Below are 55489 nucleotides of genomic sequence, written 5' to 3' on the forward strand. Positions count from 1 at the left end.
ACGGCATCTTCAGGATGTGATGACGATGACCGAGTCGTTCTCCGCAGTCCTCGTCGCCAACCGCGGCGAGATCGCCCGTCGCGTCATCCGCACGGCCCGGCGCCTGGGCCTGCCCACCGTCGCGGTCTTCACCGCCGCCGACCGCGACGCGCTGCACGTGCGCGAGGCCGACGAGGCGGTCGAGGTCGAGAGCTACCTCTCCGTCGACGAGATCGCCGAGGTGGCCCACCGCCGCGGCGGCTCGCGAACGGCGGTGCACCCGGGCTACGGCTTCCTGTCCGAGAACAGCGCCTTCGCCCGCGAGCTCGAGGGCACCGAGGGCGTCACCCTGGTCGGCCCGAGTGCCGACGTGATGGACGCGATGGGCCGCAAGGACCGGGCCCGCGACATCGCCGTCGCGGCCGGCGTGCCGGTGGTGCCGTCGTACGCCCTCGACGACGACCCGGCGACGTTCAGCTATCCCGTGCTGGTCAAGGCCGCCGCCGGCGGCGGCGGCAAGGGCATGCGGGTGGTGCGCAGCGCCGCTGAGCTGCCGGAGGCGAGGGCCGCCGCCGCCCGCGAGGCCACCTCCTCCTTCGGCGACGACACGCTCCTCATCGAGAAGTACGTCGAGTCGGGGCGCCACATCGAGGTGCAGGTCTTCGGCGACGTCCACGGCACCGTGCGCCACCTCTTCGAGCGCGACTGCTCGACGCAGCGCCGGCACCAGAAGGTGCTGGAGGAGGCGCCCGCACCGACGATCACCGACGCGCAGCGCGCGGCCATCACCTCGTCCGCCGTCGCGCTCGCCGCGCAGTGCGGCTACACCGGTGCCGGCACCGTCGAGTTCCTGCTCGACAACGCCACCGGCGAGTTCTACTTCCTCGAGATGAACACCCGCCTCCAGGTCGAGCACCCGGTCACCGAGGAGGTCGTCCGGATCCGCGGCGAGCGGGTCGACCTCGTCGAGCTCCAGCTGCGGGTGGCCGCGGGCGAGCCGCTCGGCTTCACCCAGGACGAGGTCACGCTCGACGGCCACGCGATCGAGGCCCGCGTCTACGCCGAGGACTCCTTCCACGGCTTCCTGCCGCAGGCCGGGCGCACGTCGATCGTGCGGTGGCCTGGTCACCGAGTCGAGCGCTCCAGCACTCACCATGTCCGCGTCGACCACGCGCTCGAGCCCGAGCAGGAGGTCTCCACCGCCTTCGACCCGATGCTCGGCAAGGTCATCGCCTGGGGCGCCGACCGGGAGGCCGCGCGGGCCGCGCTGGTCGACGCCCTCGGCGAGACCGCGATCCTGGGGATCACCACCAACACCGGCTTCCTGCGCGCCCTTGCCGACTCGCCGGAGTTCCGCGAGGCGACCATCGACACCGCGTGGCTCGACCGCCACGACGTCGCGATGCCCGATCCCGGCCTCGCGCGGGTCTTCGGCGCGTGGACCGAGGTGCTGCTCGACACGATGGGCGAGCCCGGGCCGTGGCGTGCCGACGGGTGGCGGATGGGCGCCGACCCCGCGCCCGACACGGTGGTGCTCGGCGAGGACCTGGTGGTCGTCGACCGGCACCGCGGCCGGGTCACGCACGACGGCACCAGCCACGACGTACGCCTGGTGTCGGCGGCCGACCACACCGTCCACCTGCTCGTCGACGGCGTCGCCGAGCACGCCGTCCTCAACGTCCAGCGCGACCTCGTCGACGTCGTGCACCGCGGACAGCGATGGGCGTGGGAGCGCCCCGACCCGTTCGGCGACCACACGGTCGCGGCCGGCGACGGCACGCTGCTCGCGCCGATGCCGGGCACCGTCCTGGCGGTCAACGTCGCCGAGGGCCAGGCCGTCGCCGAGGGTGAGACGATGGGCGTGATGGAGGCGATGAAGATGGAGCTGGCCCTCAGGGCGCCCTTCGCCGGCACGGTCACCACCGTCGGTGCCGCCGTCGGCGACCTGGTCAAGCTCGGCGCAGTGCTCTTCACCGTGGAGCCGGCCGATGACTGACCTCCCGATGACCGTCCGCGCCGAGGGCCTGCCGGAGCGCGTCACGATCTACGAGGTCGGCCCCCGCGACGGCCTCCAGAACGAGCAGGCGATCGTCCCGGTGGCGGTCAAGGCCGAGTTCGTACGCCGCCTCGTCGCCGCCGGCCTGCCGATCGTCGAGGCGACCAGCTTCGTGCACCCCCGCTGGGTGCCGCAGCTCGCCGACGCCGCCGAGCTGATGACCGAGCTCGGCGAGCAGGGTCGCCACCTGCCGGTGCTCGTGCCCAACGAGCGCGGGCTCGACCGGGCCCTCGAGCTCGGTCTCGAGCACGTCGCGATCTTCGGCAGCGCGACCGACACCTTCGCGACCAAGAACCTCAACCGCACCTTCGACGAGCAGTTCGCCATGTTCGAGCCCACCGTGGCGCGGGCGCGCGAGGCCGGGATGGACGTCCGGGCCTACGTCTCGATGTGCTTCGGCGACCCCTGGGAGGGCGCCGTGCCGATCGAGCAGGTCGTCACCGCCGGCACCCGGCTGCTCGACCTCGGCGCGAGCCAGCTCAGCCTCGGCGACACCATCGGCGTGGCGACCGCCGGCCACGTCGCGGCGCTCGTGGCGGCGTTCGGCGAGGCGGGCGTCGGCACCGACCGGCTGGCGATGCACTTCCACGACACCTACGGCCAGGCGCTCGCCAACACCCACGCGGCGCTGCTGGCCGGCATCACCACCTTCGACGCCAGTGCCGGCGGGCTCGGCGGCTGCCCCTACGCCAAGTCGGCCACCGGCAACCTCGCCACCGAGGACCTGGTGTGGATGCTGACCGGCCTCGGCATCGAGCACGGGGTCGACCTCGACGCCGTCGTGGCCACCAGCACCTGGATGGCCGCCCAGCTCGGCCGGCCGAGCCCCAGTGCCGTCGTCCGCGCGCTCGCCGGGGCGGAGTAGCCCGGTGGCGCACGGTCGTCGACGGGGCGATTCGCCAGCCGCATCGCACGGCGCCATCCCGGCTCGGGCACAATCACCCGCATGAGCCGCGTCGTCCACCTCCACATCGGCGCCCCCAAGACCGGCACGACCTACCTCCAGGACCGGCTGCTGCTCAACGCCTCCTCGCTGGCGCGTCACGGCGTGACGATCCCCAGCCCGCGGGGCGGCCGCTCGGACATGTTCCACTTCCGGGCCGCGCTCGACCTCCTCGAGCAGGACTGGGGCGGCGCGCCCGGTCACGCCCAGGGCGCCTGGGACTCGATGATGCGCAAGGTGCGGCGCGCCGACGGCAACGTGGTGATCAGCCACGAGATCCTCGCCGGCGCCAAGCCCGACAAGGTCGCCCGGGCGATGAACGACCTCGCGGGCCAGGAGGTGCACATCGTCTACTCCGCCCGCGACCTCGGCCGCCAGCTCCCCGCCGCGTGGCAGGAGTCCATCAAGCAGGGCCGCAAGTGGCCCTTCAAGCGGTTCCTGACCAAGGTCGAGCGCAGCCAGACGTGGTTCTTCAACGCCATGGACCTGCCGACGGTGCTCGCGCGCTGGGGCGCCAAGCTCCCTCCCGAGCGGGTGCACGTCGTCACCGTCCCCCACGACCGCGGCCCCAACGGCGACGAGCTGTGGCTGCGGTTCTGCCGGGCCTTCAGCATCGACCCCGCGTGGGCCCCGCTCGACTCCGAGCGCGACAACCGCTCGCTCGGCATCGCCGAGACCTCGCTGCTGCGCAAGCTCAACCGGCGCCTCGAGCTCGGCGTGTGGCGCGACCCGGCGTACGACGCGCTGATCCGCGAGCTGCTCGCCCAGCAGGTGCTCGTCTCCCGCACGGCGGTCCCGGTCCGGCTCCCTCCCGACCGCTACGGCTTCGCCGAGGAGCAGGCGGACCTGTGGATCGACTGGATCAAGGGCAGCGGGGTCGACGTCGTCGGCGACGTGGAGGACCTGCGCCCGCGCCGGCCCGCCGAGGGCGAGAAGTGGAAGGACCCCGACCGTGTGCGCGCCAAGCTCGAGCTCGGCGCCGCGCTCGACGCCCTGACGGTGATGACGCAGGAGGCGGCCGCCCGCGCGTCCTCCGACACCCTCGGCGGACGGCTGCGCGACACCGCGCGTCGGCTGCGCGACCGGTGACGCGCCGGACCGGCGCCACCGGGCCGGCGGGGTCCGTGCACGGCTGGATCGCCCACCTGCGCGCCGGTGGCACGACGCCGTGGCTGGAGTGGACCGGACCGGCCCCTGACCCCGGCGCAGGCCCCGGTCGCCCGGCTGCCGGGCGGGCGCTGCCCGGCGCCCAGCAGCTCGAGCTGCTGCGCCGCGTCAACGTCGCCCGGGCGAGCGCCACCGGCGCGCGCGACGACCGGTCCTGCGCCGAGCTGGCCGACCGGGTGCTCGCGGCGCCCGCCGCCGGGCGCGGCAAGGCCGACCTCCCGCTCGTCGGGGCCGCGCCGGCCGCGTTCGGTCCCCGGCCGGTCGACCCGGCATCGGTCGGCGAGCACGAGCTGCTCCGGGTCGCCGCCTCGCTCCTGGCCGACGACCTGGTCGCGCTCGGCGCCGACCCGGTCCGCCCCCGCCTGTCCCGGCCGTGGCGCCGCCGCTACCGCCTCGTGGGCGACCCGCTGGTCGCCACCGCCGCCCGCGAGCACCTGCTCGCCCGGGGCCGGCCCGAGGGCGGCCCGCGGGCGTTCGTCGTGGCCGTCGGCGGACCGCTCGACGACCTGCTCGCCCACACCTGGACCCAGCGGTGCTTCGAGCACGGCAGCCGTCCCTGGATCGACTGGCTGCGCTTCTGGCGCCAGCGCGACCAGCTGCCGGCCCGGGTCGACCTCGCCGACTCCGTACGACGGCGGGGCGGGCGCCGGCCGTTCGTCCGGGTGGTGACCGACCTCGACCAGCTGCCGCGCCAGGTCGGCGTACGCCGGCTGCCGCCCGTGCGGGTGCCGGGCGCCGACCAGGCTGAGCTCGCGCGCCGCGTCGCGGCCGTCGTCGGGCTGCGGGTGCCGGTCGTGGAGCGCCCCGCGCTGATGCGCACACTGCAGCGGCGGATCCCCGACACCGGCGTCGCGCCGGTCGGCGTGCCCGCCGCCGAGCACGACTGGGTGGTCGCGTCGGCGGCCCGCACCACCCGGGCGCTGACCCGTGCTGGCTACCCTGTCGTGGGCGACCTCGCCGACCTCGCCCCGCGCGGGTCCGACCGGGCCGGCGCGGACGCCCCGGACGATCGGCAGGTGCTCGACCTGGCGATCCGGATGATCGTCGACCCGCAGTGGCGCACGGACCCGCCGCCGGCGGGGACGAGGCGGCCGGGACGGACCGGCGGACACGACGTGGTGGAGAGGACGGTGGAGCGGTGAGCAGGCGGGTGCTTCTGCACGTGGGCTGCCCCAAGACCGGCACGTCGTACCTCCAGGACGTCCTCTTCCGCAACCAGTCCGTGCTCCGCGAGCACGACATCCTCTACCCGGCCGACCGGTTCGACGCCCACTTCCTGGCCGCGCTGGACCTGATGACGCTCCCGTGGGGCGGCATCGAGACCGAGGCGGTCGGCGCCTGGGACCGGCTGGCCGAGCAGGTGCGGTCGTGGCACGGCACCTCGATCATCAGCCACGAGATCTTCGCGCGGGCCACGCCCACCCAGGTCGAGCGGGCGCTGGACTCGCTGGGCGACGCGGAGGTCCACCTCGTCCTGTCGGCGCGCGACCTGGTGCGCCAGGTGCCCGCGGAGTGGCAGGAGAACGTCAAGCACCGCAGCCACATCACCTACGCCCAGTTCCTGCGGACCATCCGCGACCCCGCCCGCGACTCGCGGATCGGCTCGTGGTTCTGGGCCGTGCAGGAGGTCCCCGACATCCTCGACCGCTGGGGCTCCTCGCTGCCGTCCGAGCGCGTCCACCTGGTGACGCTGCCGCCGCCGGGCGCCGACCGCGGCGAGCTGTGGCGCCGGTTCTCGCGGACGTTCGGCCTCGACGGGCTGCCGCTCGACCTGACCGCCGAGCGGGAGAACCCGTCCCTCGGCGTTCCCGAGACCGCGCTGCTGCGCACCATCAACGAGCGGGTCACCTCGATCATCGCGCCCCCCGACTACCGCCCGCTGGTCCGCGAGACGCTGGCGCACCAGACCCTCTCGCGCAGCGTGACCTCGGCCCGGCTGGGCCTGCCGCCCGACGACCATGCGTGGGCGCGCGGGCTCTCCGACCACTGGATCGAGGTGCTGGCCCAGCGCGGCTACGACGTGGTCGGCTCGCTCGACGACCTGCGCGGCCCCGACCTCGGCGCGTACGCCGACCCCGACGCCGTCACCGCCGACGAGCTGCTGCCGCCCGCGCTCGACGCGATCAGCGCCCTGCTCGTGGAGGCCGCCCGTCTGCGGGCGGTCGAGGAGCGGCTCCACCGCGAGCTCCACGAGACCCGCGACCAGCTCGAGCGGGCCCGGGCGACGCCCGCCTACCGGGCCAGGCGCAAGGTGGTCACCACGCTCGAGGAGACCGCCGCCGGCCGGGGCTCGCTCGACGTCTACCGCCGGCTCCGCCGCCGCGGCTGACCCGCGGCCGGGCTCGTTCGTCCGCCCGCCCTCGTCGTCATGTCGAAGTCCCCGCTCGAGCGGGGACTCCGACACCTGGAGGCCGACGCAACGGCCTCCAGGTGTCAGACCAGGCCTCCAAGTGGGGGCCGGAACGCTCAGCGGCGGCGCGCGAGCAGCTCGCGGTCGGCGTAGCGGCCGATCCGCCAGGTGGCGAAGCCGTCGGCGCTCATGCCGACCACGCCGCCGATCACGGGCACCCGGCGGCCGAGGGTGGTCGCCAGCCGCTTGCCCGCCACCCGGGTGATGATGTCGGTCGCCACGACGGCCGAGATGGTGCCGTCGAGGGTGGGGTCGTGCATGGGTGCGGTGGCCAGCGCCATCGGCGTGCTCGGCAGCCGGCGCTTCCTCACCATCTCGTCGACCTGGTCCTCGCCGAGCAGCACCGCGAGGACGGCGTTGCGTACGCGCGGGTCGTCGAGGTCGTGACCGCGGAGGTGGGCGATGCCGGCGACCATCCGGCACTGGATGATCGCCAGGCCCGTCACGTTGGCGGGGATGGTGACCGCCATCGTGACCAGCCCGCCGACGTTGGTGGCGAAGCCCTGGGCCCCGGCGATGCGCACGTTGTTCTCGATGACCTCGTGGATCGCCCGCTCGACGTCGCCCCGCTGCTCGCGCAGCTGCTTGCCGGCGGCGACCGCGGCGGGAGCCAGCGGCCCGACCCCGTCGATCGCGCGGTTGAGCGCCTCACGCACGAAACCGCCGGTGAGGCCGGGTGCGAGCTCCTGGATGCGGGGGGCGAGCTGCCGCCCGACGGTCTGCTTCAGGCCCATGGCCCGATCGTACGACCGCGCAGGTCGCCGCCGGCTCGGCGCGGGGCCCCCTGAGCGGGATGTCGTTCCGAGCCATTCGGTTGTTCGCTACCGTGCTGGAGATGCCCATCGCCCCCGCTCCGACGCCGTGGGGCTTCCCCCCACGCTCGACGTGGGACCCCGATGACGACCTCGTGGCGCTCGGCGCCGACCTCGAGCCGGGCACCCTGGTCACCGCCTACGCCCTCGGCCTCTTCCCGATGCCCGTGACCCTGGACGGCGAGGAGCACCTGGGCTGGTTCTCGCCCGTCGAGCGCGGGGTGCTGCCGCTCGACGGGCTGCGCGTCTCGCGCTCGCTGCGCCGCTCCGCGCGCGACTTCGAGATCCGCATCGACACCGCGTTCGACGAGGTCATCGCCCGGTGCGGCAGCCGCGATCGCCCCGACGGCTGGATCACCCCGGAGTTCCGCCGGGCCTACTCGCGCCTGCACCGCCTCGGGTGGGCCCACTCGGTCGAGGCGTGGCGCGACGGCGAGCTGGCCGGCGGCCTCTACGGCGTGAGCGTCGGCGGGCTCTTCGCGGGGGAGTCGATGTTCCACCGCGAGCGCGACGCGTCGAAGGTGGCGCTGCTGGCGCTCGTCGAGCTGATGAGCGACCGCCACGCCGACCGGCGGGTGCTCGACGTCCAGTGGCAGACCCCGCACCTGGCCTCGCTGGGCGTCGTACGGCGTTCGCGCGAGGACTACCTCGAGTCGCTGGGCCGCTGCCTCGACCTGCCGGTGCCGGAGCCGTTCCGGTTGGACGAGTAGCGGCGGCCACGAGAGGCTGGACGCCAGCGCGACGCGACTGCCTGGTGGGACGCGCCCACCGGAGGGGATCCGAGATGACCATCCGTGCCCGGCTCGGGCTGGCTGCCGCCGCGGTGCTGCTCGCCGGCGTCACCACGTCCTGCGGGGCGGGCGATGCCCCCACCGACGCCGACGAGGACCAGTTCTGCGCCGCGGCCAACAGCATGATGTCCGGCCTCGTGCCGGAGGACACCACCGTCCCCCAGCTGCCGAGCGACGAGGACATGGCCCGCGCCGTGCAGGACTGGGGTGCGCGGATGGAGGAGGTCGGGACGCCGGCCGGCATCCCCGACGAGGCGCGCAAGGGCTTCGAGGTGGTCATCGAGCAGACCGAGGAGATCGACGCCTCCGACTTCTCCCTCGAGGCCCTGAAGGAGCTCGAGAGCGGCGGCGCCGACGCCTCGGAGCAGGTGCAGGAGCAGACCGACGCCTTCGCCGACTACCTCGACGAGACCTGCGGCAACCCGATGAACGACCTGGACATCCCCGAGCTGGAGACCCCGGAGACCGTCGGCTGACGACCGCTCCGGCCGGCGTCCGGGGCCGCGGCCCGGGCCGTACGATGTGCGCGCAGTGCCGGTGAGGGAGGAAGTGTCGATGGTGATCGCGCGCGAGGGCAAGATCTGCTCGTTCTGTGGCGAGCCCGGCGGACCGGACACCGACCTGCGCCTGATCGGGGGGCTCGGCGCCCAGGTGTGCGAGCGCTGCGTCGACGACTTCCACGCGATCCTCCACGACGAGGCGCGCTGGACGGCCGCCCGCGCGGAGATGCCCTGGGAGCGGATGAGCGAGGCCGAGCTCCTTGCCACGCTGCCGCAGATCCTCGCCTCTGCCGAGCAGAACGCCGCGTTCGCCCAGGAGTGGGTCGACCTGCTCCGTGACCGCGCCATCTCGTGGGCGGAGATCGGGCGCGCGCTGGGCGTCTCGCGGCAGGCGGCATGGGAGCGCTTCTCCCGCCGAACGCCCGACAAGGGCGCCACTGCGTGAGAAACTCGCCCTCGTCAGGTTAGGCTTGACGCGCGAGGTGCCGGTCGAACCGTCACGGGGGTTGGGTCCGGCCGGCGCCTTCGCAGCTCGGGGGCGCGGAGAGCCGGTACCCCTAGGGGGTATGCGGGTGTAAGGTGGACCGGGTGAGCACGCCCGCCCACCGGGAGCACGGATCGGCCGGCGCCGCACCTCACCGGGGGGACGGCGAGGCCGTGGAGTACACGTGCCCGATGCACCCGGAGATCCGCCGGCAGGGCCCGGGGGCCTGCCCGATCTGCGGGATGGCGCTGGAGCCGGTCGTCGTCACCACCGAGTCGGGGCCGTCGCCGGAGCTGCGCGACATGACCCGCCGGTTCTGGGTCGGCGTGGTCCTCTCGATCCCCGTCGTGGTCCTCGGCATGGGTCGTGACCTCGTCCCGGCCCTGCACGACGCCGTCCCCGCCACCACCTCGACGTGGCTGCAGCTCGTCCTCGCCACGCCGGTCGTGCTGTGGGGCGGGTGGCCGTTCTTCGTCCGCGGCTGGGCCTCGGTGCGCACCCGTCACCTCAACATGTTCACGCTGATCGCGATGGGCACCGGGGTGGCCTGGGCGTTCAGCGTCGTCGCCACGCTGGCACCCGGGGCCTTCCCCGACGCGTTCCGCTCCGACGGCGCCGTGGACGTCTACTTCGAGGCCGCGGCGGTCATCACCACCCTCGTCCTGCTCGGTCAGGTGCTGGAGCTACGCGCCCGCGAGCAGACCTCGGGCGCCATCAAGGCGCTGCTCGACCTGTCGCCCACCACTGCCCGCCGGGTGCGTGAGGACGGCACCGACGAGGAGATCGCGCTCGAGCAGGTGCAGATCGGCGACGTGCTGCGGGTGCGTCCCGGCGAGAAGGTGCCGGTGGACGGCATGGTGGAGCAGGGGACGTCCTCGGTCGACGAGTCCCTGGTCACCGGGGAGTCGATGCCGGTCGTCAAGGGCCTCGGCGACCGGGCGATCGGCGGCACGCTCAACACGACCGGCGGGTTCGTGATGCGTGCCGAGCGGGTCGGCCGCGACACGATGCTCGCGCGGATCGTGACGATGGTCGCCGAGGCCCAGCGCTCCCGTGCCCCGATCCAGCGCACCGTCGACACGGTGGCGGCGGTGTTCGTCCCCGCCGTGATCGCCGTCGCCGTGGTGGCGTTCATCGTGTGGGCGATCGTCGGGCCCGAGCCGCGGCTCGCCCACGCGCTCGTGGTCGCCGTGGCCGTCCTGATCATCGCCTGCCCGTGCGCCCTGGGCCTGGCCACCCCGATGTCGATCATGGTCGGCGTCGGACGCGGCGCGCGGCTGGGCGTGCTGATCAAGAACGCCGAGGCGCTGGAGCAGACCGAGAAGGTCGACACGCTCGTGGTGGACAAGACCGGCACCCTCACCGAGGGCAGGCCGGCCGTGACCGCGGTCGTCCCCGTCGGGTCCGGCGCCCCGGGTGCCGCGACGGAGGCGGAGGACGAGATCCTGCGCCTCGCCGCGGGCGTCGAGCGGGCCTCCGAGCACCCCCTCGCCCAGGCGATCGTCGCCGCGGCCGACGAGCGCGGGCTCCCGATCCCCGACGTGACCGGCTTCGACGCACCGGCCGGCCGTGGCGTGCAGGGTGTCGTCGAGGGCCGCACGGTGCTGCTGGGCACCAGCGACTTCCTCACCGGCCAGGGCGTCGACACGTCCGCGTGCGCGACCGAGGCCGACCGGCTCCGCGGCGACGGGGCGAGCGTCGTCCTCGTCGCCGCCGACGGAGCCGCCGTGGGGCTGGTGGCGATCGCCGACCCGGTCAAGGACAGCACCGCGGAGGCGTTGCGCGAGCTGCGCGACCGGGGCATCGAGGTCGTGATGCTGACCGGCGACAACCGGGTGACCGCCGAGGCCGTCGGCCGCCGCCTGGGCATCGACCGCGTCGAGGCCGAGGTGCTGCCCGACCACAAGGCCGACGTCGTGGCCCGGCTCCGCAGCGAGGGCCGCGTGGTGGCCATGGCCGGCGACGGCGTGAACGACGCCCCCGCGCTCGCCGCCGCCGACGTCGGCATCGCCATGGGCACCGGCACCGACGTGGCCATCGAGTCGGCCGGGGTGACCCTCCTCAACGGCGACCTCACCGGCATCGTCCGCGCCCGCCAGCTGTCGGAGCGGACGATGGCCAACATCCGGCAGAACCTGGTCTTCGCGTTCGTCTACAACACCGCCGGCATCCCCGTCGCCGCGGGCGTGCTCTACCCGTTCTCCGGCGTCCTGCTCTCCCCGATGCTCTCCGCCGCCGCGATGGCGCTGTCGTCGGTCAGCGTCATCTCCAACGCGCTGCGGCTGCGCACCCAGCGCCTCGACTGACGCCGCTCCCGCCCCCGAGGACGACCACGACGACGACGGCTACTTCAGCAGCCGCGACATCCGGCGGTCGGCGAGCGGCTTGCCGCCGGTCTGGCAGGTCGGGCAGTACTGCAGGCTGGAGTCGGCGAACGACACCTCGCGCACCACGTCGCCGCAGACCGGGCAGGGCTGGCCGGTGCGGCCGTGGACGGCGAGGTTGCTCTTCTTCTCTCCCTTGAGCTCGCTGGCCCGGAGCCCGCTGGAGCGCTGGACGGCGTCGCCCAGCGTGTCGCGGATGGCGTCGTAGAGCGTGCGCAGGTCGGTCTCGTCGAGGCTGTTGGCGGGCTTGAACGGCGACATCCGCGCGGCGTGCAGGATCTCGTCGGAGTAGGCGTTGCCGATGCCCGCGATGATCGACTGCATCCGCAGCACGCCCTTGATCTGCTTGCGTCCCTCGGCCTCGAGGATGCGCTGCAGCGCCTCGATCGTGAAGTCGTCGGACAGCGGGTCCGGCCCGAGCCGGGCGACGCCCTCGACCTCCTGCGGGTCGCGCACGACGTAGATCGCCAGGCCCTTGCGCGTGCCGGCCTCGGTGATGTCGAGGCCCGGCTGCGCCTCGAGGTCGGGATCGTCGATCACGATGCGGGCGGCGAGCGGGTTCTTGCTGTTGGGCCGGGCCGGCAGGGCCGGCACCTCGTCGCGCCAGCGGATCCAGCCCGCGCGGGCGAGGTGGATGACCAGGTGCACCCCGCTGGCGTCGATGTCGAGGAACTTGCCGTGGCGCGTCACCGAGTCGACCAGCGTGCCGTGCAGGGCCTGCAGCGGCGGGTCGAACGTCTTGAGGGCGCTGAAGGCGGCCAGGTCGACGCGGCTGATGGCGCGGCCCACCAGGCGACCGCGCAGGTCCTGGACGAGGGCTTCCACCTCGGGCAGCTCGGGCACGCACCGAGTCTAGGCAGGTCTTCTCAGATCGGTGTCGTGCGCGTCACAATGGCGCATGGCCCCGCCGCGCGTGCCTCGCACCGGGACGGTCTTCCTCGACCGCCGCGGCGACGACCGCTCGCTCCGCGTCACGTGGCACCAGGAGTCGCAGCTCGTGGTGCTCTCGCTGTGGCGCGACAACGTCTGCGCCGGCACCTTCCGTCTCGGCCCCGACGAGGTGCCCGAGCTGATCGCCCTGCTGCGTCGCGGTCTCGACGACGCCCACGACGCCGCGCGGGAGCGGGTCGAGCGGTCGCAGCACGCCGGCTGAGCGCCCACCCCCTTGTTCCCGGGCGCTCGCCCGGGGTTTCCCCGGTCAGGCGGGGAAACCCCGACTTGTCGTGGCGTACAAACCCCTAGAAGTCTGGGTTTCCCCGGCTGACCGGGGAAACTGCGACTCGCCGACTATCGGCCGATCTAAGGAACGACCTAGACGCGCCGATACGGTCTGATCGTGGACCCGATCCGGAACCCCTACGCCCCCGGCGCGGGCCAGCGCCCGCCCGAGCTCGCCGGTCGCGACGAGCAGCTCGCGGCGTTCGACGTGGTGCTCGAGCGGGTGGCCAAGGGCCGCCCCGAGCGCAGCCTGGTCCTCACCGGCCTGCGCGGCGTCGGCAAGACGGTGCTGCTCAACGCGCTGCGCGGCGCCGCCGTGCGCAAGGGCTGGGGCACCGGCAAGCTCGAGGCCCGCCCGGGCCAGACGCTGCGGCGCCCGCTGAGCAGCGCGCTGCACCAGGCCGTGCGCGAGCTCGGCCACCGCGACGAGGAGTCCGTCGACCACGTCCTGGGCGTGATCAAGTCGTTCGCCCACCGCAATGCCGGGGCGGGCGCGAAGCTGAAGGACCAGTGGAGCCCGGGCATCGACGCCGCCGCCGTACGCGGCCGCGCCGACTCCGGCGACATCGAGATCGACCTCGTCGAGCTCTTCACCGACCTGGGCGGGCTCGCCGCCGACGTCGGCAAGGGCGTCGCGGTGTTCATCGACGAGATGCAGGACCTCGGGCCCGACGACGTCTCCGCCCTCTGCGCGGCCTGCCACGAGCTCAGCCAGTCGGGGCTGCCGGTCATCGTCGTCGGAGCCGGGCTCCCGCACCTGCCGGCCGTGCTGAGCGCGAGCAAGTCCTACAGCGAGCGGTTGTTCCGCTACCAGCGCATCGACCGGCTCTCCCGCGAGGCCGCCGACCGGGCGCTGGAGGCTCCGGCCGCCGACGAGGACGCGGCCTACGAGCCCGACGCCCTGGCCGCGATGTACGACGCGACCGGCGGCTATCCCTACTTCATCCAGGCCTACGGCAAGGCGGTGTGGGACCTCGCCCCGCGCTCGCCGATCACCGCCGCCGACGTCGCCGTGGCGGCGCCCGAGGCCGAGTCGGAGCTGGCGGTCGGGTTCTTCGGCTCGCGCTACGAGCGGGCGACGCCGGGGGAGCGCGACTACCTGATGGCGATGGCCGACGTCGCGATCGCGCAGGCCGCCGACGGCGAGGCCGAGGGCGACGCGGTGCTCAGCGCCGACGTGGCCGCCGCGCTCGGCAAGAAGCCGCAGTCGCTCTCGCCCGCCCGCGACTCGCTGCTCAAGAAGGGGCTCGTCTACTCGGGAGAGCGCGGCCGCATCGCGTTCACCGTCCCCCACTTCGGGCGCTACCTGCGCGAGCGCGGCTGAGACCGCTCAGTCCACGGGCGGGGGCGTACGCAGCTCGCGCGGCAGCTCCTCGAGGAGCCGGAGCCAGAGCTCGGCAGCTGTCGGGAACGACGCCACGGCGTGCCGCAGCACGTGCACGGGCGTGCCGCCCGTGATCGCCACGGTCGCGGCGTGGAGCAGCTCGCCGCCGCGGGCGCCGACGAAGGTCGCCCCGAGCAGCAGGCGCGTACGCCGGTCGACGACGAGCTGGGCGTCGCCGACCACGTGGTCGCGCAGGAGCGCGGTGCCGGAGGCCGACGACGTCGGCACCCGGCTCACCACCACGTCGTGACCGGCTGCGCGCGCCTCCGCCTCGGTGAGGCCCACGCTGGCGACCTCGGGCTCGGTGAAGACGACCTGGGGCACCGGCGCCTCGCGGTCGGGCTCCCACGCGACGTCGCCGGCCGCGGCCGCGGCGATCCTGGCGCCGACGAGGCGGGCCTGGTGCTTGCCCCAGTGGGTGAGCGGCGGGCCGCCGCTGGCGTCGCCGACCGCGTGCAGCCACTCCGGCAGCCGTCCCGACGTGACGTCGTCGGGGGTCAGCCCCACCGACGACAGGCCCAGGTCGTCGAGGCGCGGGCTCCTGCCGATCGCCAGCAGCACCTCGTCGGCCTCGAGCTCGCCGCCGGAGGTGGTGAGCGTGACGGTGCCGCCGTGGACGCGGCCCGTGCCGGTCGCGGCCGGGTCGGCGCGGCGTACGGAGTCGACGGAGGTGCCGAGCAGCACCGTCACACCTCGCTCGCGCAGGCTCGCCAGCACGGCCTCGCCGGCGAACGGCTCGGTGCGGTCGAGCAGGCGCGGGCCCCGGACGACGAGGGTGACCGACGAGCCGAGGGCGCTCATCCAGGTCGCCGCCTCGCAGGCGACCACGCCCCCGCCGACGATCACCAGCCGGTCGGGCACCTCCACCACTCCCGTCGCGTCGCGGGAGCCCCACGGCAGCACGTCGGCGTACGCATCGGGGACGTGGGCGGCGCTGCCCGTGGCGATCACCACCGCCTGTCGTGCGCGCAGCAGCCGGTCGCCGTCGGCGTTGGAGACCCGCACGGTCCGCTCCCCGGCCAGCCGGGCCTCGCCGCGCACCACGGCGAGGCCGGCGTCGCCGGCCCACTGCTCCTGCCCGGAGTCGTCGTAGTGGGAGACCCACGTGTCGCGGCGCTCGAGGAGCGCCTTGGTGGCGACCCGCGCGGTCGAGACGCCAGGCAGGTCGGCGGTGACGTCGGCCGCGGCGATCGGGCGCAGCAGCGCCTTGCTGGGGATGCACGCCCAATAGCTGCACTCGCCGCCGAGCAGCTCGCGCTCCACGATGGCGGCGGTCATCGAGGTGCCCTCCACGGCGTACTGGGCGGCGTTCTCGCCCGCGGGACCGCCACCGATGACCACGACGTCGTACTCGAGTGTCTCCATGTGGGGACGATACGGCGTGCCGCGCGGTTGGGGTGGTCCGCTTGCACGTTCAACTATCATCGCCCGTCGAGGGGAGTACCCCATCAACCACCGCCGGTCACTACGGCGCCTCCGCAGGCGCCCCGGCGGCGACCACGGCCCAGCCGTGGTGGGAGAGACCTCAGGAGCTCACCCCTGAGGAGATCCATGTCGTCCATCGCGTCCCCCACCCTGTGGTTCGTCACCCTCGCGGCCGTGGTCGCACTGCTGGTCGTCGACTTCATCGCCACCCGCCGCCCGCACGAGGTCTCGATGCGCGAGGCGATCGCGTGGTCGGCCTTCTACGTCGCGCTGCCGCTGGCGTTCGGCCTCTACGTGTGGAACACCCACGGCGGCGACCGCGGGCTGGAGTACTACACCGGCTACCTGGTCGAGAAGACGTTGAGCGTGGACAACCTCTTCGTCTTCATGCTGCTGCTCGCGGCCTTCGCGGTCCCGGAGGTGCTCAAGCAGCGGGTGCTGCTCTACGGCATCGTCGGGGCGCTGGTGCTGCGCGGCATCTTCATCGCCCTCGGCGCGGCCGCGCTGTCGCGCTTCGACTGGGTGTTCCTGATCTTCGGCGCCATCCTGCTCGCCACGGGTGCCAAGCTGCTGCGCGACGCGATCCGCGGCCAGGAGCACGAGGTCGACGTCGCCGAGCTGCGCGTGGTCCGCGTGATGCGCCGCTTCATGCCGGTCTCCGACGACTACGAGGGCACCCGCTTCACGGTCGTGCGCGACGGCGCCCGCGCACTGACCCCGTTCGCCCTCGTGACGCTCGCCGTGCTCGCCACCGACATCGTCTTCGCGGTGGACTCGGTGCCCGCGGTCTACGGCATCACCGGCGACCCCTACCTGGTGTTCGTCACCAACGCCTTCGCCCTGCTCGGCCTGCGCGCCCTCTACTTCGTGCTCGAGGGCGCCCTCGGCGCGCTGCGGCACCTGAGCTACGGACTGGCAGCCATCCTCGGCTTCATCGGCGCCAAGCTGGTGCTGCACTGGGCCCACCTGGTCTGGCCGTCGGTGCCCGACGTGCCGACCCTGGCCTCGCTGTTCGTGATCCTCGCCATCCTGGCCGTGACGATCGCCTCGAGCCTGTGGGCCAACCGGCGCGAGCGCCTCAGCACCAGCGACGTACGCCAGCGGGGGTGACGCCACGGTCGCGCAGCACGACGGCCAGGCGGTCGCCGTGCTCGCGGCACGTCGCGGAGAAGTCACGGGCCCGGTACTCCACGACGAGCACCCGGTCGCCGAAGGAGTCGACGTAGCGATCGCACTCGTCGTAGCGGCCGCACTCCTCGGCGACGGCGAAGTCGAAGCCGGCCCGCGTGCCGTCCCAGTCGGCCCAGTTCTTCTGGCCCGCGGCCAGGCCGGCTCGGTGCGCCTCCGCGACGAGCAACCGGGCGAACGCGCGTGCGTGCCGCGCCCGGATCAGCCCCCGGCTGCGGGAGAAGGAGTCGAGGTTGTCGTACTCCACGGCGTCGAAGCCGTCGCGCGCGCAGCCACGGGTCCAGCGCCCGACGATCCGGGCCAGCCGCTCGCGCGTGGCGGGGGTGCGGATGTCGAGGAGCCGCTCGCCCCACGCCTCGTCGACCACGGGCCGGCCGCGGTCGGTGAGGAGCAGATCGGGGTGGCGGCGCCAGAGGCGTCGCTCTCCGGGCTGGGTCTGGAAGCCGTTGACGTAGCAGACGTTGTAGCGACCCGGAGCGGGCTCGGCCGCCCGGTCACGCACCACGATCCCGACGTGGTCGGGCAGCGCGGCGACCCCGCCGAGCTGGTAGTCGACGTCGGTGCCGACGGGCAGCGGCACCGGCTCGGCGTACGCCGCCGGGGCGAGGGTCGCGGCCAGCAGGAGCGCGGCCAGCAGGGCACCGCTGCGTCCCACGCCCGGTCGCGGACGCGCGCGACGGTGGAGGCGTACTCGTGGCTTCGACGACGGCATGCGCACAGTCTGGGTGCTGCCGGCACCGCTGTCAGGCGGGATCGAGGGTCACAACCTCGTTGCCCTGGCCGGTGAGTCTCTGGGAGACTCACGGCCCAGGGCGCCGTCCACCGCCCAGCCCGACGCGTCGGCCCCAGTCCGCGCAGCCAGGCGAAGGGGAGCAGATCCTCGGGCGCATCCACCGGATCAGGTCAGATCGTCGCCCGCTGCAGCGGCGCACTGGGGGCGCAGCGCAGTCGAAGGTGATCGACAGTGACCAGGGACAGTGACTTCAAGCGCGTCGTGCGAGCGCGCATGGCGCAGACCGGTGAGGGCTACGCCGCCGCGCGGTCGGCGCTCGAGCAGGAGGCGTACGACGCCGCGCTGGCCGAGCAGCGGCGCGTCGTCGCCCGGTTCGTTACCGACGGACGCCTCGCGCGGGTGCCGGCGAGGCGCAAGGTGCGGGCGGCGGTGCTGCTCGACGTGCTCAGCCGCTTCGAGCCCGGCCGCGACTACTCCGAGGCCGAGGTCAACGAGGTGCTGCGCGGTGTCCACGAGGACGTCGCCTACCTGCGCCGCGAGCTGGTCAACTACCACTACCTCCAGCGCGCGGACGGCCGCTACCGCACGGCCGCGCAGGCGCCGACGCGCTCCGCGGTCGAGCGCCAGGAGATCCCCGACTGGGAGGCGCACTGGCTGCCGGGCTTCCTCGCGGGGGCCTTCCGCCACACGCCCTGAGCGGGCAGGCTGGGGCCATGACGGCTGGGATCGATCCCGAGGTGCCCCCGTCGGGGTCCGGGTGCGTGGAGTGCGACGAGGCCGGCGGGTGGTGGGTGCACCTGCGACGGTGCGCCCAGTGCGGGCACGTGGGGTGCTGCGACTCGAGCCCGTCGCAGCACGCGACCGCGCACCACCGGGCCACCGGTCATCCGGTGATGCAGAGCTTCGAGCCGGGCGAGGACTGGTTCTGGGACTTCGACCGCTCCGTCGGCGTGACGGGCCCGCGGCTTGCCGACCCGCAGAGCCGGCCCGAGGACCAGCCGGTGCCGGGGCCTGCCGGCCGAGTGCCCGACGACTGGCGCGACCACGTCCACTGATGCCCCGGGCCCGTCCCGTGGCATGCTCGACCCATGCGACGTACGCGGCGCACCCGCGCCACCCGCACGGCTGATCCTCGACGGCGGCCGCAGGTGGTGGCTCACCGGGGCAGCAGCCACGCGAGCCCCGAGCACACGCTGACGGCCTACGTGAAGGCCCTCGACGAGGGGGCGGAGGCGCTCGAGTGCGACGTGCGGCTCACCGCCGACGGCCACCTCGTGTGCGTGCACGACCGCGACCTGCGGCGTACCGCCTCCACCGAGGGGATCGTCTCGACGATGAACCTCGCCGAGCTCGACGAGCTCGACTTCGCGTCGTGGAAGAACCCGTGGTCCGACCTCGACGACGAGGCCCCCGACCGCGACCCCGAGGCGGGCAAGGTGCTCACCCTGCGCCGGCTGCTGGAGACGGTGGCCGACTACGACCGGCGCGTCGAGCTGGCCATCGAGACCAAGCACCCGACCCGCTACGGCGGCCTGGTCGAGCGCCGGCTGGTGGACACGCTGGGCGACTTCGGGTGGGACGGGCCGGGCTCGCCGGCGCGGGTGATGAGCTTCTCCCTCAACGCCGTCAACCGCGTCCGGCGGCTCGCGCCGGCGCTCGACGTGGTGCTGCTGATCGAGAAGGCCCACCGCTGGCCGGTGCTGCGACCGGTCGCCGGCGACGACTGGATCATCGGGCCCGGCATCCGTGAGCTGCGCGACCACCCCGGACTGGGCCGGCACCTGGTCGCCGAGGGCCGCGAGATCCACGTCTGGACCGTCAACACCGCCGACGACCTCGAGCTGTGCCTTGGCCTGGGTGTGGCGGCCGTCATCAGCGACCGGCCGGCCTACATGCTGGAGCTGCTGGGCGGATAGGTTCTCGGGCATGGCCAAGAAGTCCCGCACCCGCGCCCAGTCCGCCCCCGCCCCCGGTGAGGTCGGCCCCCGCCAGCCCTGCCCCTGCGGCTCGGGCAAGCGCTACAAGGCGTGCCACGGGGCGGCCGGCGGCGCCGCGCCGACCTTCGTCGCGCGCCCCTTCGAGGGGATGCCCAGCGAGTGCGACGTGATCGCCCTGCGCGAGCTCGTCCCGGCCGCGACGGCCCCGCTGACCCTCGCCGAGGGCGAGCGCAAGGTCCGCCTCGCCACCCTCCTGCCCGGCGCCGCCCCCGCGATGGTGCGCGACTCCGGCGACATCTGGCTCGGCCTGCAGGTCCAGCACTCCTACGGCGACCCCGCGCGCGACCTCGGCGCGGTGCTCGAGGCCGCGCTGGCCACCGAGGAGCCGGGCGTCGTCGGGCTGATGACCGCTCCGGGCGACGGCCCGCGCATCCAGGACCTGATCAGCGACACGAGCCTCGACATCACCCTCTACGACGGGTTCGAGTACTGGATCGACGACATCCCCGAGCGCGACGCCGCCATGGAGGCCGCGCTCGAGCAGGCCAACGGCGGCGTGATGCCGACCAGCCGGCTGTCCTCGGTCGAGGCGGCGTACTGGACCAACGTCGGCACCAAGGAGCACCTGCGCTGGGTGATGCCGCACCCCGAGGACGAGCTCCTCGACGCGCTCGCCCGCCTGCACGCCGCCGGCCAGGACTCGATCGCCGACGACTCGCGCCTCGTCGGCATGTTCCGCGCCCACGGGCTGCTCGCGCCGGTGTGGGACCTCCCCGTCGGCACCGGCGCCGAGGTCCTCGAGGAGCCCGCCGCCCGGTTCGCCGCCGACCTGGAGGAGGCCCTCCGCGGCGGCGAGCTCACCGCCGCCGAGCGGTCGGCGCGGGCAGGGCTCGCCAACCGTCAGGTGACGATCCGGTAAGTCGCGTCCACCATCGGGCCACGGGCCGAATACAACGGATCCAACTGTTGTGCCCGCGCTCCGGAGCGGAGTAGATTCGTGGGTGCCCGGTCGTTGTTGTTTCCCCCGTCAACAACGACCGGGCTCTCACGTCGCCGACCGCGAAATCGCCCGTGAGCACGCCGGGCACTCGGGTCGGGCGCCCCGCCGGGCGGGAGGCTTCGAGCTCCCGGACGGGGGCGTGGCCCCGGCGCCCACCGGTTCAGCCGCCCGCGCGGCGCCCGGCCCGCAGCGACGCACCGAATGCCGGCACCTCCGCGACCAGGATCTCGATCGTCTCGCCGGTGAATCGCACCACCCGCAGCGGCGTCAGGGCGACCACCGTCGCGGAGCGCACCGTCGGGTTGACGATCTCGGCCTCGCCGACCACGGCGCCCGGGCCGAGGACGGCGACCTCGACACCGCCCGCGCGGACCGAGACCCGGCCCTCGGTGACGAGGTAGGCGTTGTCGGCGGGAGCCTGCTCCGCGGTCGGCGACCAGCCCTGCGGCAGGCTCAGCGCACGTCCGGCGGCGAGCACGCGCTCGACGTCTGCGGGCCCGAGCCCGTCCAGGATCGACTCGTTCATGCCCCGTCAACGACGCACGGGGCCGAACGTGACGCCCGATCAGTCCTCGTGGAGCGGCAGGCGGGCGACCGGGCAGCTCATGCAGCGGGGTCCGCCGCGACCGGACCCGAGCTCGGACCCGGCGATGCGAACGACCTCGATGCCGGCGTCCTCGAGCCGGTCGTTGGTCTCGTCGTTGCGCTCGTAGGCCACCGCCACCCGCGGCGCGAGGGCGAGGGTGTTGTTGCCGTCGTCCCACTGCTCGCGCTCGGCGGTGACCGGGTCGAGGCCGGTGTCGATCTGGTGCAACGTGTCGATCTGCATCGCCTTGGCCGCGGCCACCAGGAAGGGCTCGTGGTCGCTGACGTCGAGGGTCAGGTCGGCCTCGCCCGAGCCCGGGTCGGCCAGGGTCACCGTCACCGCGCGCAGCGTGTCGGCGACGTTGGGGTACATCACGACCTTGTCGACGTCGACCATCGTGCAGACGGTGTCGAGGTGCATCGTCGCGCGCTCCTGCGCGATCGGCACGGCGAGCACGGTGTGGGCCAGGTCGGCGTGGAAGACCTGGCGCGCCAGCCGCTCGACGCCGGCCGGGGTCGTACGCTCACCGACGCCGACCGCGATCACGCCCGGGGCGAGCAGCAGGACGTCGCCGCCCTCCACGTGCTCGTTGTGCCAGCCGTGGATCTTGCGGGTGCCGGCGAAGCGGGGGTGCTCGGTGTAGATGAGCTCGGTCAGCTGGGTCTCGCGCTTGCGGGCGGGCATGGCGAGGCTGGTGACGGCCACGCGGTCGCGTACCCACACGCTGGAGTCGCGGGTGAACAGCAGGTTGGGGAGCGGGTCGATGAGGAAGTCGTGCGGGTCGAGCAGGCTGGTCACCAGGCCGTGGCCGCCGCGCACCTCGTCGTTGCGGATGCCCGCGGTGAGCACGTCGGTGAGCTCGGCCGGGGCGAGGTCGCGCAGTGCCTGCGCGAGGTAGCGGCGCATGGTGTCGCCGAGGTGCAGACCCGAGAGCGCGCTGGTGATCGCGTGGTTGCGGGCGAGCTCGCTCTCGAGGGTCTCGGTGAGCAGCTCGGTCAGGTAGAGCACCTCGACCCCGCGGTCGCGCAGCGTCTCGGCGAAGGCGTCGTGCTCCTCCTGGGCCCGGCTGACCCACGGGATGCCGTCGAAGAGCAGGCGGTCGTTGTTGCGGGGCGTCAGTCGCTTCAGCTCGTTGCCGGGGCGGTGGAGCATCACGGTGGCCAGGCGGCCGACCTCGCTGTCGGCTCCGTGCGGGGTGGTGACCATGGGCGCGACTCTATCCGGGCTCGGGCTGTGCTCGACCGCCCTGCGCGGTCGTCCTCCGTCGGTTCATCAAGGTATGTCGCTCAACCCGCACTTCCCTCGATGAGCTCGCCATGGGAAGTGCGGGTTCGTCTGCATACCTTGATGAACCGACGCGGGGCAGAACGACGTCAGGACCGCGCCGCGCGCCACTCCTCGCGCAGCAGGGCGTACTCGTAGGAGCTGGTCCACTCACCCTTGGACCAGAAGTCGGCGACCCGGTGCACCTCGCGTCGCATGCCGAGGCGCTCGCAGAGGGCGGCGGAGCGGTCGTTGCGCACGTCGAGGTTGGCCATGACGCGCCGCAGCCCGTAGTGCTCGAAGCCGAGCCGGAGCACGGCCCGCGCCGCCTCGGTCGCGTAGCCCCGGCCGGCGTGCTCGGGCAGGATCGTCCAGCCGATCTCGCTCTCGCTGAGGCCGGTGCCCTGCAGGTGGAGCAGCGAGTCGCCGACCACCGTGCCGTCGTGGGTGGTGACCACGAGGCCGATGAACGTGCCGTCGCCCCGCTCGGTGCGCCGGCGCACCATCTCGACGACCTCGGCACGGTTCATCGGGGGGCTGAGCAGCAGGCTGGTCCACTCCTCGGAGCGCCACGCGGCGACGAAGGCGTCGGCGTCCGCGAGCTCGTACGGGCGCAGCAGCAGGCGCTCGGTGCGCAGCGGCCACACCGGCGGCGCCGGGGTCAGGAACGCCGCTCGCGGGGCGTCGACCCACCGCTCGCGGATCGTGGGCCCCCCGGCGCGAAGCCGGTCGTAGGCCGTCAGCGGCAGCAGCATCGAGTCGAGGCCAGGCACCCCGATGACGCCGTCGACGGCCTCGCCGAGCATGCCGCGCCCCATCGGGTCGTGCGGGTCGCGGCGCAGCAGGTCGAGGGCGGTCTCGGCCTCGTCGACGCGCTCGGCCACCTGCCTGATCCGCACGGGCGACACCTCCCGCAGGCCGGCGTGCCGGCCGGACAGGTAGTCCCGCCACGCGCGCTCGCCGGCCGCCTCGTCGCCCTCCCAGAACGCCACGAACCAGTCGTGCAGCCGCTCCACCCCGCCGGCCAGCTCCGCGAGCAGGCCGTGGTCGGCGGGCACCATCGCGGTGCCGTCGCCGAGGACGTACGACGGCAGCGGCAGCAGCCCGTCGAGCATGAGCCGCATCGCCTCGGCCGTCGCCTCCACGAAGTGCTCACGGACGTAGGCGTCGTCCTCGGGCGTCATCGTGTGGTCGCCGTTGACGGCGACGAACCGGTCGCGGACCTCCGAGCGGAGGCCCTCGTGGACCGGGTCGGTCAGCGTGTCATCTCCCACACCGTGAAGGCTGCCATGAGCAGGCACACCGTCGCACCCACATAGTGGAGCACCGCCAGCCGCACCCGCTGGAGCAGCAGCCGGCCCACGATGACCGCCAGTCCGGAGACCGCGAGCAGGGCGCCCCAGGCGCCGAGGAACACCGACACCGGGTCGTCGTACTTCGCGACCAGCGAGATGGTGAGCAGCTGCGACAGGTCGCCCCACTCGGCGGCGAAGAGCACCAGGAACGACGTGGCCACGACCTTGAGCCCGTGGGCGCCGGAGTCGGCCTTCGCTGCGAACTCGTCCTCCTGCGCGGGCTCGTCCTCGTCGGCGGAGCGGGCCGCGCGGAAGAGGATCACCGCCCCGATCACGAACATCAGCGCGGCGACGGTGTGGACCAGCTGCGCGGGCAGGAACGAGGCGGCCTTGCCGACGCCCACCGCGACGCCGGTCTGGACGAGGAACGCGAGCGCGACGCCGAACCAGACGAAGAGCGGGCGCATCTTCGTCGACATCACCAGGGTGGCGATGAAGGTCTTGTCGGGCAGCTCGACGACGAAGATGGACCCGAAGGCGAGCGCCACCACGAGCAGGTCGATCACCGAGGAAGTGTGTCAGTCAGCGCGCGCGGAAGGCGTCGGCGGGGTAGACGCCGACCACCTTGACCTCCGTGGTGAAGAACGCGAGCTCCTCCAGCGCGTTGCGCACGCCCGGGTCGTCGGGATGGCCGTCGACCTCGGCGAGGAACTGGGTGGCGGTGAAGTGGCCGCCGACCATGTAGCTCTCCAGCTTGGTCATGTTGACGCCGTTGGTCGCGAAGCCGCCGAGCGCCTTGTAGAGCGCGGCCGGCAGGTTGCGGACGTTGAAGATGAACGTGGTGACGACCGGGCCCTCGCCCGCGGGCGCCTGCTCGAAGTCGCGGGAGAGCACCACGAAGCGCGTGGTGTTGTGGTCCTCGTCCTCGATCTCCTCGCGCAGCACCTGCAGGCCGTAGATCTCGGCGGCCAGCGGCGGCGCGATGGCGGCCTGAGTCGGGTCGCCGGACTCGGCGACCTCGCGGGCCGCACCGGCGGTGTCGCCCGCCACCACCGGGATCAGGCCGAGCTCACGGATCACCCCACGGCACTGGCCGAGGGCGTGCACGTGGCTGTGCACGGTCCGCAGCGTGTCGATGCTCGCCTCCGGCAGCGCCATCAGGGAGAACTGGATGCGCAGGAACCGCTCGCCGACGATGTGCAGGCTCGAGGTGGGCAGGAAGTGGTGGATGTCGGCCACGCGCCCGGCGATCGAGTTGTCGATCGGGATCATCGCCAGGTCGGCCTCACCGCCCTCGACCGCGGCGAAGGCGTCCTCGAACGACGCGCAGGCCAGGGGCTCCCAGTCGGGGTAGGCCTGCTGGCACACCAGGTGGGAGTTGGCGCCGGGCTCTCCCTGGTAGGCGATCCGTCGAGCTGTCACGTGCGCGAGTGTGTCACCTCCGGCCGTGTCCGACCGGCCGTGACCAGTCGCCGAACATAGGGTCGTTGCATGCTCGCCGTGGTTGCCATCGTCCTCGCCGCCCTGGCCTGCGCGCTCGCCGCGCTGGCCCTCCGTCGTACGAGGACACGCAGCGCCGGCGAGGGCGTCGAGGCGCTGCCCGAGGACGTGCACGGCCTGCGGCAGGAGGTCGCGGCCCTCAAGGCCGAGAGCGCCGACGCGCTGCGGCACCTGTCGGTGGTGCGCTACGACGCCTTCGGCGACATGGGCGGCCACCTCAGCTGGAGCCTGGCGGTGCTCGACGACGCCGGCCACGGGGTGGTGCTCACCTCGATCCACGGGCGCAGCGAGGCCCGCACCTACGCCAAGTCCATCTCCTCCTGGTCGTGCGAGCAGCAGCTCTCGCCCGAGGAGGAGGAGGCGATCGAGCACGCCCGGCCCTGACACGCGGCGGGCGCGCTGCCGGCGCTCTTCGTCACCGAGCCCGGGATCGGCTACCGCTTCACCGCGGGCTGAGCGGCCTCAGCGTGGCACGCGCACCAGCAGCCGGCCGTGGATGCACTCCATCCGGAGCTCGCGGCCCTCGCCGATGGAGTCGCCGTCGAGCTGGCGGGGGGTGTCGGTCGACGCCGTGATCCGGACGCGCGCACCGGTGCGGCGGTCGAGCGTCTCGTCGACGATCGTGCTCTTGCGCAGCACCCGCATCGCCACCGTGATCCAGGACAGGAACTGTCGCGGGTGGATGATCACCACGTCGAGGATGCCGTCGTCGATGGTCGCGTCGGGCAGCAGCGGCATGCCGGCCTGCAGGAAGCCGACGTTGCCGACCACGACCGTGCGTGCCCGGTGGACCGTGGGCTCCTCGTCGTCGATCTGGATCTCGAACCTGACCGCCGGGAACATCAGCGAGCGCAGACCGGACACGAAGTAGGCGGCCCAGCCGATCCGCTTCTTGATGTCCTCGTTGACGCCCTCCATGAGCGCGGCGTCGAAGCCCATGCCGGCCATGACCATGAAGTGGGTGTCCTCGATGCCGTCGCCGCCGACCTCGACCAGGTCGATGGCCCGGTCCTGGCCGTTGAGCGCCACGTCGATCGCGGCGCGGATGTAGAGCGGCAGCCCGAGGTTGCGGGCCAGCAGGTTGCCCGTGCCGGCCGGGATGATGCCGACGGGGATGCCGGTGCCGGCCAGCTCGGCGCAGACCTCGCGCACGGTGCCGTCCCCGCCGCACACCAGCACCAGGTCGGCGCCCGCGACGGCCGCCTGCTCGGCCATCCCGGCCCCGGGGTCCTCGACGGTCGTGTACCGCCAGGTCGGCTCCGACCAGCCCGCCTCCTCGGCCATCGAGGCGACGAGCGAGCGGAACTGGCCGACGTCCTCGACCTTGATCGGGTTGAGGATGACGGAGAGCCGGCGCTGCGAGGCGTAGACCTCGGGGAGGGGCTCGGTCCTCGCCGCGATCGAGCGCGGCCGCGGGTCGATGAACGCCAGGGCGACCAGCGCGACCGCGACGCCGAGCAGCGCGCCGCCGATGACGTCCGTCGGGTAGTGCCGGCCCAGGAGCACCCGGTCCAGGCCGACCACCAGCCACCACGCCACCACGACGGCGATCCCGACCCGGCGCGCGCTCGTACGTCGGACGAACAGGGCCAGCAGCATGACGAGGAGCGCGGCGAAGGCGGCCGTCGACGACGCGTGGCCGGAGGGGAAGCTGAAGTTGGCGTGGGAGCCGAAGGTGTCCTGCCAGTCGGGCCGGTCGCGACCCAGCCACAGCTTGAGACCCGTGGTCGCCAGCGATGTCACCGCCATCACCACGACCACCAGCAGCGCCGCCCAGCGGTGGTGCCGCAGGAGGAGGACCAGCGCCAGCAGCGCCGTGAGGATCGTCATCCCGATCGTGCCGAACGCCACCTCCACGACCCGCAGCACGTCGACGAGCAGCGCGTGGTCGTCGGCCCAGTCCTCCGCGGACCGGCCGAGGGTGTCGAGCCCGTCGAGCGGGAGGCGGTCGCGCGTCACCGCGAACGCCAGCACGGCGAACGCCAGCGAGGCGAGCGCCGCCCAGGCGAGCAGGACGGAACGTCGGTGATCGAGCACCGGCTCAGTATGCCGAAGGCCGCCCTTGGGCATTTGCCCGATGCGCCGAGGCGGGGGTCTCGCTCCACCCGGCCGCGCCGCCGGGTGGTACATACCGCACCACCGCCGGATAGCCTTCAGGCGTGATCGATCCCCGCCTGCTCCGTGACGACCCCGACCGCGTGCGTGCCGCCCAGGCCAAGCGCGGGCTTCCGACCGACGTGGTCGACCGGGCGCTCGAGGCCGACTCCGCGCGCCGGCAGGCGATCGCGGACTTCGAGGCCCGTCGCGCCGAGCAGAAGTCGAGCGGAGCCCTCGTCGCGAAGGCCCAGGGCGAGGAGAAGCAGGCGCTGCTCGCGCAGGTCAAGCAGCTCGCGGCCGGCGTCAAGGAGGCCGAGGCGGCGCGCGCCGTCGCCGAGGCCGCCTGGGACGAGGCGATCCGCGCCATCCCCAACGTCGCCGACGACGGCGCCCCGGCCGGCGGCGAGGACGACTACACCGTCATCGAGCAGGTCGGCACGCCGCGCGAGTTCGACTTCGAGCCGCGCGACCACGTCGAGCTCGGCCAGCTGCTCGGCGCCTTCGACCTCGAGCGCGGCGCGAAGGTGAGCGGCTCGCGCTTCTACTTCCTCACCGGCATCGGCGCCCAGCTCCAGATGGCGCTGGTCGCCATGGCGATGGACCAGGCCCGCGCCGCCGGGTTCGTCCAGACCGCGGCGCCGTCGTTGGTGCGCCCCCGCGCGATGGAGGGCACCGGCTTCCTCGGCCAGGCGGCCGACGACGTCTACCGGATCGAGGGCGAGGAGCTCTACCTGGTCGGCACCTCGGAGGTGCCGATGGCGGCCTTCCACTCCGACGAGATCCTCGACGCCGCGACGCTGCCGCTGCGCTACGCCGCGTTCAGCCCGTGCTTCCGCAAGGAGGCCGGCTCGCACGGCAAGGACACCCGCGGCATCTGGCGGGTGCACTGGTTCGACAAGGTCGAGATGTTCGTCTACACCACCGTCGAGGAGTCCTACGCCGAGCACCAGCGGCTGCTGGCGTGGGAGAAGGAGTTCCTCGACAAGCTCGAGCTCTGCTACCGCGTCATCGACACCGCCGCCGGCGACCTCGGGCTCAGCGCGTCGCGCAAGTTCGACTGCGAGGCGTGGATCCCGACGCGCCAGGGCTGGGGCGAGCTGACCTCGACGTCCAACTGCACCGAGTTCCAGGCGCGCCGCCTCGACATCCGCACCCGCGTCGACGGCCACACGACGCCGGTGGCGACCCTCAACGGCACCCTCACCGCCGTCACCCGCGCCATCGTCGCGATCCTCGAGACCCACCAGAACGAGGACGGGTCGGTCACCGTGCCGCAGGCGCTGCGCCCCTACCTCGGCGGCCTGGAAGTGATGAAGCCCCTTGGCCGCTGAGACGCACGCCGGACGCACCCCCGTGCCCGGCGACACCGGTGAGGGATGGCGGCCGCGCGTGGTCGCGCTCGACATCGACGGCACCCTGCTCAAGTGGGTCGACGGGCAGGCCGAGGACTACGAGACCATCAGCGAGCCGGTCCACGACGCCGTGCACCGCACGCTCGACGCCGGCGCGCACATCGTGCTGGCCAGCGGGCGTTCACCGCACGGCATGACCAGGATCGCCGACCTGCTCCACATCCCCCGCGAGGACGCCGACCGGCTGTGGGTCGTCGCCTCCAACGGGGCCGTGGTCTTCCGCTACCCGCCGATGGAGGTCGTCCACGAGGAGACCTTCGACGCCGCGCCGGCCGTGGCCGCGGTGCTCGAGCACCACCCGCAGGCCCTGGTCGCGGTCGAGGAGCGCGAGGTCGGCGGCTACCGCGTCAACCGGGTCTTCCCCGAGGGCGAGCTGTCGGGCGAGCAGCTGATCACCCACGTCGACGACATCGTCGGCGAGCCGGTGAGCCGCGTGATCATCCGTGACCCCGAGGCCACCGCCGACGACTTCATCGAGCTCGCCGCCAGGCTCGGGCTGCAGGGCACCGACTACGTCGTGGGCTGGACCGCGTGGCTGGACCTCGCTCCCGTGGGGGTCTCCAAGGCCTCGGGCCTCGAGCACGTCTGCGAGCGGATCGGGCTGGGCGCCGCCGACGTGCTCGCCATCGGCGACGGCCGCAACGACATCGAGATGCTCCGCTGGGCCGGCCGCGGCGTCGCCATGGGCCAGGCCGTGGAGGAGGTCCGCGAGGCCGCCGACGACGTCACCGCCGCGGTGGTCGACGAGGGCGCGGCGGTCGAGATCTCGCGCTGGTTCCCGCAGGGCTCCTGACCGTGGGCGCCGGGATGGTGCTCCCCCCGCGGCTCGTCGCGACCGACCTCGACGGCACGCTGCTGCACTCCGACGGCCAGGTCTCGGCCCGGACCAGGTCGGTGCTCGACCAGCTCGACGCGGCCGGGGTGCCGGTCGTCTTCACCACCGGGCGCCCCGTGCGCTGGATGGAGGAGCTGTGGGACGAGGTGGGCGGGCACGGCCTCGCGATCTGCAGCAACGGCGGGATCGTGTACGACGTCGCCGACCGGCGGGTGCGCGACTTCAGCGCGGTGCCCCGCGCGGTCGGCATCGAGGTGGCCGAGCGGGTGCGCGAGGCCGTGCCCGGCACCACCTTCGCGGTCGAGCACACCGCGGGGTGGGCGAGCGAGGACGCCTTCCCGCGCCACCCCGACGACCGCGACTCGCACCGCGGCGCGTGGGAGTCGATCTACACCGACGACGTGGTGAAGGTGCTGGCCACGCACCGTGAGCTCGACCCGGAGGACTTCTGGCGGCGCGTCGACGACGCGGTGGGCGACCTGGTGACCACGACCTGGTCGTCGACGTTCGCGCTGGTCGAGATCAGCGCCGCAGGCGTCACCAAGGCGTCCACCCTCGCCACGATCGCCGGCGAGATGGGCCTCGCCCCCGCCGACGTCGTGGCGTTCGGCGACATGCCCAACGACCTGCCGATGCTGGAGTGGGCCGGCACCTCCTACGCGATGGCCAACGCGCACCCGACGGTCCGCGGCCTGGCCGACCACCTCGCGCCCCACCACGACGAGGACGGGGTGGCCGCGGTGCTCGCCTCCCTCTTCGGCCTGTCTCGCTAGGCTTCGCGCCATGATCCGAGCCGTCCGAGTCGTCGCCGCGCTGCTGTTCGCGTGCCTGGGCCTCGTCGTGACGGTCCAGACCCCGGCAGCCGCCGACTGCACGTGCAAGCGCGGTCAGCTCCGCCAGCAGGTCGAGCGTGCCGACGCGGTCTTCATCGGCACCGTCGACAACGTCGAGGTCGCCGGCAACGACCACACCTACGACGTCACCGCCTCGCGGGCCTACGAGGGCGCTCCCGAGCGCTCCACCCAGGTCTTCTCCGCCGGCGGCAAGGACGCGTGCGGTCTCGGCGAGCTCGCCGTCGGCTCCTCCTACCTCTTCATGGTCACCGGCACCGAGGCGCCGTTCGAGGCCGACCGCTGCGGTGGCACCACGGTGGCCAACCCGGTCAAGGTGGCGAAGGTCGAGGCGCTCCTCGGCGAGGGCACCTCGGTCGACCCGCCTCCGCCGCCGACGGCGGTGCGCACCCTGGTCGAGGACTCCCCGCCCGCCGGCTTCGCCCGAGCGGCGGCTCCCGGAGCCGCGGCCGCGATCATCGGCCTGCTCGGCCTGGTCGTCGTACGACGCCTCGCGCGCTGACGCGGCCGAAGGTCCCGCAAGCGTGGCGGGGGGGACTCAGAGGTACATGCCCCCGCGGGTGCCGGCCGCGTCGTCGGACTCGCCGGTCGGCATGGTGGGCATGCCGGTCGGCTGCTGGCGGGGACCGCCGGCCGCCGCGGCGGGCAGCGCGCGGCGCATCTGCTCGAGCTGGGCGCGCGAGGCCATCTGCTGGGCGTAGATCGCGGTCTGGATGCCGTGGAAGAGGCCCTCGAGCCAGCCCACGAGCTGGGCCTGGGCGATCCGCAGCTCGCCCTCGGACGGCGTGCCGTCCTCGGTGAAGGGGAGCGAGAGTCGCTCGAGCTCCTCGACCAGCTCGGGCGCCAGGCCGCTCTCGAGCTCCTTGATGGACGAGGCGTGGATGTCCTTGAGGCGGTTGCGGCTGGCCTCGTCGAGCGGCGCCGCCTTCACCTCGTCGAGGAGCTGGCGGATCATGCTGCCGATGCGCAGCACCTTCGCCGGCTGCTCGACCAGCTCGGTGATGTGGCGCTCGCCGTCCTCCTCGCCCTCACCGTCCGGCACCTGCGTCATCGCCGGGAGCGCGCTCGCCGGGATGGTGCCGATGGGCTGCCCGTCGGGGCCGACCACCACGACGTGCTCCTCACGGTCGCCGTTGCCGGCCGGGTGTGCGGGCTGCTGATGCTCCGTCATGACCCCCAGCCTATGCCCGGTCCGGTGGGGCGGGCCGTCCGAGCGGGCGGGAGGCCGGTGTCAGAGCGTCAGGACGATCTTGCCCGCGCGCCCGCCGTCATCCATCAGCTGGTGGGCGCGGGCGACGTCCTCGAGCGGCATCGTGGTCTCGATGATCGGGCGCACCCGGCCCGCCGCCACCAGCGGCCAGACGTCCTCCACGACCCCGCAGCAGATCTGTGCCTTCTCCGCGAGCGGCCGGGAGCGCAGCGACGTCGCCGTCACCGACGCCCGCTTGCGCAGCAGCGCGTTGATGTCGAGCTCGGCGCGGGAGCCGCCCTGCATGCCGATGATCACCAGGCGGCCACCGGTGGCGAGGGCGGAGACGTTGCGGCCGAGGTACTTCGCGCCCATGTTGTCGAGGATCACGTCGGCGCCGCCGGCCTCGGTGAGCACCTCGACGAAGTCCTCGTCGCGATAGCTGATCGCGCGTGTGGCGCCGAGCGAGCGGCACAGCTCGAGCGTCTCGGGAGAGCCGGCGGTGGTGAACACCTCGGCGCCGCGCGCGGCGGCGAGCTGGATGGCCATCGTGCCGATGCCGCCGCCTCCGCCGTGGACCAGGAGGCGCTCGCCCTTGTCGAGGTGGGCGGTCATGAAGACGTTGGACCACACCGTCGCCGCGACCTCGGGCAGCGAGGCCGCCTCGACGAGGGAGACGCCGGACGGGACCGGCATGACCTGACCGACCGGCACGGCGACGCGCTCGGCGTACCCACCGCCGGCGAGCAGCGCGCACACCTCGTCGCCGACCTGCCAGCCCTCCACGCCCGCGCCGAGCTCGGCGATCCGGCCGCTGCACTCGAGGCCGATCACCTCCGAGGCGCCGGGGGGCGGCGGGTAGTGGCCCTGGCGCTGCAGGGTGTCGGCGCGGTTGACGGCGGTGGCGACCACGTCGACCAGCACCTCGCCGGGCCCCGGGCGCGGCTCCTCGACCTCGCCGACGGACAGGACGTCGGGGCCACCGGCCCCGGTGGCGATGACAGCACGCACGTGATCAGTCCTCGTAGAGGTCGGTGGAGTGGTCGACGGTCGAGTCGTCGGGGACGTCGTCGTCGATGTCGTCGGGGTCGGGCGTGTCGGCCGGCCGGTCCCAGCTCTCGGCGAGCTGCTGGGCGCGGGCGGCGAGCCGCTCGATCTCCTCCGGGTCGGCGTCCCTGGCCCCGACCGCGATCCCCAGGAGGTAGGCGGTGATGGGTGCGGCCGTGCGCTGCACGTTCTGCGAGGCGGTGCGGGCGAGGTCGAGGACCAGCCCCTCGTCGACCTCGGTCTCGACGTCGAGCACGTCGCTCAGCTCATCGATCCAGTCGTGGAGGTTCACGAGGCCAATCTCTCGCACCCCACGGCGGTGCGGCAAGGGAGCCCGGCGCTCAGCGACCCAGGTCGCGCAGGTCGGCCCAGGAGTCCACGTCGGCGGCCTCGTCGCCGCTCGCGGCCACCTCGGCGAGGTCGAGGAGGGCGAGCAGGCGGTGCAGCGCCATCCCGTGCTGGCCACCCGGCGCCGGGCGTACGGCGCGCAGCCGGGCGGCGTCGAGCACCCCCGCCAGCTGCCGTCGTCCGTCGCCGCCGACCAGGAACGCGCCGTCGTGCCCGGCCGCCGCGTCGCGCAGGCGCCGCATCGTGGCCGCGGTCACGCGCGGCATGTCCACCGCCAGCACGCCCACCAGGCTCGGCGCGGACGCGGAGCCCGCCAGCGCGTCGATGCCCGCCAGCAGCCCGGCGACCGGTCCGCCGCCCGGCGGGTGCTCGACCACGAACGTCACCGGACGCGACGTGGGCACGCCCACCGGAGCCACGACGACCACCCGGTCGGCGTCCCCGAACGCGCCCAGCGCGTGGTCCAGCAGCGTCCGGCCGGCCAGCTCGACGGCGGCCTTGTCGATCCCGCCCATCCTCGCGCCCGTGCCGCCGGCGAGGATCACCCCGTCGAACCCGACGGCGGCGCTGTCCGGATCCATGGCGCCATCCTCCCAGCCGCAGCGAGCGCTCGGCCTACCCTTGGGGACATGGACTCCACCCCACGGCGTTCTCCTGCTGCCTCGCTGCGACCGACCGCCCGCCGGCCCGGGCACACCGGATGAGCGACCGGCTGCGGGTGCGCGTCCACCAGTGGGCGAGCGGGCTCGACCCCGACGACAACCGCGCGCGCCTCGCCGAGGTGGCGCCGGGCGCCGACCTCGTGGTGCTCCCGGAGGCGTTCGCGCGCGACTTCGGCCCGGCCGGCTCCGACGTGAGCCCCTTCGCCGAGCCGCTCGACGGCCCGTTCGCCCGCGAGGTGGCCCGCGTCGCCGACGCCTGCTCGTGCACCGTCGTGGCCGGGATGTTCGAGACCGCCGACGACCCCGACCGGCCCTTCAACACTCTCCTCCTGCGCGGCGCCAGCCCCGCGACCTACCGCAAGATCCACCTCTACGACTCCTTCGGCTACCGCGAGTCCGACCGGCTGACCGGTGGCGCGCTCGAGCCCGTCGTCGTGGACGTGGCCGGCTGGCAGGTGGGCCTGATGACCTGCTACGACCTGCGGTTCCCCGAGCTCGCGCGCCGGCTCGTCGACGCCGGCGCCGAGGTGCTCGTGGTGCCGGCTGCCTGGCTGCCCGGCGACCGCAAGGTCGCCCACTGGCGCACGCTGCTGGCCGCGCGGGCCATCGAGAACACCTGCTTCGTGGTCGGCGCCGGGCAGCCGGAGCCGCGCTACGTCGGGCACTCCGCGGTGTTCGGCCCACTCGGCGACACCCTCGCCGAGGCCGACGGGACGGAGCAGGTCATCGAGGCGGTCCTCGACCGTGCCGACCTCGACGAGGCCCGTCGCACCAATCCCTCCCTCGCCAACCGCCGGCTGTAACCTCCTCCGTCGTGCCTTCCCCCACCTCCGACAGCCCCCGCGGGTCCTCCCGCGGCAAGCGGGCTGCCGAGCGCCCGCCCTCGCGGCTGCGGCGCAGGCGGGGCACACCGCGGCCCGAGGCCCCGGCGACGACCTCCCGCCCGGAGCCCGCGCCGGCCCCGGAGCCGACGCCCGGCCCGACGCGTACGCCGACTCCCGCGGAAGCTCCTTCCCCTGCTCCCGCGCCGGCCGCTCCACAGACCCGGGTCGCCACCCGCTCCGCTGCGCCCACCGCTGGCGGGGACGCCACCACGTCCTTCCCCGACGGCCCGCGGCGCTCGCTCCTCGTCTCCTGGCTCGGGGTGCTGGCCCTCGGGGCGGCCGCGCTGGGGTGGTCGGCCCTCGGCGGTGCCCAGGGCGTCGACCGGCTCCCGGCTCCGCCCGGGTGGCTCGACGGCGCCGGTGCGGTCGCCGTCGTCACGGCCCTGTCGTGGCTGCTGGCCACCCGGACCGCCGGCCGGGCGCTGGTGTCGGCGGGCCTGGCGCTCGTTCTCGGGGTGACCAGCCTCCTCGTGGGCGGCCGGGTGCTGCCGACCGGCGCCGCGGTGATGACGTGCGTGGTGGGCAGCGTCTACGCCGTGATGGTGACGGTCCCCGCCGTCACCGGCCTCAAGGCGGTGCGCGAGGCGCTGATCGCCACCGCGGTCGCCGCCGTGACCGCCTTCGCCGCCGTCGGCTTCGAGCCGACCGTGGCGACCGAGCGCTTCGAGATCATCTCGCTGCTCCTCGCCCTCGGCCTCGTGCTCGGGATCGTCCACCGCCTCGGCGCCGGCCTCCACGGCCTCGGCCGCCGCGGCGCGATCGTCGTCGCGATCGGCCTCGGCGTCCTCATCGCGACCCTGGCCTACGCCGAGCTGCTGCGGCGCTACGGTGCCCAGACCTTCGTGTCGTCGGTCCTCGACTTCGCCGACTGGACCGCGGACCGCATCGGCGCCTTCCCGCGCCCGCTCGTCGTCCTGCTCGGCATCCCGGCGCTGGTGTGGGGCACCCACGTCCGCGCCCGCCGTCGACAGGGCTGGTGGGTCTGCGCCTTCGGCGTCGCCGCCACCGTGCCGCTGGCGACGGGCCTGATCTCCCCGGACACCTCCTACCTCGAGGCCGGGCTGCGCGCCGCGTACTCCCTCGTCCTCGGCCTCGCCCTCGGCTGGCTGGTGATCCGCGCCGACGTCGCGCTCACCGGGCCGAAGGGCCGCCGTGGCCGGCGCGCCGAGGAGGCCGGGCCGCACCGGCCCGAGCCGAGCCGCTTCGCCGAGCTCTGAGCGCGCCTCGCGATCAGCGGCTACGGCCCGGTAACCACTAGCGTCGAGCCCATGGCCCGCCCCACCTCCCTCGAGATCGTCTCCGAGCTGGTCGCCAACGTCCTCACCATCGAGGTCGCCGAGGGCGACCGCGTCGAGGCCGGCGACACCGTCGTGCTGCTGGAGTCGATGAAGATGGAGATCCCGATGCTCGCCGAGCGAGGCGGCACGGTGAGCGCGATCAAGGTGACCGAGGGCGACGTGGTGCAGGACGGCGACGTGCTCGTCGTCCTCGACTGAACCCTCCTCGTCGCGGTCCGCTGGCGCACCATGCAGGCAGTTGGGCGCCACGCGCTCGTGGCGTGAGCGTGGTGGGCGCCGACCGGCTCCCCAACTGCCTTCATGGTGGCGGTCCGCGGACCTCGAGTCGGCCTCGGCTCCCACCAGCCCGTCGCTAGGTTGGGGCAATGGAGTTTCGATACCTCGGCAACAGCGGCCTCAAGATCTCTGAGATCACCTACGGCAACTGGCTCACCCACGGCTCCCAGGTCGAGAACGACGTCGCCACGCAGTGCGTGCGCGCCGCGCTCGACGAGGGCATCTCCACCTTCGACACCGCCGACGTCTACGCCAACACCGCGGCGGAGACGGTGCTCGGCGAAGCGCTGAAGGGCGAGCGCCGCGAGTCGCTCGAGATCTTCACCAAGGTCTACTGGCCCACCGGCCCCAAGGGCAAGAACGACACCGGGCTCTCGCGCAAGCACATCATGGAGTCGATCAACGGCTCGCTGCAGCGGCTGCAGACCGACTACGTCGACCTCTACCAGGCCCACCGCTACGACGTGGAGACGCCGCTCGAGGAGACGATGCAGGCCTTCGCCGACATCGTGCGCCAGGGCAAGGCCCTCTACATCGGCGTCAGCGAGTGGACCGCCGACCAGATCCGCGCCGGCGTCGAGCTGTCGAAGGAGCTGGGCTTCCAGCTGATCTCCAGCCAGCCGCAGTACTCCATGCTCTGGCGGGTCATCGAGGACGAGGTCGTGCCGACGTCGAGGGAGCTCGGCGTCTCGCAGATCGTGTGGAGCCCGATCGCACAGGGCGTGCTGACCGGCAAGTACAAGCCCGGCCAGGCCCCGCCGGAGGGCTCGCGCGCCACCGACACCAAGGGCGGCGCCGACATGATCTCGCGCTTCATGCGCGACGAGGTGCTCACCGCGGTGCAGGACCTCGAGCCGATCGCGAAGGACTGCGGCCTCACGATGGCCCAGCTCGCCATCGCCTGGGTGCTCCAGAACGACAACGTCGCCGCCGCCCTCGTCGGTGCCTCCCGGCCCGAGCAGGTGGCCGACAACGTCAAGGCCGCCGGCGTGAAGCTCGACGCGGACGTGATGTCGCGCATCGACGCCGCCCTCGGCTCGGTCGTCGTACGCGACCCGGGCAAGACGGCCGAGGGGACCCCGAAGGCCCGCGTCGTCTGACGCTCCACTCACCCTCCGCGGCCGCGCGGTCGACGCGCGGCCGCGCCGCCACCTGCCGCCGCGCGGTCGGTTCATCAAGGTATGTCGGTCAACCCGCACTTCCCGGCGTGAGCTGACCCTGGGAAGTGCTGGTTCGCCGACATACCTTGATGAACCAGCGGAGGGGGAGGGCCAGCGGGGGATCAGGCCACCCGCGTGACCCGGTAGCGGACGAACGCCGGGACGGCGAGGGCCGCGAGCACGGTGCCGACGACGACCAGCACGCCGCCGCCGGCCGCGGCGACCGCGGCCCCGGTGACCGCCGCGGTGGCGCCGTGGGCGACGTCGGCGATCCGGGGGCCGCCGGCGACGACGACGATGAAGATGCCCTGGAGCCGACCGCGGACCGAGTCGTCGGCCGCGGCCTGCAGCATCGACGTACGGAAGGCCGCCGAGGCCATGTCGGCGGCGCCACCCACCGCGAGCATCAGCACGGCGACGCCGAGGAAGAGCGCCGGCGCGGCGGGCGCGAGCAGGGCGGCGACGCCGAAGCCGACCATCGCCAGGCCCCACACGACGATGCACACGATCACCGCGTAGCCCTGCCGCTCGACGCGCGAGACCCAGCCGGACAGGACGCCGCCGACCACGGCGCCGGCCGGGATCGCCGCGAAGAGCAGCGCGAACGGCAGCCCGCCCTCGCTCGGTCCGCCGAAGTCGACGTCGGCCATCTCCGGGAACAGCGCGCGTGGCATGCCGAAGACCATCGCGATGATGTCGACGACGAACGACATCATCAGCACCGGCTGGGTGCGCAGGTAGCGGAAGCCGTCGACGACCGCGCGGATGCCCGGCGTGACGGTGGCGCCGATGACGGGCAGCGGCGGCAGGCGGACGACGGCACCGAGGGTCGCGAAGAGCGTGATCGTGTCGAGCAGGTAGAGCCACGAGAAGCCGATCAGCGGGATCAGCGCGCCGCCGACGAGCGGCCCGGCGATGCCGCCGGCCTGCATGACGGTCATGTTGAGCGAGTTGGCCGCGGGGAGCAGCTCCGGCTCGATGATGCGCGGCAGCAGCGCCGAGCGAGTGGGCTGGTTGACGGCGAAGAACGCCTGCTGCACGGCGAACAGTGTCAGCAGCAGCCACACGTCCTCGGCGCCGAGCGCCGCCTGCAGCCAGAAGCAGGCACTGGTCGCGATGAGCCCGGTGGTGGTGATCAGCAGCAGGGTGCGTCGGTCGAAGACGTCGGCGAGCGCGCCGCCCCACAGGCCGAAGACCACCAGCGGCACCAGGCCGAAGACGCCCGTCAGCCCGACGTAGGCCGACGAGCCGGTCATCGCGTAGATCTGCGCGGGGACCGCCACGACGGTCAGCTGGGCCCCGATGACCGTGATGATGTTGGCGCGCCACAGCCGCTTGAAGTGGGGGTTGGCGAGGGGGCGCGTGTCCGCCAGCAGTCGCCTCTCCACCCGGGAAGGTTAGGCGAGCGGCTGCGGCTGCTCGACCTCCGGATGGCCTAGCATCGTCGGGTGGCGATGAGAGCGGAGGCGTCCGGGCTGACGGCGGAGGCGGCGCTCTTCCACGCCCTGTCCGACCCGTCGCGGCTGCTGATCGTGCGGCACCTCGCGCTCGGCGAGCACCGGGTCGTCGACCTGACGGCCCACCTGGGCCTGGCGCAGAGCACCGTGTCCCAGCACCTGGCCTGTCTGCGCGACTGCGGCCTGGTCGCCTCGCGCCCGGAGGGGCGCGCCTCGCTGTGGTCGCTCACCCACCAGGCGCAGCTGGGCGGCGTCCTCGAGAGCGCGGAGCGCCTGCTCGCCCTCACCGCGGTCAGCTCCGGGCACCACTACGAGGAGCGGCACCCCTGAGCCGTCGGCCTCAGAGCAGCGAGGACCAGTAGGACCAGAAGCGCTCGAGGACGAGCAGCACGACGAGCAGGAACGTGCCGAAGACCAGCGGTCCACGCCAGTCGCGCAGCACGCTCGCGAGGCGCCCGTCGGGTGGCCCGAGCACGCCCGCGGTGGCGTTGCGCGCGGTGACGTACCAGAACAGCGGGATCACCACCGCCCACACGACCATGCAGTAGGGGCACAGCGCGCCGATCCGGTAGAGGCTCTGGAAGACCAGCCAGGCCACGAACGCCATCGCCGCGGTGACCCCGGCCTGCAGGCCGAGCCAGTACCACCGGGCCAGCCGGGCACCGGCGAGCATCGCGGCGCCGGTGGCGAGCACCACCGGGAACGCCGCCACGCCGATCACCGGGTTCGGGAAGCCCAGCAGCGCCGCCTGCGCCGACTCCATGACGTTGCCGCAGCTCAGGACCGGGTTGATGCTGCACGTCGGGACGTAGTCGCTGTCCTCGGCGAGCTTGATCCGCTCGATGAGCAGCACCGTCGCGGCCAGCAGGCCGACGAGGCCTCCGACGAGCAGGCCGATCGCGAGGGGGCGCTCCTGCGGCTCGTCGGGAGGGGCGTACGTGCTCATGGTGGACCGGACTCCTCGGTGCGGACGTGGGCGGGAGGCCCCATCCTCCGGCACGCGCCACCCGCCGGCCCAACCGGAGGAGCGAGGTGGAACCGTCGACGCCAGCAGTGCGATGGGGCTAGCATCGCTGAGGACCGATGATACGGATCGCGGGCGATGGAGGGCCGGATGGGCGCGGGACACGGACACGCGGGCGCCCGGCACCGCTGGCGGCTGGCGGTCGCCTTCGGCCTGGTGGCGGCGTTCTTCGCCGTCGAGCTCGTGGTCGGCCTGGTCAGCGGCTCGCTGGCGCTGATCTCGGACGCCGGGCACATGGCGGCCGACGTGGTGGCCCTCGGCGCCGCGCTGGTCGCGACCCGGATCGCCACCCGTCCCGACGGCACCGGCCGCCGGACCTACGGGTCCTACCGCGCCGAGGTGTTCGCCTCCGGCCTGACCGTGCTGATCATGCTGGGCGTCTCGGTCTACGTCGTGGTGGAGGCCCTACGCCGCTGGGGCGAGGCCGTCGACGTCGCCTCCGGTCCGCTGCTGGTGGTCGGCGCCGTCGGGTTGGCGGTCAACCTCGTGTGCCTGGTGCTGCTGCACGGCGGCGCGAGCGAGTCGATCAACGTCAGGGGCGCCTACCTGGAGGTGATGGCCGACGCCGCCGGCAGCGTCGGCGTCCTCGTCGCGGGCGCCCTGGTCGCCCTCACCGGTGTCGGCCAGTGGGACACCGTGGTGGCGGTCGCGATCGGCGTCTTCGTGGCCGTGCGCGCCCTGATGCTCGGGCGCGAGGTGCTGGCGGTGCTCGGGCAGCACGCGCCTCACGGCGTCGACCTCGACGCCGTGGTGCGCGACCTCGACCAGGTGCCGGGGGTGGCCGAGGTGCACGACCTGCACGTGTGGACGCTCACGTCGGGGATGGACGTGGCGACCGCCCACCTCGTGCTGCGGGTGGGCGCCGACGCCCAGGTGGTGCTCACCGCGGCCCGTGCGGCGCTGCGCGACGGGCACGGCATCGACCACGCCACGCTGCAGGTCGAGGACCACCCGGCGCGGGAGTGCCACGCAGCCACGTGGTGAGCGCACCGGACGGTGCTGCCACACTATGCGCCGGACGCCCGACCGCCGTGGCGCCGTGGCGACAGGGGTTTGCGTGACTGAGGCAGCGATCGAGCATCCGGTGACCCCGGCCCTGGCGAAGACGGCCAACGTCATCGCCAAGGGCGCACTGGTCCTGCTGCTGGCCTTCGCGGTGCTCTACCCCGACCAGGCCAACCTGCGCGACAAGGCGGCAGGCATGCGGGCCGTCGGCTACCCGCTGATCTCCTTCACGCTGCCGGTGCTCTGGTGGACGCTGTGGCGCGACCGGATCTCGTTCCCCTGGGTCTCCGACCTGCTCATCACGATCACCTGCTTCACCGACATCCTCGGCAACCGGATGGACCTCTACGACACCGTCGTGTGGTTCGACGACTGGATGCACTTCATGAACACCGGCCTCCTCGCGGCGGCGTTCATCCTCCTCACCCTGCCCCGCGACGTCCGGATGGGGCGCGTGCTCGAGCGCGCGCTCGCCTTCGGCGCCACCGCGGCGATCGCGTGGGAGGTCGCGGAGTTCTTCGCCTTCATCAGCCGCTCGACCGAGCGCCAGTTCGCCTACGCCGACACGCTGGGCGACCTGTCCCTCGGCTGTGCCGGGGCCGTGGTCGCCGCGGTCGTCCTGCACCGGGCCTGGCGGCGCGGCTACCTGCTGCACCCGCGCCCGCTGTCCTGATCGCCGGGCCGGGCGGGCGCCGTCAGGCGTCCTCGGGCAGGCACCTGAGCGCGACGTAGGGCACCACGTCGGCGATCGAGTCGACGACCATCGTCGGGCGGTAGGGGAAGTCCTCCACCTGGTGGCGCTGGGTCGCGCCGGTGGCGACCAGGATCGTGCGCATGCCCGCCTCGAGGCCGCTGATGATGTCGGTGTCCATCCGGTCGCCGATCATCACCGTGGTCTCGGAGTGCGCGTCGATGCGGTTGAGGGCGCTGCGCATCATCAGCGGGTTGGGCTTGCCGATGAAGTAGGGCTGGCGCCCGGTCGCGGTGCTGATCAGCGCGGCCACCGACCCCGTCGCCGGCAGCATGCCGTGCACGCTGGGTCCGCTGGGGTCGGGGTTGGTGGCGATGAAGCGCGCGCCGCCGTTGATCAGCCGGATCGCGCGGGTGATCGCCTCGAACGAGTAGGTGCGGGTCTCCCCGAGCACGACGTAGTCGGGGTCCTGGTCGGTCATCACGTAGCCGATGTCGTGGATGGCGGCGGTCAGCCCCGTCTCGCCCACGACGTACGCCGACCCGCCCGGGCGCTGGTCGTCGAGGAACTGCGCGGTGGCGAGCGCCGAGGTCCAGATCGCGCTCTCGGGCACGTCGATGCCGCTGCTGCGGAGCAGCCGGACGCGCAGGTCGCGCTGCGTGAACATCGAGTTGTTGGTCAGCACCAGGAAAGGGACGCCCTGCTCCCGCAGCGCGGCGATGAACTCCTTCGCGCCCGGGATCGGGTCCTCCTCGCGCACGAGGACGCCGTCCATGTCGGTCAGCCAGGTGTGGACGGCGCGGGGTTCGGTCACGCGACCATTGTGGTCCACGCGCGAGCGGCCGTGGGAGTCCCGGCCCGGACCGGGACTCCCACGACCCCCTACGACCTCCGGGTCAGCGCGCCGACGCGTCCTCGCCGGTGTGCACCGGGTGGCTGCGCTCGAGCTGGGCGCCCTCGACGTCGACGTCGGGCAGGATCCGGTCGAGCCAGCCGGGCAGCCACCAGGCCTTCTCGCCGAGCAGGTGCATCGCAGCCGGGATCAACAGCATCCGCACGACGAACGCGTCGAGCAGCACGCCGAACGCCAGCCCGAAGCCGATCGGCTTGATGGTGGCGTCGTGGCTGAAGATGAAGCCGGCGAAGACGGAGATCATGATGATCGCCGCGGCCGTGACGACCGCCCGCCCGGCGTGCAGGCCGTGCTGCACCGCGACCCGGGCGGGGGCGCCGTGGGCGTACGCCTCACGCATCCCCGAGACCAGGAACAGCTGGTAGTCCATCGCCAGCCCGAACAGGATGCCCGTGGCGATGATCGGCAGGAAGCTCAGCACCGGTCCGGGTGCGTGCACGCCGAACAGGTCGGACAGGAAGCCGATCTGGAAGATCGCCGTGATCCCGCCGAACGCCGCGAGCAGCGACAGCACGAAGCCGAGCGTCGCGGTCAGCGGCACCAGGATCGAGCGGAACACCAGCACGAGGATCACCAGCGACAGGCCGACGACCAGGACCAGGTAGGTCGGCAGCACGTCGGAGAGCTGCTCGGAGATGTCGATGTTGGCGCTGGCGTTGCCGGCCACGCCGAGCGTCACCTCGCCGCCGTCGACGGTCTGCGGGGTGAGCTCGCGCAGGTCCTGCACCAGCTCCTGGGTCGACTCGCTGGACGGTGCGCCCCACGGGACGACCTGGAAGGCGAGCGACGTGCTGTCCTGCGACACGCCGATGGGTACGACCGCCTCCACCGACCACAGCTCATCGATGGCCGAGCCGATCGCTGCCTGCTCGGCGACGACGTCGTCCTCCGCAACGGGCGCCGGCAGGTCCGCCACGACGAGCAGCGGGCCGTTGTAGCCCTCGCCGAAGCGCTCCGCCTGGACGTCGTAGGCCTGGAAGCCCGAGGAGTCGGGGGGCTGGGTGGAGCCGTCGGGCAGGCCCAGGCGCATCTGCGTCGCCGGGGCGGCCACGACGAGCAGCGCCACGATGCCGAGGCCGAGCACGCCCCAGGCGCGGGAGGTGCGCATCGGCCGGTCGCGGTCGGTGACCTGGCCGTCCTGCGTACGCTCGCCGGCGGCCAACCGCTCGCGCTCGCGCCGCTTGAGGATCCGCATGCCGACGAGCGAGAGGATCGCGGGGGTGAGGGTGACGGCCATCAGGATGGCGACGAGCACGGCGACCGCGCCGACGGTGCCCATCAGGCCGAGGAAGTCGACGCCCGTCACGTTGAGCGCCAGGAGCGCGACGATCACGGTGACACCGGCGAAGACGACCGCGTTGCCGGAGGTGCCGTTGGCGAGCCCGATCGACTCGTGCAGGCCGGCGCCCTGCTTCAGTTGCCGGCGGTGGCGGTTGATGATGAACAGCGAGTAGTCGATGCCGACGGCCAGGCCGAGCATGACGCCGAGCACCGGTGTCACCGAGACGAAGTCGACCACCCCGGAGAACGACAGCGACGCCAGCGAGGCCACGCCCACGCCCAGCAGGGCGGTGACGAGCGGCAGGGCGGCTCCGATCAGCGTGCCGAGCATGACGGTCAGCACGATCGCCGCGATCGCGACGCCCGCGATCTCGCCGGGGCCGAGGATCGACGGCACGGTCTGGGCGATCTCCTGCGAGGGGTGCACCGCCACCCCGGCGATGCCGGCGTCGGCGGCGAGGTCCTCGATCGCGGTCTTGGTCTCGGGCGTCACCTCGTCGATCGGGTCGTCGAAGACCACGTTGGCCACGGCTGCCGAGCCGTCCTCGGACACCGTGCGGTAGCCGGACGACAGCCGTGACAGGGTCGCGCCGTCCTCGAGCCGGGGTGCCTGCTCCTCCACCTTGGCGCGCTGCCGATCGAGCTCGGCCTGGCCCTCGTCGAGCTGCTGCTTCGCCGCCCGCAGCTGCGGGCGCACGGCGTCGAGCATGCCGGCCTCCCGCGCCTGGCGACGCTGCTCCTGGAGCGCCTGGCGGCCGCCGTCGATCTCGGCCTGCGCCTCGGTGAGCCGGGCCAGCCCGTCCTCGAGCTGCTTCTGGCCCTCCTCGACCTTCCGCGCGGAGTCGTCGACCTGCTTCTGGGTCTGGAAGGGGTCGCTCACCTCGGCGACGCCGTCGACGTCGGCGATCTCGTCGAACAGGTCGACCAGCCCGCGCTCCTGCTCGGCGGTGAACGCTTCGCCGTCGGTGGTCTCGGCGACGAGGGCGCCGTTGCCGCCGCCCACGCCGTCGAACTCCTCCTCGAGCTGCTGGGAGACCCGCGTCGTCGGGGTGTCGGGCAGCGAGATCGAGGGCGACAGCGCGCCCGCGAACGACACGTAGGTGACCGCGGTGACGGCGAGGAGCGCCAGCCACGCACCGATGACGGTCCAGTGGCGGCGGGCCGCGAAGCGACCGATGCGGTAGAGGAGCTCAGCCATGAAGGGGGTCGGGCCTTTCGTTGTGGTGCGGGAGTCCGGGGGGGTCAGCCGGCGTGGCCGACGCGGAGCCGGTGGAGGACGCGGTCGAGGAGCGCGTCCCAGTCGGTGCGCGCGGTGGGTGGGACGGGCGGGGCCAGGCCGGGATGATGGTCGACCCAGAGCCCGGCGACGGTGGTGAGGCCGCTGAAGAGCAGCGCCAGGCTGATCTCGAGGTCGACCGGGTCGAGGTCGGGAGCGCGCCGCAGCAGCTGCTGGCGCAGTCGGCCACCGACGTGCTCGAAGGCGGTGCGCGAGATCCCCTGGGCGCGCTCGTCGCCGCGCTGCGGCGAGCCCAGGGCGACGTGGATGGTGGCGATGGCCGTGGGGAGGTCGACCCCGCGGGTGGCCTCGCCGACCGCGTCGAGCGCGGTGCGGGCGCCCGCCTCTCCGGCCGGCAGGTCGGCGGTGCGGCGGTCCACGTCGTCGAGCAGCGCCCCGGTCGCCTCGCCCAGCACCTGCTCGCAGACCCCGACCAGCAGCTGGTCGAGGCCGGCGAAGTGGTTGAACACCGTGCGGCGCGACACCCCGGCGCGGGAGGCGACCTGCTCGACCGTGAAGCCGTCGGCGCCGTGCTCGGTCGCCAGCGCGCGGGCGGCGTCGAGGATCGCCCGGCGCCGCTGCGCACGGAGCGCGCTGCGGCCATCGGTGGGCAGGGTCGTCGGCACCCGGCAATTGTTGCACTCAGTGCAAATAGACCCCGCAGGACGCTGTTGCCCGTGTGAGGCGATCCGCGCCGACTGCCTAGGTCGTCGGGTCGACGATGGTCATGCCCGCGACCGTCGCCCGGTCGAGGACGGGCAGGAGCGCGGCGGCCTCCGCCAGGCCGATCGTCCGCTCGACGAGCAGGTCGGGGCGCAGCGCGCCCGACTCGACCAGCGCGAGCATCCACGGGTAGTCGACGGCGGCCATGCCGTGGCTGCCCAGCAGGTCGAGCTCCCACGCGATCACCCGCGACATCGGCAGCCGCGGGTGCCCGTCGACCGGGGGCAGCAGCCCGACCTGGACGAGGCGGCCCCGGCGGCGCATGCTGAGGATCGCGTCGGCGCAGGTCTGCTCGCTGCCCACGGCGTCCACCGCGACGTGGCTCCCGCCCCCGGTCAGGTCGGAGACCGCCTCCGGCACGTGGCGGCCGTCGGCGAGCACGGTGTGCTCGGCGCCGAGCCGGGCTGCCGCGGCGAGCGCCTCCGGGGTGCGGTCCACCGCGACGACCCGGGCGCCGAGGGCGCGGGCGATCATCACGGCGCTGAGGCCCACACCGCCCGCACCCACGACGCAGACCCACTCGCCCGCGGCGACGTGGGCGCGGCCCACGAGCGCGCGGTAGGCCGTGGCGAAGCGGCACCCCAGGCCCGCAGCCGTGGTGAGGTCGACCGACTCCGGCACGGCGACGAGGTTGGCGTCGGCCGCGTGCAGGGCCACGAGCTCGGCGAACGACCCCCAGTGCGTGAACCCCGGCTGCTGCTGGTGGGGGCAGACCTGCGCGTCGCCGCCGCGGCACCACTCGCACTGCCCGCAGCCGCAGACGAAGGGCACGGTCACCCGGTCGCCGACCCGCCAGCGGGTCACCCCCTCGCCGACCTCGCTGACGTGGCCGGCGAGCTCGTGCCCGGGGACGTGGGGCAGCGCGATGTCGTCGTGACCGGCCCAGGCGTGCCAGTCACTGCGGCACATGCCCGTCGCCGCGACACGTACGACGACGCCGCCGGCAGGCGCCGACGGCGCGGGCACCTCCCGGACCTCGGGCTGGGACCGGACCTCGTCGAACACCACGGCACGCACCAGGCGATTGTGCCCGGCGATCAGGCAGCGGTCAGGCGGCGGTCAGCCGGCGGTCAGCCGGCGGTAGGCAGCGGCCAGCCAGCGGCCAGCCAGCGGCCAGGTGGTGGTCAGGTGGTGGTCGCCGGGTCCGCCGGTCCGTCGAGCGCCGCCGACACCCGGGCCACCAGCTGCGCGAGGGTGAAGGGCTTGCCGAGCACGTCGTCCGCCCCGGCCTCGAGGCACTCGGCGACGTGCTCCTCGCCGGCCTGCCCGCTCGTCACGAGCACCGCGCCGCGGTAGCCGCCCGCTCGCAGCGACGCGGTGGCCTCCAGGCCGTCCATGTCGGGCAGCCCCCGGTCGATGACGACCACGGCCACGGGCTGGCCCTGCGCCGAGGCGACGGCTGCGGCGCCCGACGCGACGGCGAGCACCTCGAAGCCGGCCCGCCGCAGCGCGAAGACCATGATCTGGGCGAGGTCGGGCTCGTCCTCGACGACGAGCACGGTGGGGGCCACGCGGACACGCTACAAGCGGGATCCCCGCGTCAGGCACACAACGGCGACCCGTCTCGACCGCCCACCGGTCGTCCGCGCCGGGCTCAGGCGGGGTCGGTGACGTCCGCGACCTGTGCCCCGAGGTGGGCGACGACGTCGTCGCCGGAGACGGTGGCCGCCACGCCGTGGGCACCCGCGCCGATGGAGATCGTCCGGCCGGTGACGCGCTCGTCGGCCACGACCGGCAGCGCGGCCCTCGACCCGAACGGCGTGATCGTCCCCCGCTCGTAGCCGGTCACCTCCCGCGCGGCCTCCGCGTCGGGCATCGAGATCCGGTTGACGCCGAGCAGCGCGCGGAGCTTGGGCCACGAGATCTCCCTGTCTCCCGGGACGAGCACGAACAGGTGCTCGCCCTCGCCGCGGCGCACTACCATCGTCTTCACGATCGCCGACGGGTCCACGCCGCGGGCGGCGGCAGCCTCGGCGAGGGAGCCCACCCGGCCGTGGCGGGTGATCTCGTGGGCGATGCCCGACTCGGCGAGGGCGCGCAGCGCGGGGTTGTCGTCGGCCATGCGTGCGAGCCTACGGCCGGTGGAGGTCCCGCTGGGGGCAAAGCGAAACAGCCCCTGACCCACGCGTGCGCGGGTCAGGGGCTGTGTCGATGTGGCGGGCTACGGAAGAAAGTACGTTCACGCAGGTCAGGGTCGCCTCCGGCGTGCCCCGCATTGGGGTTTCCCCGCGCGATCTGAGGAGTTTCCCCGCGCCGACCAGAGAAGCAGTGCGAGCGTCAGTCGTCCGCTGGTGTCTCCGAGCGCTGCTTGACGGCTGCGTAGAGCCACGGCTGCGGGATGCCCATGAGGGATGAGTAGAACCCGAGGAACGACCCGATCTCGGCGTCGCGTCGGTGGTTCGGGTCACCGCAGTGCTCCTGGTGCCAGTGCTCGTGTCCATGGGCGAAACCGACGCCGGTGTCGATGGCGGCGGTGAGGTCATCCAGTGCGACCTTGGTGGGGTCGGCAGTGATGGCTTCAACGAGGGCCGCGGTTGGCGCGGGGTCGGAGGTCGTCGCCCATGTGGTGACCTGCGTGGGCCAGAGCGGTGAGCCGTAGTTGATGCCGTCGGCGAGGTCGCTGATGGCGAGGCCGAGGAGGAACCGATCCCAGCCGATGACGCGTTCGACGCAGCGGAACAGCCACAGGTTGTTCTTGACTTGCTTGCGGTGCTGGCCGAGGACCTTCTTCGTGACGTGTTCGGTGAGTGGCGTACCTGCGTACGGGCGGTCGAAGTTGAACAGGTCGTCCTCTGCTGCGAGGTACCACCATTCGCCACCGGTCGCGAGGTGGGTGCGGATGATGCGTGAGGTCTCGATGTTGCCGACCATCATCTCGGCGTCGGAGAGGCCACGCGGTGTCTTCTGTCCGGGGCGCTTGTAGGTCCCGGCGTGGATGTCTTCGAGTTCGGAGTTGTTGCGCCATGCCCCTCGCTGGATCGAGTTGGCAGCGAGGTTGAGCACGGTGTCCTGGTCGGTGAGGTCGACGTGGAAGCAGTCTGTGCCCCAGCGGAGAAGGTCGTCGGTGGTGCCCTGTGCAGCGCCTTCCTCCCAGGTCGGCTCCTCGTCGGTGGGGTTCGTCATTCGACGGCCTCCCGGAGCACGTGGTCGCGTCCGGCGAGGTCTGCGATGGTCTGGTCGATGTCGCTGGTGTCGAGCGAGCGGACCATGACCTGCTTGAAGTCCTCGTGCGGCGCTCGCCCTGGGTAGAGGCGCTCGAACCCGGCCCGTTCCCACATGGCGGCGATCTTGTCGGACGCGTCAGCACGTTCGGCGCCCTTGAGGCTGCTGTTGTAGGGGGCGGCGTAGAGGGCTGCCGCACTGACGTCGAGTTCAGCGAACACGCTGAGCATCCGGAGCGCGAGCATCGGGCTCAGAGGCGTGCGGCGCCACTCGGGGACGACCTCGTAGGAGTTCACGACGGCCACCGGCCCGTAGTTGCCCTCCAGCAGGTCCTCGAACTCGGGACGTCGCTGGTCGCCTCGCCAGAGCGCCTCGGCGATGAGCATGGAGTCGCCGTCGATGGCGTCGAGCGCGTACAGCGGGTCGCACAGGAACTCGTTGACGAGCGTGAGGCTCATGTGCGCGACAGGGATGTTCAGCGGCGGCTTGGTGTGGTCAGTGACCGAGGCTGCTGCCCACCAGTGCCGGATCCCTGCGATCCCCTCCGGGCGGCGACCGCTGGCCACCTCGATCTCGATGTGCGGGTAGTTGTGCGTCTCCTCGTCGAGGAGGATGTGCGCCGGATGCCCGTGAGGCACGGACAGCGTGGTGGCGGGCTCGCTCATGTCGCTCATCCTTGCCGTTCACACCGACATGTTTCCCGGACGGCTGAGCGGGACAGGGCGTGTGCGGGCGGCTCAGGGCGCAGCCATGCAGTGGGTCAGGCGAACGCTTCGAGGTCTACTTCGTAGTCGGTGCCTGCGATGGTGACGACGATGCGGGGATGTTCGGCTCCGGCTGCGTCGAGGTAGTTGCGCAGAGTGGACATGAGCATGTCGGGGCGGGCTTCGAGTCGGGACACGGAAGTCTGCTTGACCCCGAGTCGATCGGCGACCTCGGACTGTGTGAGTTCTGCAGCCCTACGGATCATGGACAGACCCATCTTGTGGGCACGTTCCATCTGGTCACGGGCTGCATCCCGGGCGGCTTGGTTGTCGTGCAGTCCGGGGATGGACTCCAAGGCTGCGAACACGTCGTCTGCTGGCGCGAACCCGCCTGGCGCGTCCTCGGGGATGCGGTGGTCACTCATCGCGCTTACCTTCGTTCTCGCGTTTCCATTGGTCGATTTGCTGGTCGGAGCGGCTGCCAACACTGTCGTAGAAGACGTCGCCCATGGGTGCCTTGTCCGCGCCGATCAAGGTGACGACGACCTTTTCGTTGGCGTCGTCGAACCAGCAGATGATGCGGACGGCGGTGTCAGGGTCGTAAGGGTGGGACAGTCGCCATACGGGGTACCTCTTGGACTGGCGGACCCGCTTGAGGGTGGCAGTGTCTTCGTTCGGTTCGGCGTCGAGTCTGCGTAGGTAGTCCAGTTCGTCGAACGCGTGTTGAGCCATCGTGAGGGCCTGTGGGTCACCTGCCTTCGCACGCTGTACGAGGTCGTCGACCCAGCGAGCGAACTGTTGCGACCGATGCACCTCCACACCGTCATTATGCACTCTGGTGCGTATGCACTGCAAGACATATCGGCGGGTGACTGTTTGCCTTGAGTCGGGCAGGCCTCGATCGTGCCGCGCGTGACCCTCCCGCTCCTCAGCGCCCGTCGCGCGGGCGACTCATCGGCGTTCCCTAGACGCGGCACTCCGAGTACCCGTCGGGCCACCATCCATCGGCCCGCTCGGTCACCTGATACACGCGAAAGACTGAGTCATCGCGCCTAAGACCGACCACGACCGTGCCGTCATCGACCTCGCGCGTAGCGAGTTTCAAAGCACCTGCATAGGGGGCCACAGCCTCCTCGGGGGTGGGCTGCCCCGGGCCTGGCACGTCAAGGGCGACGCGGGACTGGTCGGCCTCGCCACATGAAAGTGAGGTTGCTGGAGCGGCCGACTCTGGTGTCTGGCTGCTCGATGCTGACGTCGACGCACTGCACCCACTTGTGACAGTTGCCGCAGCGGCCAGCACGGCGAACACGTGTCCGATCTTCACACCTTCTCCTTTGTGGCGGTGCCGTTCGACGCTCGGTGGGCGTGCTCGGTTCCTAGCCAACTATCGGACAACGGGCGAACACCCGCATATGCCGCGATGATCGAGTGATTCTCCCTTCCCTGGCCATCCGACGTCGATCCATACTGTCTACGTCGGGTGTTCCGGTCGGTTGTGTCAGGCAGACCGGCCACCCGTCAGGTGGCTGCGAGGACCGGTTGCAGGGCTCTCGCGGTACCGTGTGGGTCCGGTGGACGGTTGACAGGTTCACCGGGCCGACCTTGGTGGCCCGAGCCGTTGTGACAGGCGGCTTGGGCCACCGTCACGAGCGGCGGGCGCGTTCGGGTGCGGTGTCGGAGCCTGTACCTACGGTCACTCCATGGAGCGGAGCGAGAGCGACGAGTGGGTTGCGGCGGTGGTCGGTGCCCTGCGGCCGCGGCTCCTCGCGCAGGCGAGGATGTGCAATCGCCTACGCCTCACAGCCCGGCCTCCCGTCGAGGTCGCGAACCTGATCACCCAGGACGTGCTGGCGCGCCTGAGGACGCCGCGATCGTAAGGCGTCCAGCAGATCCCCACTGACCCTGCGCGAAGAGGCTCAGCCTCAAAGGTCCGGCGCCGAGCGTTCGGTCTACGCAGTCAGGTGGCCCGTGCGAAGGCGGCGACGAACTGCCCATGACGCTTCTTGAGGACCGTTCGACCCGCTGGTGTGAGTCGGGCGCCGGAGTCGAGTAGGGCATAGGCGATCTCGACCTTGCTGGGAGTGCGGACCTTGTTGGCGTTGGCCCAGACCTCGAACGCCTTCGAGATGGTCAGGTTCGGGTCGAGGTCGGCCTCGGTGAGGGTCTTGTTCTGGCCCATCTTGGTGAGGAACTCGTTGACGACCTGGATGTAGGCGTCGCGTTCGATGAGGTCCTCGACGGCCTTGCCAGGTGGCAACTGGAAGATGCGGCTGGTGTGGACGTCGGCTTGCTTGAGGTCCTCGACGTGCTTGTCACCTCCGGCGTCTCCGTCTGCGAGGTAGACGACGCGGGCAGCGACCTCCTCAACTTCGATGCCCGCCGTGTGCGCCTGTGACAGTCCCGGCGCGACCTGGTAGTCGAGGTCGAGCAGACCGGTGGCTTCACGGATGAGGGAGGGCAGGAGCACCATGTCCGCCGCGCCTTCTGCTAGCACCGCTTGTCGGCACATGGAGAAGGCGGCGGCCCCTGCTCCCATGGCGAACAGCAGTGGGGAGAACCCGGGGCCTTCGTTCTGCCAGAAGTGGCTCTTGATGATGCTGGCGTCGCCGTAGACGGGGTCACGTTCCACGACGCGGATGCCGGTTCCGAGGTCGCTGGGCAGGCATCCCGGCGAGTGGGTGGTGTAGAAAACCTGGCTTGCATTGACGTTCTTGAGCAGGACGCCGACGAGGTCTGCTTGGGCGTCGTAGTGCAGGTGGGTCTCTGCTTCGTCGATGAGCAGGATGGGTGGGACGTCGTGTTCTCCGGCCGCGAGGAACGCTACGAGTGCCACGAAGGTGCGGAGTCCGTCGCTGCGCTCCCTGATGTTGGTGACGTTGCCGCCGGTGCGGAGTTCTTTGACCATGACTTCGAGGCGCACGCCGGAGGTGTTGAGCCGGACGGTGACACCTGACTGGTTCCACGCTTCGCTGAACAGGGCGTGCAGTCGATCGTTGCCGTGGTCGAGCAACGTTTCGCGGCTACTGCTGTCGCCGTTGTTGAGGTGCGTCCACAGAGTTTCCGGGTCGACTTCTGCGATGCGCAGAAGGGCCAGCACGGCCGGTGGCAGTACCCGCTTGTCGGGCGCGAGTTCGTAGGTGGTCTGGAGTTCGCGGTCCTGGTCGGCGAAAAGCACGAAGGAGGGCATTCGCGCCCGGAGGCGACTCCATACTTGGTTACTCGCGGGAGGCTGCGTGGCGTGTTCCTTGACGATGGCGAGGAGGGTGGCAAGACGTTCGTCGCGTGCAGTCTTGCGTCCATGAGGAACTTCGCTCAGCCAGTCACACAGGCTGTCGCACGCCTCAACCTGCGCCTCGCTCCACGTGGTGTCGGGCGACCGTAGGGCTTGCGCCACGGTCGATGCCCAGTCGTTGGGGTCTTGGTAGTCAGAGTCTGCTGACTCCTCGAACTGCCCGGCCAGTCGTGACAGCGCCTGGTCGAGGCGTTCGGCTGCGTCGGTGAGTGGTTTGCGGGGGTGGCGCGGGTAGGGGTGGAACGAGTAGATGAGGTTGGTGTCGGCGTTCCTAGCCAGCGTCATCGACGAGGGCATCTGGTCCATGGGGATGTCGGCGATGGCGTCCTTGTCGTCCTGTGTCAGTTCGAAGTACACCTTCACGACCGGTGAGTTGTCGCTCGCTGGGGGAAGGATGCGGTTTCGGTCCGTGACTGCCAGGTCGTCGCCCTCGGTGAACCAGGTGAGCGCTTGCAGGAGTGATGTCTTTCCCGCTTCGTTGAAGCCGACGAACGCGGTGAGTCGGCCGTCGAGGTTCGTAGCGGTGTCAGCGAGGCGGCGGTAGCCCGTGAACTCGACACGAGAGCACCGCATCGTCGATCGTGGGTTCACGTCAGGCATCAGAAGTTCTCCGCGGTGTAGGCATGAGTCTCGTCGAGAAGGCGTCAGTCGAAGTATCGGCAGACGCGAGGCTTCGACGGTCAGGTGAGCGTGCTGGTCGCAGATGCAGTCTGGCCGCGGCGTACACCCCGTAACGCCCGCGGACACACCATAGGCAGAGAGCGGGGCTCTTCGGCGGGGTTCGCCTTGGTCATGCATTCGCGCCGTCAACCTCTAGGGTTCGCGGCGTGACTGAGACGAGCGCGAGGAAGCCGAGGGGTCCGAAGCGGTGGTGCAAGCCGCCGAACGCGTTCGGGAAGGTGGGCAACGAGCGCACCAAGGTCACGGAGAGGGTGTGGCAGCCGCCGTCGGGACGCGATCCGGTGGAGGTGGCGCAGTTCCGGGCCGCGGTGGTGCAGAACGCGATCGCGGTGCACGTGCGGGAGTTCAAGAACGGCATCTTGATGCGACGCACGGGGCTGGCTGCTCTCGATGACCGGTTGAACGCGATGGACTTGTGGGATGCCAGGTTGAACGGCAACGAGAACCTGACGACTCAGGACATCGCGACGTTGTTGACGGTGCTGCCGGATGCGATGCCGGACCCCATGTTCATTGCGCGGTTCCTGGCGGTCGCCGAGGGTGGGCCGCGCCCGAACGTGGACTGGAACTACCCGGACTCGTCGGCCGCGACGGGCTCCTGAGCGGGCGGTTCGCGCCGGTTTGAGCGTGAAACGGGTGTCAACCCGTCTAGTTGAGGCGGGTCCGAGCAGGCGGGGGTTCCGTCCGGGCGGGGCCCATTGCAGGGGGTCTAGTTGGGGCGGGTTCGAGGCTCCACCGTCCCAACTAGGCGTCTAGTTCGGGGAGGTGGATTCCCGAACCATTGAGGCATGGAAACCATTCACTCCGCTGCTTCTGTCCGCCCCTCTACCGGCGCTTTCGTCGGCATCGCGCATCTTATTCGAATCTGTGTTCGACTGATCGCCGTTGTGCGTGGTAGGTAGGACGTCGACATGCACCGCTTTGACCCTGAACACCGGCACAGAACTGGGACCGATTCCCGTCCTGCCGGTCGCGGTGTGCCTGTGCCCTAACACGAGGTCGTCGCGCTCCGGTCTTGATGTCAACCGGAAGTGCCGCACATGCACCTCACAGGCGACCCTGCCCTGCCCTGCCCACCCTCCAGCGACGACTCCGCCCGGCTCTCAGTCCGGCTCTCAGCCTCGGCGCCGCACGGGTCTACTGACCATTGCAACCGCACCTCGTCTGGCCCTGTCCAGCGACCGCTGCCTGTCCCTCCCCCGGACGTTGAGTGGCCCTCTGCCCAGTGGCATGCCCACTACCTCGCCTGCGGCCTCCGCCGCCGCTGCCCTCACCGGTTCGACTTCCCGACTGGTGGCTCGCGATGAGGAACCGTGGCGTTGCCCTGCACCCCGACGCTGACGTCGCCATGCAGATGGCTGTGGCGATGGTCAACGGCTACAAGGGCCACCCGTGCCTGCAGCCGGAGCCGCTGCAGTTCACCCAGCAGGCCATCATCGACTCCCTCGCGATGGCACCGACCCCGGTCGGCGAGTCGTGGATGCGGATCTCGCTCTCAGCCCTCGCGGGTCTGGCTCGCTGGGCGCACAGCACCGGGCAGCCGCTGACCCGTGAGCACCTGCTGTGCGAGGAGACGCGCTACCGCTACATCGAGTGGGCTGGCCCGGCCAAGGGTTGGACGGAGACGTCGAAGAACGTGACGTGGGTTCGCCTCGAACTGATCGGCGACTTCCTCCTCGGGGCCACGCCTCGGGAACTGCGCAAGCCGACCATCACCGAGGAAGCACCCGTCACTCCGCTCAGCGACGCCGACCAGGCTGACCTGTGGGTGTGGGCGAAGACGCTGAGCGTGAAGAAGCGCGTCAAGCGGATGACGGCCTTCCTAGCCCTCGGACTGGGCTGCGGCCTCACCGGTGGTGAACTGACGCGAGTCAAGCGCGACGACGTCGTCATCGACGACGACGGTGCCGTCCACGTCACGGTGACCTCGCCGAAGTCCACGCGAACGGTGACGTGCCTGTCGCACTGGGAGCGTCGCCTGGCCGACATCGTGCTCGCCGTCGAGCCCGGCCACATCCTCACGGCTCCGTGGCGCACCGAGCCCGGACTTCACTCCTCGAACGAGTCGGTGCGTCGGGCGATGGCGAAGAACCCGCCGGTGCTCATGAACTCCACCCGCCTGCGCAACACCTGGCTGTGCTGGCACCTCGTCAACGGCACTCCCCT

The 55489-nt window shown here is 72.5% G+C and carries 58 protein-coding genes (2 of these 58 running past the window's edge); 31 read left to right on the plus strand and 27 right to left on the minus strand.

The window, feature by feature from the left end:
- From AC4H2S_RS03915 to AC4H2S_RS03940, 6 genes are all read left to right on the plus strand, one after another.
- Positions 1–20: the final stretch of a carboxyl transferase domain-containing protein gene (locus AC4H2S_RS03915; RefSeq protein WP_491495846.1), read on the plus strand. The gene continues 1504 nt to the left of window position 1, outside the view; the window shows 20 of its 1524 coding nt (coding positions 1505–1524); its start codon lies off the left edge, out of view; the stop codon is at positions 18–20.
- A gap of 5 nt (positions 21–25) precedes the next feature.
- Positions 26–1975, plus strand: a complete 1950-nt coding sequence (locus tag AC4H2S_RS03920; protein WP_491495644.1) for an acetyl/propionyl/methylcrotonyl-CoA carboxylase subunit alpha — start codon at positions 26–28, stop codon at positions 1973–1975.
- Entirely contained in the window at positions 1968–2900 is a 933-nt protein-coding gene (locus AC4H2S_RS03925) for a hydroxymethylglutaryl-CoA lyase (RefSeq protein WP_491495645.1), read from the plus strand. Before AC4H2S_RS03920 ends, AC4H2S_RS03925 begins: the two co-directional genes overlap by 8 nt.
- A gap of 81 nt (positions 2901–2981) precedes the next feature.
- Positions 2982–4067, plus strand: a complete 1086-nt coding sequence (locus tag AC4H2S_RS03930; protein WP_491495646.1) for a hypothetical protein — start codon at positions 2982–2984, stop codon at positions 4065–4067.
- The gene (locus AC4H2S_RS03935) at positions 4064–5287 is read left to right on the plus strand and encodes a hypothetical protein (RefSeq protein ID WP_491495647.1); all 1224 of its coding nucleotides are present in this window, start codon (positions 4064–4066) and stop codon (positions 5285–5287) included. Before AC4H2S_RS03930 ends, AC4H2S_RS03935 begins: the two co-directional genes overlap by 4 nt.
- A complete protein-coding gene (locus tag AC4H2S_RS03940; RefSeq protein ID WP_491495648.1) occupies positions 5284–6474 on the plus strand; it encodes a hypothetical protein in 1191 nt (396 codons plus the stop codon). Before AC4H2S_RS03935 ends, AC4H2S_RS03940 begins: the two co-directional genes overlap by 4 nt.
- 137 nt (positions 6475–6611) lie before the next feature.
- Here the strand turns inward: AC4H2S_RS03940 and AC4H2S_RS03945 are convergent, their stop codons facing one another.
- Positions 6612–7289, minus strand: a complete 678-nt coding sequence (locus AC4H2S_RS03945) for an EcsC family protein (RefSeq protein WP_491495649.1) — start codon at positions 7287–7289, stop codon at positions 6612–6614.
- A 101-nt stretch (positions 7290–7390) separates the two neighbouring features.
- On the opposite strand from AC4H2S_RS03945, the gene aat reads away from it, so the two are divergent.
- From aat to AC4H2S_RS03965, 4 genes are all read left to right on the plus strand, one after another.
- Complete coding sequence (gene aat / locus AC4H2S_RS03950; protein WP_491495650.1) at positions 7391–8077, plus strand: leucyl/phenylalanyl-tRNA--protein transferase; 687 nt, start codon at positions 7391–7393, stop codon at positions 8075–8077.
- A 74-nt stretch (positions 8078–8151) separates the two neighbouring features.
- A complete protein-coding gene (locus AC4H2S_RS03955) occupies positions 8152–8634 on the plus strand; it encodes a hypothetical protein (protein WP_491495651.1) in 483 nt (160 codons plus the stop codon).
- A 79-nt stretch (positions 8635–8713) separates the two neighbouring features.
- Entirely contained in the window at positions 8714–9103 is a 390-nt protein-coding gene (locus AC4H2S_RS03960) for a ClpX C4-type zinc finger protein (RefSeq protein ID WP_491495652.1), read from the plus strand.
- Positions 9104–9246: 143 nt separating this feature from the next.
- Positions 9247–11448, plus strand: a complete 2202-nt coding sequence (locus AC4H2S_RS03965; protein WP_491495653.1) for a copper-transporting P-type ATPase — start codon at positions 9247–9249, stop codon at positions 11446–11448.
- 39 nt (positions 11449–11487) lie between these two features.
- Here AC4H2S_RS03965 and AC4H2S_RS03970 read toward each other — a convergent pair whose 3' ends face one another.
- Positions 11488–12369, minus strand: a complete 882-nt coding sequence (locus AC4H2S_RS03970; RefSeq protein WP_491495654.1) for an Fpg/Nei family DNA glycosylase — start codon at positions 12367–12369, stop codon at positions 11488–11490.
- Positions 12370–12424: 55 nt separating this feature from the next.
- Here AC4H2S_RS03970 and AC4H2S_RS03975 point away from each other — a divergent pair, with 55 nt between their 5' ends.
- The gene (locus AC4H2S_RS03975; protein ID WP_491495655.1) at positions 12425–12679 is read left to right on the plus strand and encodes a hypothetical protein; all 255 of its coding nucleotides are present in this window, start codon (positions 12425–12427) and stop codon (positions 12677–12679) included.
- A gap of 183 nt (positions 12680–12862) precedes the next feature.
- Positions 12863–14068, plus strand: coding sequence for an ATP-binding protein (locus tag AC4H2S_RS03980; RefSeq protein WP_491495656.1), 1206 nt, complete (start codon positions 12863–12865; stop codon positions 14066–14068).
- Positions 14069–14074: 6 nt separating this feature from the next.
- Here AC4H2S_RS03980 and AC4H2S_RS03985 read toward each other — a convergent pair whose 3' ends face one another.
- Positions 14075–15493, minus strand: a complete 1419-nt coding sequence (locus tag AC4H2S_RS03985; protein ID WP_491495657.1) for a dihydrolipoyl dehydrogenase family protein — start codon at positions 15491–15493, stop codon at positions 14075–14077.
- 186 nt (positions 15494–15679) lie between these two features.
- On the opposite strand from AC4H2S_RS03985, the gene AC4H2S_RS03990 reads away from it, so the two are divergent.
- Entirely contained in the window at positions 15680–16663 is a 984-nt protein-coding gene (locus AC4H2S_RS03990; RefSeq protein ID WP_491495658.1) for a TerC/Alx family metal homeostasis membrane protein, read from the plus strand.
- Here AC4H2S_RS03990 and AC4H2S_RS03995 read toward each other — a convergent pair.
- Positions 16632–17453, minus strand: coding sequence for an endo alpha-1,4 polygalactosaminidase (locus AC4H2S_RS03995; RefSeq protein WP_491495659.1), 822 nt, complete (start codon positions 17451–17453; stop codon positions 16632–16634). The two genes, AC4H2S_RS03990 and AC4H2S_RS03995, sit on opposite strands and share 32 nt — an antisense overlap.
- Positions 17454–17705: 252 nt before the next feature.
- On the opposite strand from AC4H2S_RS03995, the gene AC4H2S_RS04000 reads away from it, so the two are divergent.
- Genes AC4H2S_RS04000 through AC4H2S_RS04015 form a run of 4 tightly spaced genes read left to right on the plus strand, consistent with a single transcriptional unit; the run spans position 17706 to position 20330 of the window.
- Positions 17706–18170 (plus strand): DUF2087 domain-containing protein, encoded by a 465-nt coding sequence (locus AC4H2S_RS04000; RefSeq protein WP_491495660.1) that lies wholly within the window; start codon positions 17706–17708, stop codon positions 18168–18170.
- A 17-nt stretch (positions 18171–18187) separates the two neighbouring features.
- Positions 18188–18529: a UBP-type zinc finger domain-containing protein gene (locus AC4H2S_RS04005; RefSeq protein ID WP_491495661.1), complete on the plus strand. Its 342-nt coding sequence runs from the start codon at positions 18188–18190 to the stop codon at positions 18527–18529.
- A gap of 33 nt (positions 18530–18562) precedes the next feature.
- Entirely contained in the window at positions 18563–19390 is an 828-nt protein-coding gene (locus AC4H2S_RS04010; protein WP_491495662.1) for a glycerophosphodiester phosphodiesterase family protein, read from the plus strand.
- A 10-nt stretch (positions 19391–19400) separates the two neighbouring features.
- Entirely contained in the window at positions 19401–20330 is a 930-nt protein-coding gene (locus tag AC4H2S_RS04015) for a DUF5926 family protein (protein WP_491495663.1), read from the plus strand.
- A gap of 241 nt (positions 20331–20571) precedes the next feature.
- On the opposite strand, the gene AC4H2S_RS04020 is transcribed toward AC4H2S_RS04015, so the two are convergent.
- The 5 genes from AC4H2S_RS04020 to AC4H2S_RS04040 form a co-directional block, all read right to left on the minus strand.
- A complete protein-coding gene (locus tag AC4H2S_RS04020) occupies positions 20572–20937 on the minus strand; it encodes a cyclic nucleotide-binding domain-containing protein (RefSeq protein WP_491495664.1) in 366 nt (121 codons plus the stop codon).
- A 39-nt stretch (positions 20938–20976) separates the two neighbouring features.
- Positions 20977–22203, minus strand: a complete 1227-nt coding sequence (locus AC4H2S_RS04025) for an arginine deiminase (RefSeq protein WP_491495665.1) — start codon at positions 22201–22203, stop codon at positions 20977–20979.
- Between the two features lie 167 nt (positions 22204–22370).
- Positions 22371–23534, minus strand: a complete 1164-nt coding sequence (locus AC4H2S_RS04030; protein WP_491495666.1) for a GNAT family N-acetyltransferase — start codon at positions 23532–23534, stop codon at positions 22371–22373.
- Positions 23516–24121, minus strand: a complete 606-nt coding sequence (locus AC4H2S_RS04035; RefSeq protein WP_491495667.1) for a TMEM165/GDT1 family protein — start codon at positions 24119–24121, stop codon at positions 23516–23518. Before AC4H2S_RS04035 ends, AC4H2S_RS04030 begins: the two co-directional genes overlap by 19 nt.
- Positions 24122–24137: 16 nt before the next feature.
- Positions 24138–24977 (minus strand): prephenate dehydratase, encoded by an 840-nt coding sequence (locus AC4H2S_RS04040; protein ID WP_491495668.1) that lies wholly within the window; start codon positions 24975–24977, stop codon positions 24138–24140.
- A gap of 69 nt (positions 24978–25046) precedes the next feature.
- On the opposite strand from AC4H2S_RS04040, the gene AC4H2S_RS04045 reads away from it, so the two are divergent.
- Positions 25047–25439 (plus strand): DUF4446 family protein, encoded by a 393-nt coding sequence (locus AC4H2S_RS04045; RefSeq protein WP_491495669.1) that lies wholly within the window; start codon positions 25047–25049, stop codon positions 25437–25439.
- A gap of 78 nt (positions 25440–25517) precedes the next feature.
- On the opposite strand, the gene AC4H2S_RS04050 is transcribed toward AC4H2S_RS04045, so the two are convergent.
- Positions 25518–27092: a bifunctional phosphatase PAP2/diacylglycerol kinase family protein gene (locus tag AC4H2S_RS04050; protein ID WP_491495670.1), complete on the minus strand. Its 1575-nt coding sequence runs from the start codon at positions 27090–27092 to the stop codon at positions 25518–25520.
- Between the two features lie 122 nt (positions 27093–27214).
- Here AC4H2S_RS04050 and serS point away from each other — a divergent pair, with 122 nt between their 5' ends.
- Genes serS through AC4H2S_RS04070 form a run of 4 tightly spaced genes read left to right on the plus strand, consistent with a single transcriptional unit; the run spans position 27215 to position 30752 of the window.
- Positions 27215–28483: a serine--tRNA ligase gene (serS, locus tag AC4H2S_RS04055; protein WP_491495671.1), complete on the plus strand. Its 1269-nt coding sequence runs from the start codon at positions 27215–27217 to the stop codon at positions 28481–28483.
- A complete protein-coding gene (locus tag AC4H2S_RS04060) occupies positions 28473–29357 on the plus strand; it encodes an HAD family hydrolase (protein WP_491495672.1) in 885 nt (294 codons plus the stop codon). Before serS ends, AC4H2S_RS04060 begins: the two co-directional genes overlap by 11 nt.
- A gap of 14 nt (positions 29358–29371) precedes the next feature.
- Positions 29372–30172, plus strand: coding sequence for a Cof-type HAD-IIB family hydrolase (locus AC4H2S_RS04065; RefSeq protein ID WP_491495673.1), 801 nt, complete (start codon positions 29372–29374; stop codon positions 30170–30172).
- Positions 30173–30182: 10 nt separating this feature from the next.
- Entirely contained in the window at positions 30183–30752 is a 570-nt protein-coding gene (locus AC4H2S_RS04070; protein WP_491495674.1) for a hypothetical protein, read from the plus strand.
- Positions 30753–30788: 36 nt separating this feature from the next.
- Here AC4H2S_RS04070 and AC4H2S_RS04075 read toward each other — a convergent pair whose 3' ends face one another.
- From AC4H2S_RS04075 to AC4H2S_RS04090, 4 genes are read right to left on the minus strand one after another with little or no spacing between them, the layout of a single operon-like run.
- Entirely contained in the window at positions 30789–31421 is a 633-nt protein-coding gene (locus tag AC4H2S_RS04075; protein ID WP_491495675.1) for a bacterial proteasome activator family protein, read from the minus strand.
- 60 nt (positions 31422–31481) lie between these two features.
- A complete protein-coding gene (locus AC4H2S_RS04080; RefSeq protein WP_491495676.1) occupies positions 31482–32450 on the minus strand; it encodes an NAD(P)H-quinone oxidoreductase in 969 nt (322 codons plus the stop codon).
- 4 nt (positions 32451–32454) lie between these two features.
- Positions 32455–32778 (minus strand): DUF6457 domain-containing protein, encoded by a 324-nt coding sequence (locus tag AC4H2S_RS04085; protein ID WP_491495677.1) that lies wholly within the window; start codon positions 32776–32778, stop codon positions 32455–32457.
- Between the two features lie 49 nt (positions 32779–32827).
- A complete protein-coding gene (locus AC4H2S_RS04090) occupies positions 32828–33415 on the minus strand; it encodes an NTP transferase domain-containing protein (RefSeq protein ID WP_491495678.1) in 588 nt (195 codons plus the stop codon).
- A 119-nt stretch (positions 33416–33534) separates the two neighbouring features.
- Between AC4H2S_RS04090 and AC4H2S_RS04095 the strand changes: the two genes are divergently transcribed.
- From AC4H2S_RS04095 to AC4H2S_RS04110, 4 genes are all read left to right on the plus strand, one after another.
- Positions 33535–34299 (plus strand): carbon-nitrogen hydrolase family protein, encoded by a 765-nt coding sequence (locus AC4H2S_RS04095; RefSeq protein ID WP_491495679.1) that lies wholly within the window; start codon positions 33535–33537, stop codon positions 34297–34299.
- Between the two features lie 11 nt (positions 34300–34310).
- The gene (locus tag AC4H2S_RS04100; RefSeq protein ID WP_491495680.1) at positions 34311–35597 is read left to right on the plus strand and encodes a hypothetical protein; all 1287 of its coding nucleotides are present in this window, start codon (positions 34311–34313) and stop codon (positions 35595–35597) included.
- 51 nt (positions 35598–35648) lie between these two features.
- Positions 35649–35876 (plus strand): biotin/lipoyl-binding carrier protein, encoded by a 228-nt coding sequence (locus AC4H2S_RS04105; protein ID WP_491495681.1) that lies wholly within the window; start codon positions 35649–35651, stop codon positions 35874–35876.
- Positions 35877–36043: 167 nt separating this feature from the next.
- The gene (locus AC4H2S_RS04110; protein ID WP_491495682.1) at positions 36044–37054 is read left to right on the plus strand and encodes an aldo/keto reductase family protein; all 1011 of its coding nucleotides are present in this window, start codon (positions 36044–36046) and stop codon (positions 37052–37054) included.
- A 182-nt stretch (positions 37055–37236) separates the two neighbouring features.
- Here AC4H2S_RS04110 and AC4H2S_RS04115 read toward each other — a convergent pair whose 3' ends face one another.
- The gene (locus tag AC4H2S_RS04115) at positions 37237–38502 is read right to left on the minus strand and encodes an MFS transporter (protein WP_491495683.1); all 1266 of its coding nucleotides are present in this window, start codon (positions 38500–38502) and stop codon (positions 37237–37239) included.
- A 66-nt stretch (positions 38503–38568) separates the two neighbouring features.
- Here AC4H2S_RS04115 and AC4H2S_RS04120 point away from each other — a divergent pair, with 66 nt between their 5' ends.
- Positions 38569–38901: an ArsR/SmtB family transcription factor gene (locus tag AC4H2S_RS04120; protein WP_491495847.1), complete on the plus strand. Its 333-nt coding sequence runs from the start codon at positions 38569–38571 to the stop codon at positions 38899–38901.
- A gap of 10 nt (positions 38902–38911) precedes the next feature.
- Here AC4H2S_RS04120 and AC4H2S_RS04125 read toward each other — a convergent pair whose 3' ends face one another.
- Positions 38912–39517, minus strand: coding sequence for a vitamin K epoxide reductase family protein (locus AC4H2S_RS04125; protein WP_491495684.1), 606 nt, complete (start codon positions 39515–39517; stop codon positions 38912–38914).
- A gap of 168 nt (positions 39518–39685) precedes the next feature.
- Between AC4H2S_RS04125 and AC4H2S_RS04130 the strand changes: the two genes are divergently transcribed.
- Together AC4H2S_RS04130 and AC4H2S_RS04135 are read left to right on the plus strand one after the other, a co-directional pair.
- Positions 39686–40579, plus strand: a complete 894-nt coding sequence (locus AC4H2S_RS04130) for a cation diffusion facilitator family transporter (protein WP_491495685.1) — start codon at positions 39686–39688, stop codon at positions 40577–40579.
- A gap of 73 nt (positions 40580–40652) precedes the next feature.
- Positions 40653–41273, plus strand: coding sequence for a DUF2238 domain-containing protein (locus AC4H2S_RS04135; protein ID WP_491495686.1), 621 nt, complete (start codon positions 40653–40655; stop codon positions 41271–41273).
- A 22-nt stretch (positions 41274–41295) separates the two neighbouring features.
- Here AC4H2S_RS04135 and AC4H2S_RS04140 read toward each other — a convergent pair whose 3' ends face one another.
- From AC4H2S_RS04140 to AC4H2S_RS04190, 11 genes are all read right to left on the minus strand, one after another.
- On the minus strand, positions 41296–42066 hold the full coding sequence (locus AC4H2S_RS04140) for an HAD-IIA family hydrolase (RefSeq protein WP_491495848.1): 771 nt from the start codon (positions 42064–42066) through the stop codon (positions 41296–41298).
- A 121-nt stretch (positions 42067–42187) separates the two neighbouring features.
- The gene (locus tag AC4H2S_RS04145; protein WP_491495687.1) at positions 42188–44683 is read right to left on the minus strand and encodes an MMPL family transporter; all 2496 of its coding nucleotides are present in this window, start codon (positions 44681–44683) and stop codon (positions 42188–42190) included.
- A 44-nt stretch (positions 44684–44727) separates the two neighbouring features.
- Positions 44728–45387, minus strand: a complete 660-nt coding sequence (locus AC4H2S_RS04150; RefSeq protein WP_491495688.1) for a TetR/AcrR family transcriptional regulator — start codon at positions 45385–45387, stop codon at positions 44728–44730.
- 76 nt (positions 45388–45463) lie between these two features.
- Positions 45464–46501: a zinc-binding dehydrogenase gene (locus AC4H2S_RS04155; RefSeq protein WP_491495689.1), complete on the minus strand. Its 1038-nt coding sequence runs from the start codon at positions 46499–46501 to the stop codon at positions 45464–45466.
- 107 nt (positions 46502–46608) lie between these two features.
- Complete coding sequence (locus AC4H2S_RS04160; RefSeq protein WP_491495690.1) at positions 46609–46995, minus strand: response regulator transcription factor; 387 nt, start codon at positions 46993–46995, stop codon at positions 46609–46611.
- An 83-nt stretch (positions 46996–47078) separates the two neighbouring features.
- Positions 47079–47546, minus strand: a complete 468-nt coding sequence (locus tag AC4H2S_RS04165) for an aminoacyl-tRNA deacylase (protein WP_491495691.1) — start codon at positions 47544–47546, stop codon at positions 47079–47081.
- A gap of 215 nt (positions 47547–47761) precedes the next feature.
- A complete protein-coding gene (locus AC4H2S_RS04170; RefSeq protein WP_491495692.1) occupies positions 47762–48607 on the minus strand; it encodes a hypothetical protein in 846 nt (281 codons plus the stop codon).
- Entirely contained in the window at positions 48604–49311 is a 708-nt protein-coding gene (locus AC4H2S_RS04175) for a hypothetical protein (protein ID WP_491495693.1), read from the minus strand. Before AC4H2S_RS04175 ends, AC4H2S_RS04170 begins: the two co-directional genes overlap by 4 nt.
- 95 nt (positions 49312–49406) lie before the next feature.
- A complete protein-coding gene (locus AC4H2S_RS04180) occupies positions 49407–49775 on the minus strand; it encodes a helix-turn-helix domain-containing protein (RefSeq protein WP_491495694.1) in 369 nt (122 codons plus the stop codon).
- Positions 49768–50169, minus strand: coding sequence for a hypothetical protein (locus tag AC4H2S_RS04185; protein ID WP_491495695.1), 402 nt, complete (start codon positions 50167–50169; stop codon positions 49768–49770). The genes AC4H2S_RS04180 and AC4H2S_RS04185 overlap by 8 nt, the downstream gene beginning before the upstream one ends.
- 1138 nt (positions 50170–51307) lie before the next feature.
- Entirely contained in the window at positions 51308–53242 is a 1935-nt protein-coding gene (locus AC4H2S_RS04190; protein WP_491495696.1) for an AAA family ATPase, read from the minus strand.
- A gap of 227 nt (positions 53243–53469) precedes the next feature.
- On the opposite strand from AC4H2S_RS04190, the gene AC4H2S_RS04195 reads away from it, so the two are divergent.
- Together AC4H2S_RS04195 and AC4H2S_RS04200 are read left to right on the plus strand one after the other, a co-directional pair.
- Positions 53470–53925 carry a hypothetical protein gene (locus tag AC4H2S_RS04195; protein ID WP_491495697.1) on the plus strand — a complete coding sequence of 152 codons (456 nt, stop codon included), beginning with the start codon at positions 53470–53472 and terminating at the stop codon, positions 53923–53925.
- Positions 53926–54671: 746 nt separating this feature from the next.
- A protein-coding gene (locus AC4H2S_RS04200) for a hypothetical protein (RefSeq protein ID WP_491495698.1) crosses the window boundary here: on the plus strand, positions 54672–55489 show its 5' portion. It continues 199 nt past the right edge of the window; the window shows 818 of its 1017 coding nt (coding positions 1–818); it begins with the start codon at positions 54672–54674; its stop codon lies off the right edge, out of view.

The organism is Nocardioides sp. Z13_37 (assembly GCF_058355585.1).

Excerpts from the sequence above, each read along its gene's own strand:
- AC4H2S_RS03920 (WP_491495644.1), top strand. The coding sequence starts at position 26 with ATGACCGAGTCGTTCTCCGCAGTCCTCGTCGCCAACCGCGGCGAGATC.
- AC4H2S_RS03925 (WP_491495645.1), top strand. The coding sequence starts at position 1,968 with ATGACTGACCTCCCGATGACCGTCCGCGCCGAGGGCCTGCCGGAGCGC.
- AC4H2S_RS03930 (WP_491495646.1), top strand. The coding sequence starts at position 2,982 with ATGAGCCGCGTCGTCCACCTCCACATCGGCGCCCCCAAGACCGGCACG.
- AC4H2S_RS03945 (WP_491495649.1), bottom strand. The coding sequence starts at position 7,289 with ATGGGCCTGAAGCAGACCGTCGGGCGGCAGCTCGCCCCCCGCATCCAG.
- aat (WP_491495650.1), top strand. The coding sequence starts at position 7,391 with ATGCCCATCGCCCCCGCTCCGACGCCGTGGGGCTTCCCCCCACGCTCG.
- AC4H2S_RS03955 (WP_491495651.1), top strand. The coding sequence starts at position 8,152 with ATGACCATCCGTGCCCGGCTCGGGCTGGCTGCCGCCGCGGTGCTGCTC.
- AC4H2S_RS03960 (WP_491495652.1), top strand. The coding sequence starts at position 8,714 with ATGGTGATCGCGCGCGAGGGCAAGATCTGCTCGTTCTGTGGCGAGCCC.
- AC4H2S_RS03975 (WP_491495655.1), top strand. The coding sequence starts at position 12,425 with ATGGCCCCGCCGCGCGTGCCTCGCACCGGGACGGTCTTCCTCGACCGC.
- AC4H2S_RS03985 (WP_491495657.1), bottom strand. The coding sequence starts at position 15,493 with ATGGAGACACTCGAGTACGACGTCGTGGTCATCGGTGGCGGTCCCGCG.
- AC4H2S_RS03990 (WP_491495658.1), top strand. The coding sequence starts at position 15,680 with ATGTCGTCCATCGCGTCCCCCACCCTGTGGTTCGTCACCCTCGCGGCC.
- AC4H2S_RS03995 (WP_491495659.1), bottom strand. The coding sequence starts at position 17,453 with ATGCCGTCGTCGAAGCCACGAGTACGCCTCCACCGTCGCGCGCGTCCG.
- AC4H2S_RS04005 (WP_491495661.1), top strand. The coding sequence starts at position 18,188 with ATGACGGCTGGGATCGATCCCGAGGTGCCCCCGTCGGGGTCCGGGTGC.
- AC4H2S_RS04010 (WP_491495662.1), top strand. The coding sequence starts at position 18,563 with ATGCGACGTACGCGGCGCACCCGCGCCACCCGCACGGCTGATCCTCGA.
- AC4H2S_RS04015 (WP_491495663.1), top strand. The coding sequence starts at position 19,401 with ATGGCCAAGAAGTCCCGCACCCGCGCCCAGTCCGCCCCCGCCCCCGGT.
- AC4H2S_RS04020 (WP_491495664.1), bottom strand. The coding sequence starts at position 20,937 with ATGAACGAGTCGATCCTGGACGGGCTCGGGCCCGCAGACGTCGAGCGC.
- AC4H2S_RS04025 (WP_491495665.1), bottom strand. The coding sequence starts at position 22,203 with ATGGTCACCACCCCGCACGGAGCCGACAGCGAGGTCGGCCGCCTGGCC.
- AC4H2S_RS04045 (WP_491495669.1), top strand. The coding sequence starts at position 25,047 with ATGCTCGCCGTGGTTGCCATCGTCCTCGCCGCCCTGGCCTGCGCGCTC.
- AC4H2S_RS04065 (WP_491495673.1), top strand. The coding sequence starts at position 29,372 with ATGGTGCTCCCCCCGCGGCTCGTCGCGACCGACCTCGACGGCACGCTG.
- AC4H2S_RS04070 (WP_491495674.1), top strand. The coding sequence starts at position 30,183 with ATGATCCGAGCCGTCCGAGTCGTCGCCGCGCTGCTGTTCGCGTGCCTG.
- AC4H2S_RS04075 (WP_491495675.1), bottom strand. The coding sequence starts at position 31,421 with ATGACGGAGCATCAGCAGCCCGCACACCCGGCCGGCAACGGCGACCGT.
- AC4H2S_RS04090 (WP_491495678.1), bottom strand. The coding sequence starts at position 33,415 with ATGGATCCGGACAGCGCCGCCGTCGGGTTCGACGGGGTGATCCTCGCC.
- AC4H2S_RS04095 (WP_491495679.1), top strand. The coding sequence starts at position 33,535 with ATGAGCGACCGGCTGCGGGTGCGCGTCCACCAGTGGGCGAGCGGGCTC.
- AC4H2S_RS04105 (WP_491495681.1), top strand. The coding sequence starts at position 35,649 with ATGGCCCGCCCCACCTCCCTCGAGATCGTCTCCGAGCTGGTCGCCAAC.
- AC4H2S_RS04110 (WP_491495682.1), top strand. The coding sequence starts at position 36,044 with ATGGAGTTTCGATACCTCGGCAACAGCGGCCTCAAGATCTCTGAGATC.
- AC4H2S_RS04120 (WP_491495847.1), top strand. The coding sequence starts at position 38,569 with ATGAGAGCGGAGGCGTCCGGGCTGACGGCGGAGGCGGCGCTCTTCCAC.
- AC4H2S_RS04125 (WP_491495684.1), bottom strand. The coding sequence starts at position 39,517 with ATGAGCACGTACGCCCCTCCCGACGAGCCGCAGGAGCGCCCCCTCGCG.
- AC4H2S_RS04130 (WP_491495685.1), top strand. The coding sequence starts at position 39,686 with ATGGGCGCGGGACACGGACACGCGGGCGCCCGGCACCGCTGGCGGCTG.
- AC4H2S_RS04140 (WP_491495848.1), bottom strand. The coding sequence starts at position 42,066 with ATGGACGGCGTCCTCGTGCGCGAGGAGGACCCGATCCCGGGCGCGAAG.
- AC4H2S_RS04145 (WP_491495687.1), bottom strand. The coding sequence starts at position 44,683 with ATGGCTGAGCTCCTCTACCGCATCGGTCGCTTCGCGGCCCGCCGCCAC.
- AC4H2S_RS04165 (WP_491495691.1), bottom strand. The coding sequence starts at position 47,546 with ATGGCCGACGACAACCCCGCGCTGCGCGCCCTCGCCGAGTCGGGCATC.
- AC4H2S_RS04170 (WP_491495692.1), bottom strand. The coding sequence starts at position 48,607 with ATGACGAACCCCACCGACGAGGAGCCGACCTGGGAGGAAGGCGCTGCA.
- AC4H2S_RS04175 (WP_491495693.1), bottom strand. The coding sequence starts at position 49,311 with ATGAGCGAGCCCGCCACCACGCTGTCCGTGCCTCACGGGCATCCGGCG.
- AC4H2S_RS04180 (WP_491495694.1), bottom strand. The coding sequence starts at position 49,775 with ATGAGTGACCACCGCATCCCCGAGGACGCGCCAGGCGGGTTCGCGCCA.
- AC4H2S_RS04190 (WP_491495696.1), bottom strand. The coding sequence starts at position 53,242 with ATGCCTGACGTGAACCCACGATCGACGATGCGGTGCTCTCGTGTCGAG.